This is a genomic window from Halopenitus sp. POP-27 (assembly GCF_029889855.1).
In the GTDB taxonomy this organism is placed as follows: Archaea; Halobacteriota; Halobacteria; order Halobacteriales; family Haloferacaceae; genus Halopenitus; species Halopenitus malekzadehii.
On record NZ_JARANU010000011.1, the window covers coordinates 56808 to 99494 of the forward strand.

45 protein-coding genes, 1 tRNA gene and 1 pseudogene are annotated in these 42687 nt (G+C 67.1%); 18 read left to right on the forward strand and 29 right to left on the reverse strand.

All coding sequences use genetic code 11. The annotated features are described in order from the left end of the window. Positions 1 to 3: 3 nt before the first annotated feature. Entirely contained in the window at positions 4 to 1515 is a 1512-nt protein-coding gene (locus tag OQF70_RS08380; protein WP_280536970.1) for a class I adenylate-forming enzyme family protein, read from the forward strand. 700 nt (positions 1516 to 2215) lie between these two features. On the opposite strand, the gene OQF70_RS08385 is transcribed toward OQF70_RS08380, so the two are convergent. The 4 genes from OQF70_RS08385 to OQF70_RS08400 form a co-directional block, all read right to left on the reverse strand. Beyond that, on the reverse strand, positions 2216 to 3238 hold the full coding sequence (locus OQF70_RS08385) for an LLM class flavin-dependent oxidoreductase (RefSeq protein ID WP_280536971.1): 1023 nt from the start codon (positions 3236 to 3238) through the stop codon (positions 2216 to 2218). 102 nt (positions 3239 to 3340) lie between these two features. Continuing rightward, the gene (locus tag OQF70_RS08390; protein WP_280536972.1) at positions 3341 to 4411 is read right to left on the reverse strand and encodes a hypothetical protein; all 1071 of its coding nucleotides are present in this window, start codon (positions 4409 to 4411) and stop codon (positions 3341 to 3343) included. Continuing rightward, positions 4411 to 4938: a hypothetical protein gene (locus tag OQF70_RS08395; RefSeq protein WP_280536974.1), complete on the reverse strand. Its 528-nt coding sequence runs from the start codon at positions 4936 to 4938 to the stop codon at positions 4411 to 4413. Before OQF70_RS08395 ends, OQF70_RS08390 begins: the two co-directional genes overlap by 1 nt. Positions 4939 to 4954: 16 nt before the next feature. Further along, the gene (locus tag OQF70_RS08400) at positions 4955 to 5224 is read right to left on the reverse strand and encodes a PRC-barrel domain-containing protein (protein ID WP_280536975.1); all 270 of its coding nucleotides are present in this window, start codon (positions 5222 to 5224) and stop codon (positions 4955 to 4957) included. 525 nt (positions 5225 to 5749) lie between these two features. On the opposite strand from OQF70_RS08400, the gene OQF70_RS08405 reads away from it, so the two are divergent. Beyond that, on the forward strand, positions 5750 to 7081 hold the full coding sequence (locus tag OQF70_RS08405) for a divalent metal cation transporter (RefSeq protein ID WP_280536977.1): 1332 nt from the start codon (positions 5750 to 5752) through the stop codon (positions 7079 to 7081). Between the two features lie 3 nt (positions 7082 to 7084). Beyond that, positions 7085 to 7636: a hypothetical protein gene (locus OQF70_RS08410; protein WP_280536978.1), complete on the forward strand. Its 552-nt coding sequence runs from the start codon at positions 7085 to 7087 to the stop codon at positions 7634 to 7636. An 80-nt stretch (positions 7637 to 7716) separates the two neighbouring features. Here the strand turns inward: OQF70_RS08410 and OQF70_RS08415 are convergent, their stop codons facing one another. Next, the gene (locus OQF70_RS08415; protein WP_280536979.1) at positions 7717 to 9237 is read right to left on the reverse strand and encodes a sodium:proline symporter; all 1521 of its coding nucleotides are present in this window, start codon (positions 9235 to 9237) and stop codon (positions 7717 to 7719) included. 76 nt (positions 9238 to 9313) lie between these two features. Further along, positions 9314 to 9979, reverse strand: a complete 666-nt coding sequence (gene tenA / locus OQF70_RS08420; RefSeq protein WP_280536980.1) for a thiaminase II — start codon at positions 9977 to 9979, stop codon at positions 9314 to 9316. A 63-nt stretch (positions 9980 to 10042) separates the two neighbouring features. Between tenA and thiD the strand changes: the two genes are divergently transcribed. The 3 genes from thiD to bioB all read left to right on the forward strand — a co-directional run bounded on the left by thiD (position 10043) and on the right by bioB (position 13546). After that, positions 10043 to 11395, forward strand: a complete 1353-nt coding sequence (gene thiD / locus OQF70_RS13440; RefSeq protein ID WP_321169492.1) for a bifunctional hydroxymethylpyrimidine kinase/phosphomethylpyrimidine kinase — start codon at positions 10043 to 10045, stop codon at positions 11393 to 11395. A 4-nt stretch (positions 11396 to 11399) separates the two neighbouring features. Further along, positions 11400 to 12326, forward strand: coding sequence for a thiamine-phosphate synthase family protein (locus OQF70_RS08435; RefSeq protein ID WP_280536981.1), 927 nt, complete (start codon positions 11400 to 11402; stop codon positions 12324 to 12326). 95 nt (positions 12327 to 12421) lie between these two features. Continuing rightward, complete coding sequence (gene bioB, locus OQF70_RS08440; protein WP_280536982.1) at positions 12422 to 13546, forward strand: biotin synthase BioB; 1125 nt, start codon at positions 12422 to 12424, stop codon at positions 13544 to 13546. Between the two features lie 22 nt (positions 13547 to 13568). Here bioB and OQF70_RS08445 read toward each other — a convergent pair whose 3' ends face one another. From OQF70_RS08445 to OQF70_RS08460, 4 genes are all read right to left on the reverse strand, one after another. Next, complete coding sequence (locus tag OQF70_RS08445) at positions 13569 to 14258, reverse strand: molybdopterin-binding protein (RefSeq protein WP_280536983.1); 690 nt, start codon at positions 14256 to 14258, stop codon at positions 13569 to 13571. Positions 14259 to 14405: 147 nt separating this feature from the next. Further along, positions 14406 to 15212: a DUF5803 family protein gene (locus OQF70_RS08450; protein WP_280536984.1), complete on the reverse strand. Its 807-nt coding sequence runs from the start codon at positions 15210 to 15212 to the stop codon at positions 14406 to 14408. A 25-nt stretch (positions 15213 to 15237) separates the two neighbouring features. After that, a complete protein-coding gene (locus OQF70_RS08455; protein ID WP_280536985.1) occupies positions 15238 to 16008 on the reverse strand; it encodes a DUF2110 family protein in 771 nt (256 codons plus the stop codon). Then, positions 16008 to 16532 carry a transcription factor gene (locus tag OQF70_RS08460; RefSeq protein WP_280536986.1) on the reverse strand — a complete coding sequence of 175 codons (525 nt, stop codon included), beginning with the start codon at positions 16530 to 16532 and terminating at the stop codon, positions 16008 to 16010. Before OQF70_RS08460 ends, OQF70_RS08455 begins: the two co-directional genes overlap by 1 nt. A gap of 136 nt (positions 16533 to 16668) precedes the next feature. Between OQF70_RS08460 and OQF70_RS08465 the strand changes: the two genes are divergently transcribed. Further along, positions 16669 to 17796 (forward strand): hypothetical protein, encoded by a 1128-nt coding sequence (locus tag OQF70_RS08465; protein WP_280536988.1) that lies wholly within the window; start codon positions 16669 to 16671, stop codon positions 17794 to 17796. A 23-nt stretch (positions 17797 to 17819) separates the two neighbouring features. Further along, positions 17820 to 18156: pseudogene (locus tag OQF70_RS08470) on the forward strand (ADP-ribosylglycohydrolase family protein); the annotation flags it as partial. 140 nt (positions 18157 to 18296) lie between these two features. Here the strand turns inward: OQF70_RS08470 and OQF70_RS08475 are convergent. The 3 genes from OQF70_RS08475 to OQF70_RS08485 all read right to left on the reverse strand — a co-directional run bounded on the left by OQF70_RS08475 (position 18297) and on the right by OQF70_RS08485 (position 19662). After that, entirely contained in the window at positions 18297 to 18467 is a 171-nt protein-coding gene (locus OQF70_RS08475; RefSeq protein ID WP_280536990.1) for a hypothetical protein, read from the reverse strand. A gap of 37 nt (positions 18468 to 18504) precedes the next feature. Beyond that, a complete protein-coding gene (locus OQF70_RS08480; protein ID WP_280536991.1) occupies positions 18505 to 18951 on the reverse strand; it encodes a hypothetical protein in 447 nt (148 codons plus the stop codon). A 129-nt stretch (positions 18952 to 19080) separates the two neighbouring features. Then, positions 19081 to 19662, reverse strand: a complete 582-nt coding sequence (locus tag OQF70_RS08485) for a tRNA (cytidine(56)-2'-O)-methyltransferase (RefSeq protein ID WP_280536992.1) — start codon at positions 19660 to 19662, stop codon at positions 19081 to 19083. Between the two features lie 128 nt (positions 19663 to 19790). On the opposite strand from OQF70_RS08485, the gene OQF70_RS08490 reads away from it, so the two are divergent. Then, positions 19791 to 20738 (forward strand): NAD-dependent epimerase/dehydratase family protein, encoded by a 948-nt coding sequence (locus OQF70_RS08490; protein ID WP_280536994.1) that lies wholly within the window; start codon positions 19791 to 19793, stop codon positions 20736 to 20738. 80 nt (positions 20739 to 20818) lie between these two features. Further along, positions 20819 to 21604 (forward strand): DUF2797 domain-containing protein, encoded by a 786-nt coding sequence (locus tag OQF70_RS08495; protein WP_280536995.1) that lies wholly within the window; start codon positions 20819 to 20821, stop codon positions 21602 to 21604. A 65-nt stretch (positions 21605 to 21669) separates the two neighbouring features. Here OQF70_RS08495 and OQF70_RS08500 read toward each other — a convergent pair whose 3' ends face one another. The 3 genes from OQF70_RS08500 to OQF70_RS08510 all read right to left on the reverse strand — a co-directional run bounded on the left by OQF70_RS08500 (position 21670) and on the right by OQF70_RS08510 (position 23431). Beyond that, positions 21670 to 22368 (reverse strand): flavin reductase family protein, encoded by a 699-nt coding sequence (locus OQF70_RS08500; RefSeq protein ID WP_280536996.1) that lies wholly within the window; start codon positions 22366 to 22368, stop codon positions 21670 to 21672. Next, positions 22368 to 22850 carry a VOC family protein gene (locus OQF70_RS08505; RefSeq protein ID WP_280536997.1) on the reverse strand — a complete coding sequence of 161 codons (483 nt, stop codon included), beginning with the start codon at positions 22848 to 22850 and terminating at the stop codon, positions 22368 to 22370. The genes OQF70_RS08500 and OQF70_RS08505 overlap by 1 nt, the downstream gene beginning before the upstream one ends. 122 nt (positions 22851 to 22972) lie before the next feature. Beyond that, positions 22973 to 23431 carry a DoxX family membrane protein gene (locus tag OQF70_RS08510; protein WP_280536998.1) on the reverse strand — a complete coding sequence of 153 codons (459 nt, stop codon included), beginning with the start codon at positions 23429 to 23431 and terminating at the stop codon, positions 22973 to 22975. 69 nt (positions 23432 to 23500) lie between these two features. On the opposite strand from OQF70_RS08510, the gene OQF70_RS08515 reads away from it, so the two are divergent. Further along, a complete protein-coding gene (locus OQF70_RS08515) occupies positions 23501 to 23971 on the forward strand; it encodes a helix-turn-helix domain-containing protein (RefSeq protein ID WP_280536999.1) in 471 nt (156 codons plus the stop codon). 106 nt (positions 23972 to 24077) lie between these two features. Further along, complete coding sequence (locus tag OQF70_RS08520; protein ID WP_280537001.1) at positions 24078 to 25598, forward strand: aldehyde dehydrogenase family protein; 1521 nt, start codon at positions 24078 to 24080, stop codon at positions 25596 to 25598. Between the two features lie 54 nt (positions 25599 to 25652). Here the strand turns inward: OQF70_RS08520 and OQF70_RS08525 are convergent, their stop codons facing one another. The 5 genes from OQF70_RS08525 to OQF70_RS08545 form a co-directional block, all read right to left on the reverse strand. Continuing rightward, complete coding sequence (locus tag OQF70_RS08525; RefSeq protein ID WP_280537003.1) at positions 25653 to 26513, reverse strand: hypothetical protein; 861 nt, start codon at positions 26511 to 26513, stop codon at positions 25653 to 25655. A gap of 352 nt (positions 26514 to 26865) precedes the next feature. Then, a complete protein-coding gene (locus OQF70_RS08530) occupies positions 26866 to 27729 on the reverse strand; it encodes a carbon-nitrogen family hydrolase (RefSeq protein WP_280537004.1) in 864 nt (287 codons plus the stop codon). Continuing rightward, positions 27729 to 28163, reverse strand: a complete 435-nt coding sequence (locus OQF70_RS08535; RefSeq protein WP_280537005.1) for an SRPBCC family protein — start codon at positions 28161 to 28163, stop codon at positions 27729 to 27731. Before OQF70_RS08535 ends, OQF70_RS08530 begins: the two co-directional genes overlap by 1 nt. A gap of 106 nt (positions 28164 to 28269) precedes the next feature. After that, positions 28270 to 28500, reverse strand: coding sequence for a hypothetical protein (locus tag OQF70_RS08540; protein WP_092814802.1), 231 nt, complete (start codon positions 28498 to 28500; stop codon positions 28270 to 28272). Positions 28501 to 28544: 44 nt separating this feature from the next. Further along, positions 28545 to 28727, reverse strand: a complete 183-nt coding sequence (locus tag OQF70_RS08545; protein ID WP_280537007.1) for a hypothetical protein — start codon at positions 28725 to 28727, stop codon at positions 28545 to 28547. Positions 28728 to 28909: 182 nt separating this feature from the next. Here OQF70_RS08545 and OQF70_RS08550 point away from each other — a divergent pair, with 182 nt between their 5' ends. Both OQF70_RS08550 and OQF70_RS08555 read left to right on the forward strand, forming a co-directional pair. Then, the gene (locus OQF70_RS08550) at positions 28910 to 30160 is read left to right on the forward strand and encodes an LEA type 2 family protein (RefSeq protein ID WP_280537009.1); all 1251 of its coding nucleotides are present in this window, start codon (positions 28910 to 28912) and stop codon (positions 30158 to 30160) included. Positions 30161 to 30251: 91 nt separating this feature from the next. After that, on the forward strand, positions 30252 to 30476 hold the full coding sequence (locus OQF70_RS08555) for a hypothetical protein (protein ID WP_092814793.1): 225 nt from the start codon (positions 30252 to 30254) through the stop codon (positions 30474 to 30476). A 48-nt stretch (positions 30477 to 30524) separates the two neighbouring features. Here OQF70_RS08555 and OQF70_RS08560 read toward each other — a convergent pair whose 3' ends face one another. From OQF70_RS08560 to OQF70_RS08575, 4 genes are all read right to left on the reverse strand, one after another. Further along, positions 30525 to 31520: an ABC transporter ATP-binding protein gene (locus OQF70_RS08560; protein ID WP_280537011.1), complete on the reverse strand. Its 996-nt coding sequence runs from the start codon at positions 31518 to 31520 to the stop codon at positions 30525 to 30527. Continuing rightward, positions 31521 to 32696: an iron ABC transporter permease gene (locus OQF70_RS08565; RefSeq protein WP_280537012.1), complete on the reverse strand. Its 1176-nt coding sequence runs from the start codon at positions 32694 to 32696 to the stop codon at positions 31521 to 31523. It lies immediately after the preceding gene. Continuing rightward, positions 32689 to 33834, reverse strand: coding sequence for an ABC transporter substrate-binding protein (locus OQF70_RS08570; protein WP_280537014.1), 1146 nt, complete (start codon positions 33832 to 33834; stop codon positions 32689 to 32691). The genes OQF70_RS08565 and OQF70_RS08570 overlap by 8 nt, the downstream gene beginning before the upstream one ends. A gap of 74 nt (positions 33835 to 33908) precedes the next feature. Then, positions 33909 to 35120 carry an ABC transporter substrate-binding protein gene (locus tag OQF70_RS08575; protein WP_280537015.1) on the reverse strand — a complete coding sequence of 404 codons (1212 nt, stop codon included), beginning with the start codon at positions 35118 to 35120 and terminating at the stop codon, positions 33909 to 33911. 137 nt (positions 35121 to 35257) lie between these two features. On the opposite strand from OQF70_RS08575, the gene OQF70_RS08580 reads away from it, so the two are divergent. The 3 genes from OQF70_RS08580 to OQF70_RS08590 all read left to right on the forward strand — a co-directional run bounded on the left by OQF70_RS08580 (position 35258) and on the right by OQF70_RS08590 (position 37119). After that, on the forward strand, positions 35258 to 35977 hold the full coding sequence (locus OQF70_RS08580; protein ID WP_280537016.1) for an SRPBCC family protein: 720 nt from the start codon (positions 35258 to 35260) through the stop codon (positions 35975 to 35977). A gap of 137 nt (positions 35978 to 36114) precedes the next feature. Further along, positions 36115 to 36186 (forward strand) — tRNA-Ala (locus OQF70_RS08585). 342 nt (positions 36187 to 36528) lie between these two features. Then, positions 36529 to 37119 carry a hypothetical protein gene (locus OQF70_RS08590; protein WP_280537017.1) on the forward strand — a complete coding sequence of 197 codons (591 nt, stop codon included), beginning with the start codon at positions 36529 to 36531 and terminating at the stop codon, positions 37117 to 37119. 199 nt (positions 37120 to 37318) lie between these two features. On the opposite strand, the gene OQF70_RS08595 is transcribed toward OQF70_RS08590, so the two are convergent. Beyond that, a complete protein-coding gene (locus OQF70_RS08595) occupies positions 37319 to 37528 on the reverse strand; it encodes a cold shock domain-containing protein (RefSeq protein ID WP_092814764.1) in 210 nt (69 codons plus the stop codon). A gap of 133 nt (positions 37529 to 37661) precedes the next feature. Between OQF70_RS08595 and OQF70_RS08600 the strand changes: the two genes are divergently transcribed. Next, positions 37662 to 39155 carry an ATP-binding protein gene (locus tag OQF70_RS08600; RefSeq protein ID WP_280537019.1) on the forward strand — a complete coding sequence of 498 codons (1494 nt, stop codon included), beginning with the start codon at positions 37662 to 37664 and terminating at the stop codon, positions 39153 to 39155. 34 nt (positions 39156 to 39189) lie between these two features. On the opposite strand, the gene OQF70_RS08605 is transcribed toward OQF70_RS08600, so the two are convergent. The 3 genes from OQF70_RS08605 to OQF70_RS08615 form a co-directional block, all read right to left on the reverse strand. Next, positions 39190 to 40443, reverse strand: a complete 1254-nt coding sequence (locus tag OQF70_RS08605) for a hypothetical protein (protein ID WP_280537020.1) — start codon at positions 40441 to 40443, stop codon at positions 39190 to 39192. Positions 40444 to 40607: 164 nt separating this feature from the next. Beyond that, complete coding sequence (gene trpB, locus OQF70_RS08610) at positions 40608 to 41759, reverse strand: tryptophan synthase subunit beta (RefSeq protein WP_280537021.1); 1152 nt, start codon at positions 41757 to 41759, stop codon at positions 40608 to 40610. A 77-nt stretch (positions 41760 to 41836) separates the two neighbouring features. Then, the gene (locus OQF70_RS08615; protein ID WP_280537023.1) at positions 41837 to 42037 is read right to left on the reverse strand and encodes a hypothetical protein; all 201 of its coding nucleotides are present in this window, start codon (positions 42035 to 42037) and stop codon (positions 41837 to 41839) included. Between the last annotated feature and the right edge of the window lie 650 nt (positions 42038 to 42687).

Consider the following 42687-nt stretch of genomic DNA (forward strand, 5'->3'; position numbering starts at 1 on the left):
GATATGCTAGAGCGAAACGTGGAGTACCGTGGCGAGAACACCGCGATCGAGATTCTGGACACGGGCGAAACGTGGAGCTACGCCGAGTTCGATTCGAAGGTGAATCGGTTGGCGAACGGGTTGCGGGATCGTGGGATCCGTGAAGGCGATCGAGTGCCGATCGTGTTGTACAACACTGCGGAGTACCCCCTCTCCGTGTTCGCATGTTACAAGATCGGCGCGGTTCCGGTCCCGTTGAACTATATGCTCACGCGAGCCGATTTCGAACAAATCATCGGAGAGCTCGGTGCGGCGGCCCTCATTTACGACGCTCGAGACAGCGAGGACATTGAGGCAGCTGCACGGGCGGTTTCACGGACTCCACGGTTGATCGAGGCGAACGGCGAATCCGCTAGGGAGGAGACTTTCCAGGATGTCCTCGAATCGGGATCAACTGACAGCCCGCCACAGCTACCGACGAATGAGGGGCGACTCTGTTATATGCTGTATACGAGCGGGACAACCGGCCAACCGAAGGGTGTCGCCTTCACACAGGAGACTGCACACCATCGGATCCAAGAGGCCTACTCCGCACAGGGATTCATCACACAGAAGACGGTCGGATTGCAACTCTCACCGTTCTTCCACGCCGGTGGAATGGGTGCGATGATCAATCCCACCCTTTGTGCGGGCGGAACCATCCTCCTGGCCGAAGACTGGGGGCCGGAGATGGCGCCGGCAGTCATCGACGAACACAACGTCACGTACGTCGTGACCGTCCCCACGGTCGCGAAACGACTTGCCGAACAGGATGACATCGATGACTACGACCTCTCGTCAATCGAAGCAATGCAGTGTATGGGTGCGCCTCTCTCGAAATCGCTCGCGAGTGATCTCATCGAGAAAGTCACGCCGAACATCTATAACAGCTACGGATCCACGGAAACGCTCTACGACCTTATGCTCCGCCCCGATGACCTCCCCGAGCATGCAGGTAAGACCGGTCGGCCGAATCCTGACAAACAGGTCAGGGTCATCGAATTCGAGCAGAACGAGGAATTCGATCCCGATGATCGAGCCGAAGTAGAAGAAGTCGGCCGTCTTATTACGAAGGGGGAGGGAATTATGGACTACTACTTCGACAACAACGATGCGACCGAGGAGGTCTTCACTGAGGGTTGGTTCTATACGGATGACCTCGCCATCAAGGACGAACAGGGATACGTCTCAGTCACCGGCCGTGCTGACGGTATGATCCTGAGCGGTGGCGAGCTCGTGTCGCCGGCGGAGGTCGAGGAGGCATTGGAAACCCACGAGCGCGTTGATGGGGCTATCGTCGTCGGAGAATCCGACGAGGAGTGGGGCGAACGAGTCAAGGCCTTCGTCACCGGTGAGGATCTTACCGAAGCGGAACTGGAGACCTACTGTAAGAATCGAGAAGACCTAGCGAACTACAAACGACCCAAACAGTACGAAATCGTCGAATCGATCGAGCGTACCGCGACGGGGAAGAAACAACGATTCAAATACGAATGACGTCGGTGGTACAGACCGATACGCAACCAAGCGACTGCAGGCTGCGCCGCTCACTGGTTAGTCGGCTTTCCTCGAGCTTGATGTAGTGATGGGATCCGACGTGCTTTTTGACGAGAGATCGCGTCGAATCGATCGCAAGTGCTGAGGTATCTTTCTCATATTAGAGTATATTAAACTATATTATATATTGAGTCATATATTTTAGTCAGGAATCATACCATAAAACGAATAATGCAAGCAAGTTGCTATCAGAATCTGGAGTGTCGATCAGTTTTAGGACCGTGCTGTTAAATCACTAGACGTGTTTTCAATTATACGTGGGGAGAATACGCCCAATAGATTGAAATAATCTGTATAATTCCTATATAATTCATTATATTACAGAATCTGTGTTTCAAACGGATGATTGAGGCTTGGGTGTTACAAGTACAAACATCGATGGACCTTACGCACTCTCCGAATACTTCGCCAGTACTGAGTTTCACCCATTCCTTTCTAAAGCGCCATATTGCGTGATTCTACCGGGACTTCCCTTGTGGGAGTACAGCTGTCGGGACGCATTTAATTCGACGATCCGAATATATCATACACTCCGGTTAATGGTTCCTTGATTATCATATATCTATTCTGTCTATTTTTAATTCATATATTTATTCTGAGTTACTATCTGACGCTCTAGCCGCTCCCGCCGTCCCGCAACTCAGACGACGCCGACGCCCCCGGCGATCAGCTCGTGGGACTCCAACGCGTCGTCGTGGTCGGCCTGGACGTGTTGGATCATCACCTCGTCGACGCCGACGCGGTCGGCGAGCTGTTCGAGCAGGCCGGCGATCGTGTCGGGGTTGCCGGAGATCGCCCGCGGCCACTCGTCCGCGTCGAGCGTCGCCGGCGTTGGGTCCGGCACGCCGCCGAGCTCGTCGATCGCCTCCTCGATCGACGGGCGGGTGCCGACGATCCCGCGACGCATCCGGGCGAAGGACGCCTCGGCGACGGCTCGACGTCGAGCCGCCGCCGCGTCGGTCGGCGCGCACACGGCGTTGACCGCAACGATCGCGTGCGGAGAGTCGGGTGCGCCGGGCCCATCGGTGGGCTCGAACCGGTCCCGATAGGTCTCGACGGCGCGCTCCGCGAACCCGGGTCGGATGAAGGCGGCGAAACAGTACCGGAGACCCAACTCGCCGGCGATCGCGGCGCTCGAGGGACTGGATCCAAGCACCCAGGGCAGTGGCGGCTCGGCCCCCGACCGCGCGATGTCGAGGTCGCTGTAGGCGTGGTCGTCCGGGAACTCGTCCGCCAGATGGGCCACGACCGCCTCGATCTTCTCGCGGTGATCGCCGTCGGGATCCGTCGCGTGGCGGTCGGTCCCGAGCGCGCGGTCGGCCGCCGGCGAGCCGTTCGCGCGCCCGAGCCCCGCATCGATCCGGCCGGGTGCGAGCCCGTCAAGCGCGCCGAAGACCTCGGCGACCTTGAACGGGCTGTAGTGATTGAGCAACACGGCGCCGGAGCCGAGCCGGATCGTGTCCGTCTCCGCGGCCAGGTGCCCGAGCAGGACCTCGGGCGTCGTGCCCGCGAGCGTGTCGGTCATCGCGTGATGTTCGGCGACCCAGAACCGCTCGAACCCCAGCCGTTCCGCCTGCTGGGCGGCCTCGACTGTGTTCTCGTACGCGTCGGCGGCGGTTCCGGAATCGGGGACCGGTGAGAGGTCGACGGCGGAGAGCTGCATATCGATCCTCCGCCGGCCGGGCGGAAGAACCGATCGACTCGACGCCTCGGATCCCGCGAGACGGTCATATGGTGCGGCGAGATGGCCACTCCGACGCCCCGGTCACGGCTGCACGCTCAGGTCGAACGCGTAGGTCGTCCCGTCGACAGTGGCGAAGAGGTGGTCGAACTCCACCCCGAGCTCGAAGGCGTCGTCCGCTGGAAGGTGCTCGCCCGCCCCGAGCCGCTCCATCACGGACCGGAGGGATGCCGACATCGGCAGGTCCTCCTCGTAGAAGGGCGTTCGGACCGCCGTCCGGACCACGTCACCCTCCGCGTCGGGAAGCGACTCCGGCGACAGGTCGGTCTCGATCAGCGTCGACCGGACGTGGTCCTCGAAGCCGGCGCGCGTGTCCGCGACCGGCTCGACCGAGTAGGTCGTCTCCGTCGGCGTCGCCGTCCCCTGCTCGGCACGCGCGGCGAACCATCGGTCGTTCGAGCGGACGTGTTCGAACGGCGGGTCGGGCACGAGGGCGCTGTCGTCCGCATCGAGGAACTCGTGATACAGCGGACCGCGCGTGCCGAACGCGTCGCCGCCGACGTCGATCGGCGGGTTCCGGTCCGCGTAGACGGCCCCGAGCGCGGCGTCGACGATCCGACGATCCGTTTCGGAGAGCGACTCGACGGGCGGCGTTACGCCCTCGGCGTCCGCGGGCGGATCGTCCACGAGGTCGAGATAGAACTCCCACCACTCGCGCTCGACGGTCCGTTGGTCGTCGATGTGGACGCGGTAGTAGGTGGCGTCGGACTCCTCGGCGTTTCCGACGTCTTCACCCGATCCCTCGGCGTCGACGACGAACCGCGCCGCTTCCCGGGTCTCGGAGCCGAACTCGTAGGTGTATGTCAACTGGTAGTTGAGTACCGTCATCGACCCGGTCCGGATCAGCGTCCGGTAGCGGTCGCGTTTGTACCGGTCGGGGTAGTCGATCGCGAACTGCGCGGTCGGTGCGGTCGGGTCCGCAAGCAACACCGAGTCGGGAAGCGACTCGCGTTCGTAGGCACTCAAGCGGAGGGTCTCCGCCGATCGGCTCAGACAGCCGGCGACGGCCGGGAGCACCGTTGCGGCGGCTGTGGCGGCTGCGGCGGCTCCGGACGCCAGGAACGCACGGCGTGATGAAGTCGAACGCTCCCGCATCAGTACCCCCCAGGCAGCGCCAGCAGGAAGCTCACCACGACGAACGGGATGGCGAACAACAGCGCGTAGCTCGCGCCGCCGGCGGCCAGGAGTACCCACGTCGAGGGGCCGTATCCGGTCGGATCCCAGTCCAGATCGAGCCGGGGGAGAACCACGTTCGTGATGACCGGCACGCCGGCCGCGTAGCCGACGAACAGCAGCACGGCGACGTTGATGAACGCGTTGCTCCAGGCGACGCCGGCCGAATCGACCGTCGTGACGACGAGGGTCGCGGCGAGGATGTACGGGATCGAGCCGCCGACGCCCGCGAGCAGGTACGTCGGGACGATCGACCCGGTGGGTGGAAGCGTCGCGAGCAGCGCCCGGATCCGGTCGACGATGAGGAACGGCGACCACAGCAGGGTCGCGATGAATCCCGGAACGAGCAGAAACCCGACGAGGGTGGCCCACTCGGACATCGGTTCGAGCGTTGCTTGGAGCGTGACGGGAGCGTGCAGGGGAGGGAGCAAAGCGGGGAGCACGTTCATAGTGTCGGCGTCGGGATCAGTCCCGCCCTCGCGCAGTTGCGTCGTCCGTTCCGTTCGGATCGACGAGGACGTAATCGCCGCGCGATCGGAACGTCCGCGCCGGGATCACCACGTGTCCATCGTCGTTCGTCCCGAATCCCGGCGTTCGGTCCGCCGGATCGATGACGAACTGTCGGAGATCACCGGTGGTCGAGTCCATCGTGACGTTCACCAACGTGCCGATTTCCTCGCCGTCGACGGTCATCACGCTGTACCCGGCGATGCTCGATCCGAGTATCTCGCCCATATCGGAGCAACGGCATCGGGTATAAAAGATGTGCCGTAGGCACAAACTGCGATCGAAGTCATCGACCGCCCCGCCGGGCCGAAGCCTGAACGCTTACAACCCCCGCGGGTCAACTGCGCGTATGATACCGCTCGCCACCGAATCCGCATCGCTTCCGATCCCCGAAACATCGATCGTCGTGCTGGTCGTGAGTCTCCTGCTCACCGTCGTCTGGCTGGCCTCCCTCTACCGGTAGCCCGTCGAGTTCGGGTCACCGGTGTACAACGACGACCGTTCCGGCGTCACGCCGAGCGGCTGCGCTCCCGTGAGCGAACTGGATGAGCGAGCCACGGGATCAAGTGGCGGAAGACGGGATCGGTGACGAACGATTCGCCGTGAACGTCTCGACACTCCATCAAGCCCGTTCTGCAGTGATCGCAGTTCTTTATTACTCGAGTATACTACCGGCTCATATGTCGCTCACCGACCGGCAGTCGATGTGGAACCAGCGAGACGGGGACGTCGTGGTCGAGGGGTGCGTCTGAGATGGCCCTCGGCACCCTTCGCCATCGACTGTCGGAGATGGGGCCGGCGTGGCTCGCGGGCGCGATCGCCGCGGGTCCGGCGACGATCAGCGCGCTCGTGGCCGCGGGCGTCGGCTACGGGTACGACCTTCTGTGGGTAGTCGTTCTGTCGGCGCCGGCCGGGTTCGTCTCGGTGCTGTTGGCCGCGCGGCTCGGGACGCTGACCGAACAGGGCATCGTCCGCACCGTCGAGGAACGGCTGGGACGGTGGTGGGCGTGGCTGCTCGTCCTCGACGCGGTCGTCGTCGCCGGCATCGCGCAGTTGCTCATCATGAAGGGTCTCGCCGACGTCTCGGCGTCGTTGTTCGGCTTCGACGCGCGTCTCTGGGGGGTTCTCTGGGCCGCCGTCCTGGCGATCGGCCTCGCGGGCGGCGGCTACCGGGTCGCGGAACTCGGCGCGAAAGCGGTCGTCTCGGGGGTCGTGCTCGTGTTCGTCGCCACGCTGGTCGTCGTCCCCCCCGACGTCGGCGCCGCGGCGGCGGGACTGGTCCCCATGACGCCGCCCGGCGCGGCCGTCACCGTCGCGGGCGTCCTCGGCGGGGCCGTCCACATCACGCTGATCACGATGCACACCTACACGACCCGCGCACGGGGCTGGAGTGCCGACGACTACGACCTCGCACGGTTTGACGCCGGAGCGTCGATGCTCGTCGCGTTCGGCCTGTACAGCCTCGCGATCTTCCTGGTCGTCGCGGGGGCGCTCGGCGGGCAGAACGTGCCGCCGGAGGCCGCCGCCGCGGCGCAGGCGCTCGCGCCGGTCGCGGGGCCCGCCGCGGAGACGCTGTTCCTCGTCGGGATCCTCGGCGCCGCCGTGTCGACGCTCGGGGGCAACACCATCGTCCCGCCGTTCCTGGTGGCCGATACGCTCGGGTGGGAGTTGTCCGTGTCGGACGACCGATACCGAGCGCTGCTTGCCGGGACCGCGTTGGTGTCGGCGGCGGGCGCCTTCGTCGGCGGGAACTTCATCCCGCTGCTCGTGCAGGCGCTGGCGCTCGGACTCGCGGGCACGCCGTTCGCGCTTGCGCTGGTGCTGTTCCTCCTGTACGAGACGCCCGGACGGCTCCCCTCGCGACTCCTGACGGCCGCCGGCGTGATCCTGCTCGGGGTCACGAGCGTGACGGCGGCCAACTCGGTCCGGAGCACCGCGATGGGACTGCGCGAGGGGTTCGCGCTCGTTCCCGCGTTCGTGGTCGCCTTCGCGACCGTCCTCGGGATCGCCACGGTCGCGCTTCTCGGGCTGTTCGTTCGCGAACTGGTGACCGGCGACCGCACGGCTCGGCAGCCGGCTGACTGACCGATGGCGTCGTCAGTTCCGCTGTGCGGGTCGACGCTGATCGTCGGACCCTCAAACGTCGGGAAAACGCGGCACACCGCGGCGGCGCTGGATCGCTGGGTGGCCGACCACGGGCCCGCCGACGTGGCCGTGCTGGAGTTCGCACCCGAACTCGAGCGGGACGGCCGGGTTCTCGGCGGCCGCTTGACGCGGTTCACGACCATCCCGGACGAGATCTACTACGGTCGTATCGACGCCCGGGCGCCCCGGACCGAAAGCGGCACCCGGGAGGAGGCGATCGCCCTGGCGCGCACGAACGCCGAGCGTGCCGCGCGAGTCATCTCGGCGGCGCCCGACGATCCGGATGCGGTGTTCGTCAACGACGCCACGATCCCGCTCCAGGCGGACACGAACCGCACCACGGAGTTGATCGACTACTGTTCGTCGGCGTCGGTCGTCGTGTGTAACGCCTTCGAGAGCGACGAACTCGGTGTCGACGATCGCATCTCACGCACCGAGCGCGCCGCGCTGTCCCGGCTCCGCGAGTGGGCGGATCGGGTGGTGGAGCCGTCGTAGCCGTGCCGTGACGGGCTGACGGGACGGGCGTGGGTCGATGGGGGATCCACTTGCCGACGAGCGAGCGCAAGCGCCCACGCTCAGTCGCTCGCCTCGGCGCCGTCAGCATCGATGCGGCGGATGTCGTCCCCGAGACGATCGAAGTCGAACGTGGCCTCGGAGACCCGCGCCGCGATCACCGTCAGTGCCGCCGAGACGCAGAAGGCCCCGGCGAAGGAGGTCAGGTACAGCGGATCCGCGGCGGGCAAGGCCTCGCCAACCACCGGAATCGCCGTGATGTATCCTCGCAAGTCGGGGAAGTACGCCAGCCCGACCGCCAAGCCGGCCACGCTGCTCGCGAGCGCCCCGGATCCCGTTACCGACTCCGAGTAGAGCCCGTAGACGAGCGGGACCGCCACGGCCGCACCCAGCAGGTCCGCGAGGAAGAACAGCCGGAGCACGCTCCGAGCCCGGAGGCTGACGTAAATGGCGGCGACGGCCACGAGGACGGTGAACGCACGGGCGCCGAGGCGAAGTCGGCGGTCGTCGGCGCCGACCGCTCGTGACAGGTCGACCGTGATGAGACTCGAGAGCGCGTTGAACAGGGTGTCGACCGAACTGACCACCAAGAGCAGCGCCAGCAGCGTCACGCCGGCGACGACCCACGCGGGGAACGCACCCTCCAGAAGGACGAACAGCGCAACGTCGGCGTTATAAGCCGCGCTCGTGACGTCGGTGACGACGTCGGCACGTCCGACCGCGACGATCCCGAACAGTGCGGTCACGAACACCATCGCACCGTTGGCGAGGCTCGCGTTCCGGAAACTCCGCCGAACGACGTCGTCGCTTGCGCCCGCGTAGATGCGTTGCCACCACGTTTGGTTGATCAGTTCTGCCCCGAGGATGGCGAACGAGAGGGCCAGACCGAATCGGATGCCGGCGGCGAAGCCGGGATCGAGCAGCGTTGGGTTGGCCGCGACAACGCCTTGGTGGATCGGATCCACGCCGCCCAACGACGCCACGATGCCGCCGAAACATACCACCAAGAGCGGAACGACCACGACTGCCTGAAGGGTGTCGGTTCCGATGCTGGCGGTCACCCCGCCATACCCCGTGTACACGAGGACGCCGCCGCCGACGAGCACGGCGGTCTGCCACTGCGGCACGCCGGCGACGAGTGACAGCGCGCCGGCGATTCCGGTGAGTTCCGCTGCCAAAAAGACGAACATATACAGCGCGCTCACGAGGAGAACGAACACGTACATCGCGCCGCCGTAGCGGGCGTAGACGTACTCCGTCAGCGAGTGTCCGTCGGGGATGAGTTCGCGCACGCGCGGACCGATCCGTGCGTACGCGAGCATCGGCAGCGCCTCGCCGATGGCGTAGCCGACGACCGCGGCGATCCCGAAGCTGGCGCCGGCCTCGGGAGCCGAAAAGAGGATCCACACGCCCATCACGGATGCGACGAGCGTCGCAGTCAATCGCCGCTCGCCGGCCGATCCGCGAGCCGTGATGAGGTCCTCGACGGAGCGGACCCGGTCGCGGGCGTACCACAGACCGACGGCGGCACTGATCGCCAGCGTCGCCACCGTCAGCCCGAGCCCCAGGACCGTCGACACCATCACACGACACCCCCGTCGGCGGCGTATTCGGCGAAGGTCGCGTTGGTCGACACGTCGGTCGGCGCGACGTCGTCGGTCATAGCGGCCACGTCTCCCGTTCCCAGGCGGCGTCCCAGAACAGATACTCGTACTGTGCGGACGTCGCGAAGCGCTTCCGATACCGTTCCCGGTCGGACGCTGACGCGTCGGCGGCCACGTCGTCCAGGAGCGTCTTGCACCACTCGGTCAGCTCGGTGAACTCCTCGCCGGCGTACATCTCGATCCAGGCGGCGTACTGATCGTGTTCGGGCGTGCCGTCGGCGGCGAGCCGCTTTGCCGTCTCGTTGAATCCCCACATACACGGAAGCAGCGCTGCCACGAGATCGCCGACGGTTCCGTGTGAGGCGGTGCGGACCAGGAAATCCGTGTACGCCCGCGTCGTCGGCGACGGATCGGTGTCCTCGAGGTCGGCCTCGTCGATCGAAAGGTCCGCGGCGTACGACCGGTGGAGGTCCATCTCGGTGGTGACCGTCGACTCGAGGAGCTCCGCGAACGTCCCCATCCGATCGAGGTCCGGTGCCTTCGCCGCACCGAGTGCGAACACTCGGGCGTACTCCTGGAGATAGACGTAGTCCTGCCGCACCCAGTAGCGGAAGGGCGCCTCGTCGAGGGTACCCTCCCCGAGCTGGCGAACCATCGGATGATCGAGAATCGATGACCAGTAGGCGTCCGCCTGTGGTGCACATTCGTCCGTGAACGACATTGGCAGAGCATCAACGGAGAACCGGAAAAGGGTTATGATTGGATAATATAACCGAGTTATACGATGCGAGATCCAGCACCAGAGACGCGGCCGGTCGTCCTGACCGTGGCGGGAAGCGATTCGGGCGGCGGCGCCGGCATCCAGGCCGACCTCAAGACCATCGAGGCCTGTGGCGGCTTCGGGACGAGCGCCGTGACCGCGATCACCGCCCAACACACCCGAGGCGTGGAGTCGACGCACGTGGTGCCCGTCACGGAGGTCACCGCACAGATCGATGCCGTGTGCGAGGACGTCGACGTCGACGTTCTCAAGACCGGAATGCTCGCGACGGAACCGATCGTCGAGCGCGTCGCCGAGCACGCTGCGGACCTCGACGTCCCCGCAGTCGTCGACCCGGTACTGGTCGCGGCGAGCGGCGATCGACTCCTCGATCCCGGGGCCGAAACCGCCTACGAGGACCTGCTCGCGGCGGCGACGCTCGCGACGCCCAACGCCGACGAGGCGGAAGTGCTGACCGGCGTCGAGGTGACCGACGTCGAACGGGCGGTCACCGCCGGGCAGGCGCTCCTCGACACCGGCGTGGACGCCGTGCTCGTCAAGGGGGGACACGTTCCGGGGGACGTGGTCCGTGACGTCCTCGTGACGCCCGACGGGACGGAGACGTTCACCCACCCCCGCGTCGACACGGACGCCACCCACGGCTCGGGGTGCACGCTCGCGAGCGCGATCGCGACGCGGCTCGCTCGCGGCGATCCGCTCACCGAGGCCGTCTCGGCCGGGACGGACCTGCTCGAACGAGCGGTACGCTACCACCACGACGTCGGCAAGGGGCCGGGAACGGTCCACCACCTCGCCGCCCTCCGAGAGCGTGCAGCACGGACCCCTACCCGCGAGGCCGTCGAGGAGGTCGTACACGAGTTCGTCTCGGCGGACGTCGGGCGAGTCGTCCCCGAGGTCGGGATGAACGTCGTCGGCGCGACGCCGTACGCCGAGACGCCCGGAGAGACGGCCGCCGTCGAGGGACGGATCAGTCGCACGCCGTCGGGGATCGCGCCGAACCGCGGGGTTCGATTCGGCGCCTCGAGCCACGTCGCCCGCCTCCTGCTCACGGCGCGCGAACACGACCCCGCGCTCCGGTTCGCGGTCAACTGCCGGTTCGACGAGGGCATCGAGGCGGCGTTCACCGCGATCGACGCGCCGGTCGTCGAGGTCGACCGCCGCGAGGAGCCGGCCCCGGACGAGGAGGGCTCGACGATGGGGTGGGTGGCCCGACGGGCGTTCGATCGCGTCTCGGGGACGCCCGCCGTCGTGTACGACCGCGGCGACGTCGGCAAGGAGGCCATCACCCGAGTCCTGGCACCCGACGCCGAGACGGCGGTCTCGCGCGTGCACACGCTCGCCGACCGGGCGGAGTGAACGGATGTCGCTTCGGCTACCCGGCGAGATCGTCGTCGACCACGTCCTCCCGACGCTCCGCGTCGAACTCGCGACCGAACTCGCCGACTACGGGCTCACACAGCGGGAGATCGCCGACGAACTGGGCGTCACGCAGGCGGCGGTCTCGACGTACCTGAGCGGAGACGCATCGACGACGGAGTCGATCGCCGCTCATCCCCGGACGAGGTCGACCGTCGAACGAGTGGCCGAGGGGCTCGCGACGGGGGAGATGAACGGATACGATGCGCTCGCCGCCGTGCTCGATCTGGTTCAGACGCTCGAGGATCGCGGGCCCGTCTGTGAGATCCACGAAACGGAGATGCCGGCGTTACAGGGGTTGAGCTGTGACCTCTGTATCCGGGGGCGGGACGAGGCGGTCAGCACGGAGCAGGCGGCTTTGGCGAGCGTCCGGAAGGCCGCCCGCGTCCTCTCGACGACCGTCGGCGTGGCACGGTTCGTTCCGAACGTCGGGTCGAACGTCGGAACGGCCCTGCCGGACGCCGCGGAGCCGACCGACGTGGCGGCGATTCCGGGTCGTATCTATACCGTCGACGATCGCGTCGAGGTGCCGGCCAACCCCGAGTTCGGAGCGTCGAACCACGTCGCGACGATCGTCCTCGCGGCCGCCGACGTCGACCCCGGCGTTCGCGGCGCGGTCAACCTCACGACCGACGACGCGCTCCTCACAGCGGTCCGGGACCGTGGCGTCGACCCGCTGGCGTTCGACGCCGAGTACGACGACCGCGGACGGCGACTCCGTGACCGATTCGCCGATCGAGGGGCGGTCCCACGGGTGGTGTTCCACCGTGGCGCGTTCGGCATCGAACCGATCACGTACGTGCTGGGTACCGACGCGGCGGACGCCGCGCGGTTTGCCGCAGATCTCGTGACCGACGTCGTGGGGGAGTGATCCCGCGGCGGACGGCGTTGTGTGCGTCCGTCTCACGGAACGCGATCGGCGGACCGTCCCGAACAATTAACAACTCGTAAACCGCGTTTAGAAATATGGTTTACGAAACGGGGAACTCGACGGTCGACAACGCGGTCGCCCGCGTCCTCGCGGGCGAAACGCTGGACCGAACGGACGCACTGGCGCTCCTCGCCCAGCCGGTCGCGGACCTCGCCCCGGCGGCCGACGACGTCCGCGCCCGCTTCGGTGACGACACGGTCGATACCTGTAGCATCGTCAACGCGAAGGCGGGCAGTTGCGCGGAGGACTGCGGGTTCTGCGCGCAGTCAGCCCACTTCGACACCGGCATCGATACCTACGACCTCCTCGACCCCGAGGATGTTCTCGAGGCCGCACAGCGCGCCGAACGCGACGGCGCCCAACGCTTCGGGATCGTCGTCGCGGAGAAAGGAGTCAGCAAGGAACACAGGCCCGACGAGTGGGAGGACGTGATCCGGGCGATCCGACTCGTCCGCGACGAGACGGACGTCGAAGTGGACGCGAGCCTCGGCGTCCTCACCGAAGCGGAAGCCCAGATACTCGCCGAAGCGGGAATCAACCACTACAACCACAACATCGAAACCTCCCCGGACTACTTCCCGGAGATCGTCACCACTCACTCCTTCGAGGACCGCGTGCAGACCCTCGAGCGCGCCAAAGCGGCGGGGATGGACCTCTGTGCGGGCGTCATCCTCGGTATGGGCGAAGCGCCGACCGACCGCGTGGACGCGGCGCTCGCGCTCCGCGACGTCGGCGTGTCCTCGCTCCCGGTGAACGTCCTCAACCCGGTCGCCGGGACACCGCTCGGCGACGGGACCGGGGCGGCCGACATCACTACTGAGGAGATCATCGAGACGATCGCGGTCTACCGCCTTCTCCATCCCGAGGCCCGCATCCGTCTCACTGGCGGCCGCGAGGTGAACCTCGACGTGGACGAACAGCACCGCCCGTTCGAGGCCGGCGCCGACGGGATGCTCACGGGCGACTACCTCACCACCGAGGGGCAATCCCCGGCCGACGACCTCACGGTCATCGAGGCGGCGGGGATGCGTCCCAACACCGAGACGAACGACTTCGATCCCGAGGCAGTCAAGCGCCGCGGTGGCGACGCCGACGCAAGCGTCGAAACCGCCGCGGGGACGGCGACCAGCAACGCACCCAGCGACCGGACACAGCAGTGATCGGCGGAGTGCTGGGGCGGGTTCACTCCGGCGACTGAACCCGATCGCGGAGCCAGGCGGCCGCCTCCTCGGCGGTCGCCTCCGCGTCGGCGGTGATCTTGACCCGAACCGTCTCGCCGGGGTAGGATCCGACGGTGACGTCGAACCGATCGCGGAGTTCGCCGAGCCGGTCGATGAGGGCGCTTTCGGGCTCGTCGACCTCGACCGTGGCGGCGTATCGGGTCGATCCGGTGAACTCCTCGGCGACCCGGTCGAACATCGCGTGCATCTCCGACGGAACGCCGGGGAACACGTAGACGGTCTCGACGACCGCACCGGGGGCGACTCCGGAGTCGTTCTCGAGGAGTCGTGCGTCCCGCGGCAGCCGGGTTGTTCCGTCCGCGAGGTTCGACGCGCTGTAGCCGTCCCGCTCCTCGAACCACGCGACCGCATCCGGGTGGTCGATCAGGTCCCGGCCGAAGGCGGCCGCGACGCCTTCCATCGTGACGTCGTCGTGGGTCGGCCCGAGCCCGCCGGTGACGATCACCGCGTCGTACTCGGCGTAGTATTCGTTGACCGTTCGCGCGATTTCGGCGACGTCGTCCGGGATCGTCGTGACGCGACGAACCTCGACGCCCCGGTCGTCGAGCCGGTCACACAGCCACGTGGCGTTCGTGTTCTCGGTGTCTCCGGACAGCAGCTCGTCGCCGATGGTGACGATCCCGACTCGCATACGGCCGGATAGGACCCGTGTCTCAAAAACACCGTCGGCTGGGGGTCGTCGACCGGGGCAGGTGGTCATCAACCGGAGCGAGTGGTCATCAACCGGAAGACGCCCCTCGATCGGCGACAGTCCCGTCGCGGGGATCACCGTTCGGTCCTACCGCATTCCGGGCGGCGGCCCGTCGTCGTCATCGAGGTCCTCGAGATCAGACTCGACGTCCTCGAGACCCATCTCCCGGCGACGGTCACGGAGCGCCGTGAGTTGGCGCCGGAAGTAGAGATAGCCAGCAGTTCCGATCACGATCGCGACCACGGCGATCGCGCCGAAGACCGGGAGGTCGCCGCGCCGGTACGCCTGGACCACGACCACCGACGTCGTGACCTCCTCCCAGACGAGTCGCTCCCGGCCGTCGACGGAGGTAACCTCGTACCCGCTCGGGGAGGCGTGGCCGAACGGCCGGATCCCGGTCGTGAACCCCTCCGGAAGCTGTACCGTGTAGGAGCCGGTGATGTACGTCCGCGTGATGAAGCGGCGGGGGGACCCGTCGCCGGCGTAGGCGATGGACCCGTTCGTCATCCCGTCGTCGAAGCGGACCCACACCTCGTCGGTCGTCTGTTCGATCTCGCCGCCGCGAGCCCGGAACTGGGTGCCGTTGATCACGGTCCCGTTCGCGTAACGATATCGGAAGGCTCGCGGCTGGAGCGGGTCCTCGGTCCCGTACCCGGTCTCCTCGAACAGGCGGACCTCCTCGTGTCCGGTGGTGTTGTAGACCGCCAGATACGTCCCGTCGTTCCGGACGTCGATCCGGACGTCGGTTGATGCGCTCCAGGGGTACTCCCCCGGCGGCTCGGCGTCAAGCGTCTCGTTCGCGATCTCGCCGCCGCCGGTCACGTAGCCGAGACAGCCGGCGCTTGCGGCAAGCAGCGCGACCGTCGCAAGCGCCAGGATGAATCGTCGATTCACGGATGTGGATGGAGACGGCGATCGGTCAGACGACACACCGGATTTCCGCCGGGAGGTACGAGCCGATCGCGGCAAGCAGCCCCGGCGGGTCGGTTCCCTCACCGCAGACGATGCTCTGCTCGAGCAGACCCAACCGCTCGACGGTGACGATGTCTCGGGCGTGGCCGGCGCGGTTGACCGTCGCCCGGGCCTCCCCGCGGGTCACGGAGTTGACGGTCACGCGGCCGGAACCGCGCTGCCACTCGTAGAGCCGGTCGCGTTCGGCGTCAGCGATCCGGGAGGTTGCCGTCGTGGAGTCATCGGTTGCGTCGTCCGCGTCGGCGTCCGTGTCCACATCCGATTCGGCGTCCGAGTCGGCATCCGAACCGTCCTCCGCGTCCGCGTAGACGAACCGCATCGGGAGGTGCTGGACGAGGCCGAACCGCTCGACGACCTGTGCGGGCGACCCGCGACCGAGGCCGATCCGGTCGGCGGGGATCCGGACGTCGACGTCCGAGCCGGCGTCGAGGACGAACCCGTCGTCGTCCCAGGACTCGAGGGTGCCGACGTACTCCTCGCCGGGTTGGAGCCCCTCGTCGTGAGTCACGATCTCGCCCCACTCCTCGGCGAGCGCGTTCCGGGCGACCGTGGCGTCCTCGCCGGTCACGTCGACCTGGACGAAGTCGTCGCCGCGGACGCCGACCTGCCACTCGACGCGAAGCTCGCCGATCGTGTTGTCGACGAGCGCGTCCATTCCGTCGAGTGCACGGTCACGGGCGTCACCGGAGACGTAGCACTTGGTTGCGAGGACGACCATCAGTTGCCCACGTCCGCGTTGAGCTCCGTCTTCAGCTGGTCGAGCCGCCACTCCATCGCCTCGACGAGCCGGTCGTTCTCCATCGCCTCGATCGGCGATCCGCACTCGGGACACTCGAAGCCGAAGTCCATCGCCTCGCCGAACTCGAAGCGGATCGAACACACGTCACAGAGGTAGAATTCGTGGGTGCGTTCGTACTCCTCACGCTCCTCGAGCGCCTCGAGGAGGCGTTCCATCTCCTCTTTGAGGTTCTCCGGGATGTTGTCGTAATGGAAGGTCCACAGGTACGTGAGCCACCCGGAGTCCTCATCGCGCACGCGACGGTAGGTCGCCAGGTCGTTCTCGTACAGGATGAACAGCGCGCGACGGACGTCGTTGAGTTCCAGGCCCAACTCCTCGGCCAACTCCTCGTCCGTCACCTCCCCTTCGGGGGGTGCAGCCGCCACCGGCATTCCCGTCGGTCCCACCAGCTCGTGGAGGTACTTCTGGATGACGGGGTCGTTCAACAGATCCTCAAAAGCCATTGCGGTGTATTCCGCCCGGCAGTCGTTTAAAAGGATCGAAGCGATAGAGCGGGGCTGCCGGCGCGGTCGGAAGCGTCCCACGCTGCCCCCGAGCGACGTCGGCAGACTCTTGTGGCGACGGGTCGACCCCGTGGGTATGTCCGACGTCGACGAGGACGGCGGTCGGTCCGGGGTCGATCAGTCCCGAACGGGTCGGGCCGAAGGGGATCGATCCGGGACGGCCGCGATCGCCACGGAGTCGCCCTCGCGAGCCGAACTTGTGGGCGCGGTGCTGCTCGCGCTCGTGCCGATCGTCCTCCTTGGCGGCCCGGCGGTCCTCGTCGCGACGATCGTGACGGACGGTCCGATCGGACGAGGGATGGCCGTTGTGATCGCGGCGGTCGTCGGTCTGGGTGGGTCGTACGCGCTCGGCCCGGTCATCGTCGACCGTGCGATCGACGCGCGGGCGACGTCCCCTGGCGACGCGCCGTCATCCAGCGATTCCGCATCCGCGGGCGATACCGCCTCCACCGGGGATCCAACGGTCGACGCGCTGGTCGAGCGCGTCGCGGACGTGGCCGACGCCGCCCGGATCGACCGGCCGGACGTTCGCGTCGTGGACCGGCGCGCGATGAACGTCGGCGTCGTCGCGACCCACACGGGGACGACGCTCGTCGTTCCAACGCGACTGGTCGAGCTCGATGATCCCGATTTCGACGCATTGGTTACGCACGCGCTGCTCCGCGGGAGCTCTCGCCGTGCACGGCTCGCGACCGCGCTGTTGGTTCCCGCGCTGGTCGTCGAGGTGCTGACGCTGCTGGGGGCCGAGCTCCTCTCGCGGCGTGACGGAGCGGGCGGCGCCGACCGGAGTGCGGAGTCCGAGCGACCACGGATGCTGGGCGCCGGCGACCGCGGCGACCGGTCGATCCCCTGGATCGCGTACGCGCTCGCCGGCGGGCTCCTGCTCGTGGCGATCGCCCCGCTATGGGTGCCATTCGCGCTCGGCGACCGGCTCCTGATCGGCCGGGGGCGCTCCCGCACCGACGCCGCCACGGCCCGGGTCGGTGCCTCGGGGATCCACGGAACCGGATCGATCGACGCGGCGTCGATCGCGGACGCACTCCAGGACGCCCGCGACGCCAGCGGCAACCGGGACTGGCCGCCCTCGCTCGACCGACTCTCGGTCGTCCCGATGGGCGATCTCGTCACGCGCCGCATCCGCGGGACGAGCCGGCAGGAGCTCCGTCTCCGGATCGCACGCCTTCGCTCGAAGCGGTCGCGGTAGCGGACCGGGTTGGGTGTTCCTGACAGGATGCACTCGACCACGTCGATTCGGACGCGCCCGATGATCTCGTGACGGCCCTCCAACCGCTCGCTCGTGGTGAGCTCCCGGCACACTGGAAACGTCAGGGTATGTCGTGCAGTCGCCACAGACGGCACTCCACGATGGTTGGTCGCGGAGAGTGCTGAGGAGGCGATTGTGACTGCCGTGAATCGCGGCCGTGATACCGATACGATTGGGGCGATTGCTGGTGCAGCCGCTGGCGCGCGGTTCGGGGCGTCACAGCTTCCGGATCAATGGCTGAGCGCGATCGACGAAACCGACGAACTCGAAACTCTAGCAGCGCAACTCGTAGAGAGATAGAGTGAGCGAAGTAGGGTGGGGTAGTTGACTACCCAGAGGTTCGCCGCCGCTTCGGCGCCGACGAGCATCCTGCTGGTCGCCAGTGATTTCGTCATCGTCGTACGCGGCCGCGATCTCCTGCGAAAGCGCAGCCTCGTCGGTCATCGATCACGCAGCCGATCGCGAGCGGCCGCGAACCGAACGGGATCTATGTCGCCAGCCGCAGCCATCTCGTTAGCCGACTGGAGCTGTGAGTCGATGAGCCGATTCTGTTGGCGTGACCACTCGCTATCGTCGTGCGTCCGAACGTACTCGGCCCACTGTTTGATCATCGCGCGCCGTTGCTCGGTATTTCGCCGATGATCGTCTTCAAACGCGTTTGAGTTCAGCATAGTAGTCCTCCACTCCAAGCTCGTTGACATACGTTTCGAGCTGCTCCGTGTTAAATCGTTCCTCGAACGTCAGGTACAGGTGAAGTGCATCCTCGAAATCCTTCCCGCTGAGGCTGTCTGCAGCTTGCGCAAGCCGGAGTTTGTATGCGATTTGGAGTTCAATCGGACTGATTTCGATCTGCCCTTCATCGAACGTCACCGTGAGAGGATTCGAGAGGGCCTCACGCTCAACGTCGTTTGAGACGAACCACGTCTCGAAGTTCGGGTACATCTCCCCTTCTTCAGCAATCCTGATGCGGCTCCGCTCGCACAGCTGCAACGGACCTTCGAGGTGGTCGAGTTCGACGCGATAGCGCGTCGGCAGGGCGGGACCGGAGGTCCCGCTGGCAGCCGGGGCGGCGTCGACGCCGGCGACGCCTACCACACTGCTCGCCAAACGTAACGCGACCGGTCTCCCCGGAGAGAAACGGGATGAGATTCGTGACGGCTGGCAGAATACGCTTCCCGACTTGGTTACGGACCTCCCCGAATTCGTGGGGGTGTTCGGTATCGCTCACTCGTCCGTTTGAGGGTCGTTGACAGTCCTCTCCCCGGGAGCATCCGCCGGATCGACGACCTGCTTTCCCTCGGCCTGTGGCACGACCACCTGCTCGGCGTCGGCCCACTCGCGGTCGAGCTCGGCGCCCGCGAACAGTCGGTCGAGGAAGACCGCCAGCCCGGCGACCTCGGAGTGGGGCTGGTTCGTCACGCCGACGTTGAAGGTGGCGTGTTCGTACAGCTCCCAGGGCACCTTCTCGCCGCCGACGACCACGAGCAGCGGGCCGTCGGCGTGGGCCCCCCGGACGTCCTCCTCGACGGACTGGACCGGTTCCCCGTACATCGTCAGGTGGGCGATCGGTCCGTCCCAGTTCCGGACGACCGACCGCTGGTCCTCGCGAAGCTCGACCGCGAAGGGGCCGCCGAACCGGTCGGTGATGTCCCGGACCGTCTCGGCCGACTGGCCGGCGTTGTCCGGGAGGATCACCCGGTCGGCGCCCAGCGCCCGGGCGGTAAGTCCGACGTGGGTCGTCATCCGGTCGTCGCGTCCCGGCCGATGACCGTACCGGAGGACGACGACCTCGTGTGCGTCCTGCATACCCGCGCTTCGCCGGGCTGCGGGTAGTGGCTTTCGCCATTCGATCGTGGCCGACGCGAACGCCGCGGTCCATCCCCGCGACCGACCCGGAACGCAACGCACTTGCGGCACGCCCGCCGACGAGGCGTATGAACCTTGCAGGCGCACGCGTGCTGATCACGGGCGGCGCGGGACTCGTGGGGAGTCATCTCGCGAGCGAGCTCGTCGACGACGCCGAGCTCGTGCGGGTGATCGACGACCTCTCGAAGGGTGACCGCGACCGCGTCCCCGACGGTGCCGAGTTCGTCCGCGGGGACCTCACGGACCCCGACGACGTCGCCGAGGCGCTGACGCCGGATATGGACGCCGTCTTCCACTTTGCGGCCTACACCGACACCAACTACGACGACGACCGTGAGCTCTTCGAGGAGAACACCGAAATGACCTACAACGTCGCCGAGCGGATGGTCGAGGCGGGCGTCGAGACGCTCGTGTTCACCTCCTCCTCGACGGTCTACGGCGAGGCGCCCCGACCAACGCCGGAGGACTATGCGCCACTCGAGCCGATCTCGATCTACGGGTCCGCGAAGCTCGCCGACGAGGCCCTGCTGTCGACGTACGCTCACTCCTACGGGCTGACCGTCCGGAACGTGCGGTTCGCCAACATCGTCGGGCCCCATCAGCGCGGCAACGTGATCCCGGACTTCATCCAGAAGCTGCAGGCGGACCCCGAAACCCTGACCATCCTCGGCGACGGCCGCCAGGAGAAGTCCTACCTTCACGTGACCGACTGCGTCGACGCGATCCGGCACGTGCTCGAGCACGCCGACGGGGACTTCGCCACCTACAACCTCGGCACGCGGACGACGACCTCGGTGACCGAGATCGCCGACATCGTGAGCGAGGAACTCGGGCTGGGTCCCGACTACGAGTACACCGGCGGCGACCGTGGCTGGACCGGCGACGTCCCGAAGATGCGCCTCTCCATCGAGAAGCTCTCGGCGCTCGGCTGGGAGCCCGACCGGTCGAGCCACGAGGCGGTCCGCCGGGCAACCCGCCAGCTGATCGCGGAGATCGCACCGGAGCACGCCGAGTGACCGGCTCGTGGTGGTCGGGGACCGCTCCTGACACTCCACGAACCGAACCCTTCTAAGCCCTCTTTCGCCTATTTCGGCGTATGCAGATCGTCGGCTACGAGACGGGCGTCGGAACGGACGGCGATCCGGGACCGGCGGGACTGCTCGTGGCCGACCGTGACGGCGAGATCGAACGGATCGACCTGTCCCCGGGCCACACACTGACCTACGACCTCGACGAGCGGCACTGTGCCGGAACGATACACGACGGCGCCCACATCGCCTGTTCGGAGCCGGCGGCGCCGTACTGTGAGGCCCACCGCGACGTCTGGGTCTGTGCGCGTTGTACCGGCACGTGTTTGAAGGACGAGATGGACTGTCACGAGCCACACGCGATCTATCTTGCCGCCTTCGCACCGGCCCGGTTCAAGGTCGGCGTGACCCGCCTGTGGCGCCTCGAGACCCGCCTCCGGGAGCAGGGCGCCGACAGGGCCGCCCACGTTCGGACGGTCGAGAACGGCCGGATAGCCAGGGAGATCGAGGCCGGACTGGCCGCCGACGTCGACGGTCTCGTCGATCGCGTTCGGGTGCCGACCAAGCGCGCCGGCCTGGCGGCGACCGTCGATGCGGCCGCCTGGGAGCGCCTGCTCGACCGGTTCGACGCGCTCGAGCGCTTCACCTTCGAGTACGGGCTCGATCTCACGGACCGGCCGATGGCGGAGACGATGCTCACCGGCCGCGTCGTCGGGACGAAGGGGCGGCTGCTCGTGCTCGAGCGTGCCGGATCGACCTATGCGGTCGACCTCCGGGACCTGGTCGGCCACGAGGTCGCCGACCGGCGGTCCGAACGCGACCTGCAGGCAAGCCTCGGTGCGTTCGGCGGATGAGGTAGGTCCCTCGCGGCGACCGCCGCGCCGGTCAGGACTGTCGCTCGATCACGGCGGCCGTTCGATCACGGTGGTCGCTCGATTTCGAACCGGTCGCCGGTCTCGGCGTACCAGTTTCCGGCGAGCCGGCCGACGACGTCGAGCTTTCGGACGTCGAGTTTCCCGTCGGTCGTGACCGCCTCGTCGACGTGGGCGTAGACGACCTCGCCGAGGACGAGCGTGGATCCGCCGACGTCGACGGTGTCGTACAGCGTGCACTCGAAGCTCACGGCCACCTCCGCGACCCGCGGCGCGTCGATCCGGTCGCACTCGACGGGGGTGACGTCGGCGCGGTCGAACTCGCTCTCCCCGCGGGGGAGCGTCGCGGCGGTCTCGTTCATCGCCGTCACGAGATCGCGGGTGACGACGTTGATCGCGAACGCCTCGGTCTCGAGCGCGTTCGCGAGCGAGTCCTTCGGCGCCGCCCGGGTTGCGACCGGGGCGAACAGCAACACCGGCGGGTCGACCGCCGCGACGGTGAAGAAACTGTAGGGTGCGAGGTTCTCGCCGGCCGGTCCGCGCGAGGAGACCCACGCGATCGGCCGCGGACCGACCGATCCGGAGAGGAGCCGGTACGGCGAGCCGAACGCGTCGGGCTCCCCGCCGCGGACGCGGCGAGTCGTGTCGGCGTCCGTTTCGGCGTCATCCGTGTCGTCCGTTCCGTCGGTTTCGTCCGTACCGTCCGTGTCGGCGTCGATCCTCCCGGATGCGTCGCCGTCAGCCATCAGTTCTCGTACCCCTCCTCGAACGGGTCGATCTCGGTCTCGCCGGGGGTGTCCTCGTCGACCGTGAATCCCGGCTCCGTGGTCGCGAACTCGAAGACGAGCCCGTCGGGATCGCTGAAGTAGATGCTCTTGAAGTACGTTCGGTCCTTGACCGCCGAGACGCGAACGCCCTGATCGCGGAGGTGCTCCTGCCACTCCTGAAGGGTCGCCTCGTCGTCGACGCCGAACGCGAAGTGGTGGCTCGCGCCCGGCCCGGGCGCGCCACGCGAGTTCGGATACTCGAAGTAGGTAACGACGGCGCCGGGCTCGCCGGCGGGCGTCGGCGAGAAGTAGTAGTGTTTGGTCCCCGGATCGTCGTAGTTCTGGGTCCGCTTGACCGTATGCCAGCCGAGGACGTCCTCGTAGAAGGCGACGGTCTCGTCCATATCGGTACAGATGTTCGTCACGTGGTGGAGGCCGGTGGTCGGCGGTGTCTCGGTCATTGGATGGTGGTGGTCGGGGAACGGTAATAAGTGATCGTGGTGCGGTCCGAGTGCGGTCCGGGTGCGGTCCGAGTGCGGTCCGGGCGCAGTCCAAGCGCGGTCCGGGCGCGATCCGGCCGGGACTAGAAGAGGCCGACGCCGATCGCGTAGGGCCACTCGATCGTGGCAAGTGCGAGGAAGGCGAGCGCAGCCGCGAACAGGCCGGCGTTCTTGAGGAAGCTCGTCATCTCGGACTCCTGCTGGTCCTCCGGGACCGCCCAGAAGTCGTGCATCATCGGCGTCGCCACGAGCAGGAAGACGGCGAGCGCGCCCGCGGCGAGTGCGGGCAGGGCGCCGGCGGCGATCCCGAGACCGCCGAAGACGAGCAGCACGCCGGAGGCGATCACGGAGAACGTCGGCAGCGGAACGCCCTTCATCTCGGCGTAGCCGGCCATCCCCTCGACGTCGAGGAAGTGGTTGATCCCCGTGAACGCCAACACGCCGCCGAAGACGAGCCGGGCGATCAGGAACAGTTCACCCGCGAACGGGGCGTCGAACGGTGCGGCAGACTGTACCGGTAGCGTCGCGATTTCTGGTAACATCGTGTAACCTGCTGTACGAACCGAACCCTTATATCCGTTCCCGGACAAGAGGGTTATCAGGTAACATCGATGTCATCCCCGGAACTGCTCGAGACCGACGACGCCGGAACCGACGCGACGACCGATGCCGCAACCGACGCCGCGGAGGCCACCGATGCCGCAACCGACGCCGCGGAGGCCACCGACGCCACAACCGATAGAGGCGGCGGTACCGATGCCGCCGCGGCGAACCCGGGCGCGTGCCCGGTCGTCGACTCGATCGAGCAGATCGGCTCACGCTGGCGGCTCGTGGTTCTGCACGAGCTCCAGAACGGCGAGGTACGGTTCAACGAGTTGAAACGATCGACGGATGCGAACGCCCGAACCCTCTCACGGGTGCTCGACGACCTCCAGGAAACCGGCTTCGTCGAGCGCCGGCTCGAGGAGGAGTCGCCGGTCGCGACCTACTACAGCTTGACGCCGAAGGGGGAGTCGCTGTGTCCCGTCTTCGACGCGATCGAGGGCTGGGCCGACGAGTGGCTCGCCGCGTGTCAGGAGTAGGTCCCGTCCGCGGTCCGCGCAGGTCCCGCCGCTCATCCGGCTTCTCACTCCCGTCCCGACCATGGTCGGGGGTAACCTTTGAACCGTCGCGCCCGTAGTGGCCCCTATGGCGGAACCGTACCAGCACTACATCGACGGCGAATGGGTGTCCGGCGACGGCGAGGAAACGTTCACGAGCGAGAACCCGGCGACGGGCGAGACGCTTGGCGAGTTCGAGCGAGCCACGCCCGCGGACGCCGACCGGGCTGTCGACGCGGCCGACGAGGCGTTCGAGGAGTGGCGCGAGCGCTCGCGGATCGACCGCGCGGAATACCTCTGGGACGTTTACCACGAGCTGCGCGAGCGCACCGACGAGCTCGGCGAGATCGTCACCAAGGAGTGCGGCAAGGAGATAAGCGAGGGGAAAGCCGACGTCGTCGAGGCCGCCCACATGGTCGAGTGGGCGGCGGGCGACGCGCGCCACCCGAAGGGCGACGTCGTCCCCTCGGAGATCCCCGCAAAGGACGCGTATATGCGCCGCAAACCCCGCGGCGTCACCGGCTGTATCACGCCGTGGAACTTCCCGGTCGCGATCCCCTACTGGCACATGGCGATCGCGCTGGTCGAGGGGAACACGGTCGTGTTCAAGCCGGCCGAGCAGACGCCGTGGTGTGCACAGATCATCGCCGAGATGTTCGACGACGCCGGCATCCCCGACGGTGTGTTCAACATGGTGCAGGGCTTCGGCGACGCCGGCAACGCGATCGTCGAGAACGACGACGTCGAGACGGTCCTCTTCACCGGATCGGCCGAGGTCGGCCACATGATCCAGGACAAGCTGGGCGGCGTCCCCGGTAAACGCGTCGCGTGTGAGATGGGCGGCAAGAACGCCATCGTGATCACCGAGGAGGCCGACCTCGACGTCGCCGTCCACTCCGCGGTGATGTCCTCGTTCAAGACGACCGGCCAGCGCTGCGTCTCCTCGGAACGACTCATCGTCCACACGGACGTCTACGAGGAGTTCACAGAGCGGTTCGTCGAGGTGGCGGAGGCGGTCGCCGTCGACGACCCCCTCGACGAGAACACGTTCATGGGCCCGCTCATCGAGGCGGAGCACGTCGAGAAAGTGACGAAGTACAACGAGCTGGCCAGGGAGGAGGGCGTGAACGTCCTCGTCGACCGGACGGAGCTCCCGGAGGCGGAGATCCCCGACGGCCACGAGGACGGCCACTGGGTCGGCCCGTTCGTCTACGAGGCGGACCCCGACGACGACCTCCGGTGTACCCACGAGGAGGTCTTCGGTCCGCACGTCGCGCTCCTCGAGTACGACGGCGACGTCGAGCGCGCCGTCGAGATCCAGAACGACACCGACTACGGGCTCGCCGGCGCCATCGTCTCCGAGGACTACCGCCAGATCAACTACTACCGCGACCGTGCCGACGTCGGGCTCGCGTACGGCAACCTCCCGTGTATCGGTGCGGAGGTCCAGCTCCCGTTCGGCGGCGTCAAGAAGTCCGGTAACGGCTACCCGAGCGCCCGCGAGGCGATCGAGGCGGTCACCGACCGCGTCGCCTGGACGCTCAACAACTCGAAGGACATCCAGATGGCCCAAGGCCTCTCGGCGGACATCAAGACGAAGGACGACTAGCGGGCGACTAGCGGACGACCGCGACGATCCGCCGTCGGTCAACCGGTTCGACGGCTATCCGTCCGCCTCCTCGAAGCCGCCCAACGCGTCGTCGACGACGCCGTGTTCGCGCCGGCCCTCGTTCAGCGCGACCGTGTCGGCGTAGGTCTCTCTCGCGTATCCCACGTGGACGTACACGAGCGTCGCCACGAGCGCGAGCGTGTACAGCAGGGGACCGATCCCCGGGAGGATCACGCCCGAGATCAGCACGCCGATGACGTACACGACCGCGAGCACGACGTACGCGATGACGATCCTGATCAGGGCCGCGACGGCGACCCAGAGCTCGCGCGTGTAGACGTACCCCAGCGGCGGGAACAGCGCGGACAGTCCCGTCGCGACGAGCGGCGACCACGCGCGATCGGGGGCCCGCGAGACCGCCGGATCGACGGCCGGCGCACGCCCCCGGACGTAGTCCGCCGCCGCGGGCACCGCGGACGCGTCCGGGTTCGTTCGGAACCGATACGTCGTTCCGGTCCCGTCGGTGATCGACAGGGTCGCCGTCGTCAGCGACTCCTCCCAGTCGACGCCGACGACGTCGTCGTAGTCGAACGTCCGGTGGCTGTCGCCGTCCTCGTGGCCGGCCACGTAGTGGATCCCCCAGTCGGAGATCAGGAGGAACTGCCGGCGGGTGCTGCCGCCGTCGTTCACGTCATCGGGACGTTCCTCGGTCCCGTCCGGGCGACGGATCTCGATCCCCGTCCCGATGCTCCGGAGGAGGTACTCGGGCCGTTCGTCCGGCTGGAGATACGCCATCAACGGCCGATCGTGGAGACACGTCCCCCGCCAGCCGTCGAGTTCCGACAGGTGTGCCGGCTCCATCTCGCCGGCGGCGGCGTCCGCGAGCGCGGCCGGATCCCGCTCGTCCACCACCATATCCGTGGTATTATGTCTCATTCCACATATAGTTTGATGGACTGACACATCCACGGTCGTGGACGTCTCCGAACGGCGACGAACGACGGCGGAAGGATGGCGGGAGGCGGTGGATGGGTGATGTGCGCGGCCGGAGAGCGGGCCGTGGCGGATCCCGGACCACGGTCCGTCCTCACATCACCCGGGTGGTCGGGACGGGAGCGGATAGTACCGACGTTCCGACGAGAAAAGCGTCGAAACCTCGGCAGCCATCGATACGTCGTCATCCCGAATAAATGTATGGAACTCGGGAGCGGTCCGTCCTCGTTCACCACCGGTTCGGATCCGATCGATCCGTCTACCGGCCCCGGGTTCACTCGATCCGACGGTCGCCGAGGGCGGGGAACTCCTCGCGGACGGCGGCGACGCGGTCGGGATCGAGATCGGCCGTCACGGTCTTGGGGGCGTCGTCACAGGTGGCGATCGGGGTTCCCCAGGGATCGTACACCGTGGTTCGCCCGACCAGCGTGTCGCCGCTCTCGAAGGTTCCGCTTCCGTTGATCGCCGCGACGTACGAGAGGTTCTCGATCGCGCGACTCCGCGGGAGCGTCTGCCAGTGTTCAACGCGGGGGTAGGGCCACGCGCTCGGCACGAGGACGAGGTCCGCGCCCGCATCCAGGAGCCGGCGATAGAGTTCCGGGAACCGGAGGTCATAACACGTGGTCACGCCGACGGTGAACCCGGCCACGTCGGCGACGTCGACTCGTTCGCCGGGCTCGAGGCGTTCCGACTCGGCGGACCCGTAGCCGAACAGGTGGTGTTTGCGGTAGACGAGTCGCCGCGTTCCGGTCGCGTCGAACAGGACCGCCGTGTTCGCGAGTCCCGATTCGGCGGGGACGTCGAGCCCGTCGGCCGCCGAGGCGGCGAGGTCCTCGATGACCGTGCCGGCCAGGATGGCGACCCCGTGCCGACGGGCCCGATCGGCGAACCGCTCGAGGCGCTCGGACGCGAGGCTCACCGCCGCACGCTCGTAGGTCTCGAAGGCGAAATACCCCACGTCGAACAGTTCGGGGAGGGCGATCAGGTCGGCGCCGTCGGCGGCCGCCTCGTCGATCGCCTCGAGGGCGCGTGTGAGGTTCGCCTCGACGGTGCCGCCGTCGATCTCGAGCTGGACGCACGCGAGTCGAGTGGTCGATGTGTCGGGGGCCGATGTGTCGGTCGTGGCTGTGTCGGTCATCAGTCGGTCGTCTCCGTCGCGACGTCCTCGGTGAGAGCGCGCTCGAGGTTCTTGATCTCCGACTCGAAGTTGCGCTCGAAGAACCGCTCGACGCCGGGGAGGCGTCCCTCGACGACGAACTCGTTCTCGAGTCGACTCGTCCCGTCCTCCTCGACGATCGTGTGTTCGCCCGTGACGCGGAACGCCCGCGACCGGCCGACGAACCGCACCCGGTTTGGCGGGTCGCGGTCGGTTTCGGTCGTCTCGACGTCGATCGTCGACCGGATCACCGGGATCGGCAGGCGGAGGTGCCACGTCGCGCGCCGGTCGTCGTGAACCTCGTAGGAATCGACGACGCTGATGACGCTGGCCCGTTTTCCCGGATCGGCAATGAACGACCAGACGTCCTCGGGATCGGCCTCGAACGTGAACGTCCGCGAGACACGGACCGTCATACCACCGGCTACGTGTGGCAGTGAATAAAAAGGGGTGGATCCGGAACGGTGAATACACCGGGCGATCCGAGCCGTCGAGGCCGAGCTGTTGAGGCCGAGCCGTTGATCAGGCCGTCGAGCGCGACACACGCCAGGTGGTCGAGCGGGCGCGACCCCACTTTTCGATGTCGACCTCGTCGGATTTCTCCGCCAGGTTCGGGAGCCGGCTGCCGACCTGCTTGGCGGTGAGCCCGATAGCGTCGGCGATCGTCTTCGAGCGAACGTACTGTTCACCCCGAGACGCGCTATCGTGGAGGTACGCGAGGATCCGGCGTTCTTCCTCCGTATATTCGGTCATCGTCGGCTGTAGGCGACGGCGACGTAAAACGGTTTCTCGTCGGGCTACTCGAAGAGATGGAACGCCGAGACCGACAGGATGGCCGCGATCATTGCCACGCCGAAACCGCCCGCGGTGACGATCTGTGAGGGGCCCGCGAACATCACGACCGCGCCGATGGCGACGATCGCGGCGGCGGCCAGCCCGACTCCCAATCCGACGTCCGATCCGATGGCTCCTTCGCTCATACCCGAACCTTCCACGGCGCTCACTTATGATTTCGGATCCGCCCCGTGGATGGCCGATCCCGTCCGAAACCGCACCCGCGTCGACGGGCGCTCACTCCCGGTCGACGCTGCGTCGACCGACGTCGACCGACGTTGACAACCGGCGCCTTTTAACACGTTCAAGCCGCCACGGTGGAGTAGCTATGGGTTTGGATCGAATCCGATCGATCGGGGGGATCAAGCTCGCGCTCGTCGCCGTCGTCGGGCTCGGCGTCGTGGTCGGCGGCGGCCTCGCTGCCGGCGTGATCGGCGCGCCGAGCGTGACGGGTGTGGACAACGGGTTCGGCACCGTCACCGAGAACACGACCGAGATCCACACGGACATCCACGTCCGCAACCCGAACCCGATCGGCGTGACCGCGGGCGGGCTCACCGCCGAGTACGAAGTTCGGATGAACGACATCCCGATGGCGAACGGGACCAAGGAGGGCGTCGCCCTCGGTCGCGGGAACGACACGATCGCGACGACGACCGCGATGGACAACTCCCGGATCCCCGACTGGTGGGTGAGTCACCTGCGAAACGGCGAGCGGACGACGCTGACGGTCCACGCCGACGTCCACTCCTCGCTTCTGGGACGGTCGTTCGACGCCCCGAACGTCGAGCGCGGGATCGACACCTCGCTCATCGAGGCGTTCAACTCGACCGAGGACAAGCCGGTGAACGCGTCGAGTCCGGTCGTCCCCGACCCGGTGGTCGTGATCCGCGAAACCCGCGGCGAGTGGGGATCGATCTCCGAGTCGGAGACGGAGATCCGGATGGCCTTCGACGTCTACAACCCCCGATCGGTCCCGATCGCCGTCTCCTCGATCGGCTACGACATCGGGATGAACGGGATCGAGATGGGGTCCGGCGAAACCGAGACGTCGACGGTCATCCCGCCACGGAGCGAGGAGACGATCAACGCCACGTTCCGTCTCGACAACGAACACCTCGACGAGTGGTGGGTGAGCCATCTGCAAAACGACCAGGTGACGACGCTCACCGCCGACTTCTTCCTCCGGATCGACCTCTCTGAGGGCGGCGGGGAGACCGTGGAGGTCCCGCTCGACACGATGACCCGAACGATCGAGACGGACATCTTCGGTGAGGGTGGATCCGACGGTGAGGGTGGCTCGGGAGGCGACGGCGGCTCCGACGACGCGAGCAGCGACGGCGGATCGACGGAAACCGACGACAACGGAACCGAAACCGCGACGCCTACCAAGACGCCGAGTGGAACCGACACGCCGGCCGAAACGGAAACCGAGTCCGACGACGGCCTCCTCGGATCGGGGACCGAGACGACCACCGAAACGGATACACCGACCGAGACTGAGACCGCAACCGACACGCCGACCGCGACTGAAACGGACACACCCACCGAGACGACCGACGACGGCGGTCTTCTCTGAGGTCGGTTCCGCGATCCGGAGACGGGGTCGCACCCGGATCGATCGGCGAAAACCGTCGTCGTTTTGGTGCCGCCGCCCCGATTCACTCGTCGTGAAGCGTTTCCTGACCTCGGACCTGGGCGTGTATCTCCTGGCGGGCGCGTTCAGCGCGCTCGTGTTCGGCGTCGCGCTCGCGGCCCTGTCGGTGTTCGTCCCGGGCGGGCTCGGGGACGTTCAGCTCGCCGGGCTCGTCGTCGGGTTCCTGCTGTTCCTCGGCGCCCACGTGGCCGCGATCTGGATCTATCGCGAGATCGGCGCGCGGGAAGGGGTCCCGTAGCGGGCACGCTTGCGCCGCTCACCACGTCGGACCCCTGATCCGCCCGAGTTACGACTCGTCGTCCCCCCGATCGACCGGTCGGTGCGGCGTGATGGTGGGCCCCTCAGGCGTGTCGCCGTCGACGGTGGCGGCGACGCCGAAGACGTCCTCGAGCAGGGCCTCCGTGACGACCTTCCGAGGCGGGCCCCAGTCGTAGATGCCCCCGTCCTTCATCGCGATGAGGTTGTCGGCAAAGCGGGCCGCCTGTGAGAGGTCGTGGAGGACGACCGCGACGGTTACGCCGCGTTCGGCGTTCAGCTCGCGGATCACCTCCATCACCTGCAGTTGGTGGCGCAGATCGAGGTAGGTCGTTGGCTCGTCAAGCAGCAGGACGTCCGTCTCCTGGGCGAGCGTCATCGCGATCCAGACGAGCTGCTTCTGGCCGCCCGAGAGGTCGCTCACGGGCGACTCCCGGAGGTGGTCGACGCCGGCGAGGTCGATCGCCCGGTCGACCGCCTCGTCGTCCGCCGTCGAGACGGCCTCGAAGAACCCGCGATGCGGGTACCGACCGTGATAGACGAGCTCCTCGACGGTCGTGCTGCCCGGCGCCTCGTTCTCCTGGGCGAGGAGGCCGACCTCCCGTGCGAACTCCTTGGGTCCGTACTCGGCGACGTCGCGGCCGTCGAGAAGCACCGACCCGCTTTCCGGCTCGAGCTGCTTGGCCAGCGCCTTCAACAGCGTCGACTTGCCGGAGCCGTTCGGCCCCACGAGCGCCGTCACCTCGCCGGCGGGAACGTCGACGCGTTCGGTCGTTACGACCGGTTCCTCGGTCGAGGGATAGCCGATCCGAAGCGTCTCCCCGTGGATCGCGGACGGTTTTGCGGTGGGATCGGACGCGGCTATGTCGGTCGGCCGTGTTCGATCGTCCGCCAGCCCAGCCGCGTTCGATCGTGAGTCCCCGTCCGCGTGCTGGTCTCCGTTCGATCGTGAGTCCCCGTCCGCGTGCTCATCCCCGTTCGCGTGCTCGTCCGCCGGCCGTGTCGTGGAGCGGTCGTTCCCCGTCATTTATAACTCACCCAGGTGTCGCGTCCGGCGCATCAGGTAGAGGAAGTACGGGCCGCCGACGACCCCGGTCACGATCCCGACGGGGATCTGGATCGGATCGAACGCCAGGCGGGCCCCGACGTCGGCGCCGACGACGAGCGCGGGACCGACGAACAGACAGCCGACGATCAGCCGGCGGTAGTCCGACCCGACGACGGTGCGAACCATGTGTGGGACGATCAGGCCGACGAACCCGACGATCCCGGCCACCGAGATGGCGCCCGCGGCCGCGAGGATCGCCACCGCGGACAGCAGGAACCGGACGCGCTCGACGGACATCCCGAGCGAGCGCGCGGTCCGCTCGCCGAGCAACAGCACGTTCAGCTGTCTGGCGCCCGCGAGTGCGAGCACGCTCACGAGCAGCGTGACCGGGAGCACGATCCGCACCTGCTCCCAGTCGGTTCCGGTCAGCGAGCCCGTCGTCCAGGCGATCGCGGACTGGACGACGCCGACGTCGTCGGCGAAGAAGAAGATCCCCGTCTGGAGCGACTGGAAGACGGTCCCGACGATCACGCCCGCCAGCACGAGCCGGACCGGCGAGGTGCCGCCCTGCCAGGCGATCGCGTAGACGAGCAGGAACGCGGCCGTCCCCCCGAGGGCCGCAAAGGCCGGCAGGAACGTCGCCATTCCCGAAAAGACCACGAGCGTCAACAGGATGGCGAGCCCGGCTCCCGAGGAGACGCCGAGGATGTACGGGCTGGCGAGTTCGTTCCGCGTGACCGCCTGGAAGATGGCGCCCGAGACGGCCAGGCACATCCCGACGAAGGCCCCGACGAGCACGCGCGGGAGGCGGACGTTCCAGACGATGATCGTTTCGTGTGCCAACTCGACGTCGAGGTGCCACCCGAAGTGGCCGACCAGCCAGCCCGCGATCGTCTCGCCGAGGAACAAGCGCGCGAGCAGCCCCGGGCTCGACCACACCGCCGGGTCGAACACCGCGTTCCAGGCCTGCCCGACCGTCATCGTGTAGGTTCCGAAGCTCACCTGTACGAGCCCGCCCACGAGGACGATCGCGGTGCTCACGAGCGCGACGCTCGACAGCGACCCGTCGACGAGCGCGACCACGTCTCGCAGCCGGTCGCGGAGAGTCGATCGCGTCGCCTCGGTCGTCCCCGCGTCCCCGGAGGCCTCAGCCATCGGTTCGAACCACCTCCGCGACGCGATCGCGGTCGAAGAGCCACTCGTCCTCGGGGATCTTCGGATACGGGCCCCCGTCGTAGTCGGGCCAGGTGCCGAACCGGTCGGGAAACAGCTGCTTCGCGGTCATCTCGGTCTGGAACAGGGTCACGATCGGTCCCTGCATCGGGACGCCCGAGGGGTAGACGCGTCCCTCGTCGACGGCCGTGATCTCGCGGCCGACCGGGTGGGCAGCGAGCGTCTCGCGGATCTCCGGAACCGAGTAGTAGGACGCCAGGCCGTACGGGACGAGGAGCACGTCGGGATCAAACTTGAGCATCGCCTCGTAGCCGTATCCCGACCCGATATCACCCGCATCGTCCGCAAGCGCGTCCGTGACGCCGAACGGCCGGACGTGGGCGCTCGCGTACCCCGGCGCGTCGATCGCGGTCGGGTAGAACGTCCCGTCCATGAGAAAGGCCATCGCGACCGTCGGGCGCTCCGCCGGGGGCGGAAGCTCGGTCTCGATCGTGGACACCAATTCGTGCCTGACGGACGCGAGCGCCCCGAAGCGGTCCTCGGCGTCGAAGACCGGTGCGACGCGCTCGGCGACCTCCCAGAGGGTGTAGTACTCGTAGTCGGCCGCCCACGATCCTGGCGGGTCGCCACGCGTGCGACCGTAGTAATTGCCGATCCACGGCGCGACGTCCGTTCCGATCGTCTCGACGTCCGTCCGTTCCCAGCCCTCGAAGGAGGTGACGAGCGCGGGGTCGATCAGGTGGAGGTCCGAGTCGAGCTCGTAGAGCAGTTCGGCGTCGACCTGGACCCCGTTGGTTCCGTCGTTCAGCTGCGTGAGACCGTCCCAGTCGACGTCGACGCCATCGAGACGCTCGTAGTAGGCCGCAAGCGTAGCGCCGTCGACGGCGGCGTCGAATCCGAGCGAGTTCACCGCGTCCGCCGCACCGTATGCGACCGCCATATCGGCGTGCAGCAGGTCGTAGACCGCGATCGATCGGGGGACTGACTCGCCACGCACCTCGCCGGCGGGTGCGAGCGAGGCGGTCCAGCCGCCGGTGGGGGTCGACTCGGCCCCGTCGCTCGACAATCCTTCGGAGTCGGCGTCCTCCCCGGTCGCGGCACAACCCGCGAGCAGGCTCACGCCTGCGACCGCCGCGGCGCCGCGTCGGAGCCACTCTCGACGGGTATTCCCAGCAGGGGCTCGACCGTCGACGGTCACGACTGCCCCGCGACGATCGCGCTCACGCGGTCGCGGTCGAACAGCTCCTCCTCGACGCCGTACACCTGTCCGGCTGCTCGCTCGGTGAGTACGAGGTTCGTGATGGGTCCCTGATACAGCGGGCCGCCGCGGTAGACGGCGCCGTTCTCGACGGCGGTCAGCTCGCTCGCGACGTCGTGATCCCGCATATGCGACAGGACGGTGTCCTCGAACTCGCGTTCGGTCTTCGCCTCTTCGCCGCGAAGGAGGACCACGTCGGGATCGACCTGCAGGAGGGTCTCGTAGTCGATCGAGCCGCGGGTACTGTGGAAGTCCTTCACGTCGGTCTCCGCGAGCGCGTCGACGACGCCGAGGTCACGCCACTGTTTGAAGCTCGTCCCCTCGTCGATCAGGTACGGGGAGAAGGACTCCGGTGCGTCGACCGGGTCGGGCCAGAGGATGGCTACCTCCGGGCGCTCGTCCGCCGGCGGGATGACGTCGGCGACGCGCGCCTGGAACTCGTCGTGCAGCGACGCGAACGCTTCGTACCGATCCCGTCGGTCGAACACCGCGGCGAGCTTCTCGAAGGCCTCATAGAGGGTGTAATAGCGATAGTCCTCGTGCCAGCCGTAGCCGCGAGAGAAGATCGAGTTGCCGACGAATGGGCCGACGCCGGTCGCGACCTCGGCGACGTCGTCCTCCTCCCAGCCGTCGAAGCGGTTCATCAGGAAGGTGGGGTCGATGACGTGGACGTCGGCGTCGAGTTCATAGAACAGTTCCGTGTCGACGCCGCCCTGGTAGAGGTCGACCATCCCGCTCGTGTCGGCCGATACGCCGTCGATCCCGTCGTAGTAGTGCGTATGGTACCGGCTCGTGAGCCAGACCCCCTTCGGTGGTTCAAGGCCAAGCGCGACGCCCATGTCCGCCCAGCTGCCGTTGTTCGCGACCCACGTTTCCGGGACGGACTCGAAGGTGATCTCCCCGACGGGAGCCATCGTGACCGTGTACGCGCCGCCGTCGGCGTCCGCCTCGGTCTCGGTCTCCCCGGAGTCGGTCTCGGGTGGGTCCGCGTCGGATGTGTCGGCCGCGCCCGGCGAGCCCGCACCGGGGTCGCTCGTCGGCGTCGAATCGGTGTCGGCGTCGCCGCCGGTACAGCCGGCAAGGCCCGCAAGCACCGCGCCGGCGCCGGTTCTGAGGACGGTCCGTCTGGTGGGACGATCCCTTGACATATTCTTTAGGCTACCCTAAATGGATAAAGGGGCTTCGGTTTTTAGGCACGCCGAAAGATATGTGGGGGTGCTCCCACTGGGCTATGTGCCACGAACTCCGGCGAGGGTTTATGTCGGCGCCGTCCCCACCGACCGGCGTGGACGAACTCGTCGTGCGGACGACGGTGTACGCCGATCCCGCGGACGTCTACGCGTTCCTGCTGGAGTTTCCGCGGTACGCGCGGTACACCGACTACCTCGATCGCGTCGACCGGCTGGCGGGCGACGGCGGCGTCGGCAGCGAATACGCCCTGCGGTTCTCGTGGTGGAAACTCGGGTACACCGCCCGGTCAGCGGTGACCGACGTCGATCCCCCGACCCGGATCGACTGGCGGCTCACGACGGACATCGACGCACACGGCTGCTGGCGGATCGAGCCCACGACGGTCACTCCCGAGACTGCGGACGGCTCGATCAAGCGCCCCGGGGCCGCCGGCGGGGCGATCGAGGACCGGGAGTCCGGACCAAAGCCGGCGGAGGAGTCGGGAACTGAGGCGGACACGGAGACGGAGGCGGACACGGAGACGGAGACGGAGCATATGGAGGGGCCAGACACCGAGCCGGATCCGCACGTCCCCGATGACCAGGTCACGATCGACGCCTGCGAGGTGTCCTTGGAGATCCGGTTCGATCCGGACTCCGCGAGCGCGGACGCCGTGGACCTCCCGCGGCTCGTCTCCTTCGGGTGGGTCCTCGAGCGCGCGATCCCGCTCATCAAGAAGGAGGCCGTCAGCGTCGTCGAGCGCGCCGTCGCCGATCTCGAGGGCCAGCAGCGATCCGTCGATCTGGAGGTCATCGTGGACTCTGACCGGCTGTGAACGACGTCGGTCGGGTTGCGTGGAACCGATACGCGCGAGTCGATCGTCGGAGCGTCGAGTCGTGTGTGAGTCCCTGCCGAGTGGGCGCCGTTTCGAAGCCCTTATGGTTGAAACGGGGGTACCGTTAGTCGCAGCGCGGGCTCGTAGATCAGTGGTAGATCATCCCCCTGGCACGGGGAAGGCCCGGGGTTCAAATCCCCGCGAGTCCACTCGACTCACTTCGTTCGTCTCGTTCCCTCGCGTGGTCCCGTTCGTTCCCGACGGTCGCTCACGGGACCCCCGCGAGTCCATTTCCGTTTCGTCACCGTGACCAGAGTTCATAATCGTAAGATGGGACGCTGCTAACTGCCGGATTCGAACATTCTGAGTTGACGACCACTCTCCGGAGAAAGGGAGTCCATCAGGATTCCTCAGTAGTGGTATGCTATCTCCCTCCGGTCAGTACGGGGAGCGGAGCCAACACTTTCGCGCTGATTTCGTAACGGAGAACCCGGGTTCGGGGTACGGTACGAATCCTGAAGCTTCTTGATGATACCAACGAACCGATGCGTATGCGCCGCCGCGCCCTCCTCGCGTCCGCCTTAACTGCCGTCTCCCCCGTCGCTGCGGGGTGTAGTGCCATCGAATCGCGAACCGAACACACGAATCCGACTGTACACACCAGCGACGATCCTCGGGATGACGAGAAGTATCTCGAATTCCAGCACGACGGTACTGAGATCGCCACTGTGGGCGTGGACCCGACGTTTTCTCCCTTACCGGACAATCTTCACACGTGGATCTCACACACTGCGGATACTGAACTACAGTCACTCACACAGCGGTTCGTGGCACTGGACGGTGACGGTACTCCGCCACAAATCTCGCTCCAAGGCCCGTTTATGGGGGACGACAAACCGCATCCATCCGTGTCACTGTTTCGGGACGGAAGGGCTGCAGTCATCGACATCCACCGGTTCGGCGAACTCGCCAATGAGACCGTCTTTCTGCAGCTGCCGGTCACTCGATGGCCGGAGTCGGCCCGCCGGCTCGTCGTCGAGAGCACTGTGGAACTCGTCAAGCCGGGGCTGACCGACCAGACGCACGTTCTCGATGGCCAACTCGAATTCGAGTTCTCGATCGAGAGCGAAGCCGAGGAATGAACTGCCTTTGATCGATGCAGATGACGCGAACGCTACCCTCGAGACGGACGTCACCGATCGTGCGGAGGCGATCGACGGTACGACTGACGACGACGGCTGGAGCGTCGACGTCGAAGATGGCCGATCAAGGCGGATCGTCGCGACTCGTCGGAATGAATAGTGAAAAACGCATTAGCGCCGCTGACGCGGCTGCGCGGAGTTACTCGGTTCGGACGAGGTTCGTCGCGCGGGGTCCCTTGGGGGATGATTCGATGTCGAACTCGACTTCCTGACCCTCTTCGAGGTCCGGACCGCCGACGTCCTCCATGTGGAAGAAGACGTCCTCGTCGTCGTCCACGTCGTCCGCGTCAGTCGAAATGAAACCGTAGCCGCCAGTGTCGTTGAAGAAGTCAACCTTACCGTTTGCCATTGCAACCAAACATACACCCCGTTGCCGGATAAGGGTTGCGAGGGTCGCGGTACCACGACCCGACGTGCACGGTGCCGAATCCCGACAGACGAACAACACAACGCTTTACTTGAGTGGTATGCACACCCATCGTATGACTGGCGAGGTGTGTGTCCTGTACGTCGACCCCGATCCGGACGTCGCCGAGGACGTCGCGACGTCGCTCGAACGGGGGTCGGACCGGCTTACGGTTCGGACCGCAGGTTCCGCTGCGGCCGGGATCGACGTCCTCTCGGAGGCCACGATCGACTGTCTTGTGACCGCTCTCGAGCTGTCGGACCGTGACGGACTCACCTTCCTCGAGCAGGTGCACCGTACCCGGCACACCCTTCCGATCATCGTCTACCCGGAGACGGGGGCGAACGCGCTCGTCGACGACGCCCTCTCGGCCGGCGCGACCGACTACCTCACGCGGGAGAGCGACACCGACGAACACCGGCTGCTTGCCCACCGGATCACGAACGCCGTCGACGCCGACGGATCAGCCGTCGAGACCGGACTCCCGCAGTCGTCCCGGAGCCAGGAGCACCCGCCACACCAACTCTTTCGCCGCGCGGTCGAGGCGTCCGGCCATTCGATTTACTTCACCGACAGCAACGGCGTCATCGAGTACGTCAACCCAGCCTTCGAGGACATAAGCGGCTATACGGCCGCCGATGCGGTCGGAATGACTCCACGGATCCTCAAGTCGGGTGAACACACGACCGCGTTCTACGCGGAGTTGTGGGACACCATTCTGGCGGGGGAGACGTGGCGAAGCGAGATCGTCAACGAAACGAAGGACGGCGAGCGGTACATCGCGGACCAGACCATCGCGCCGGTCGAGAACGCGGACGGAAAGATCACCCACTTCGTCGCGATCAACGCCGACATCACGGAGACCTACGAGTACGAACGCGAGATCGAGCGACAGAACGAGCGACTCGACCGCTTCGCGAGCGTCGTTTCACACGACCTCCGCAACCCCCTGAATGTGGCCGCCGGGCGGCTGGATCTCGCGTACGAGGAATACGACGACGGAGACGGCACCGTCGACCCCGATCACTACGAGACGATCGGCGATGCCCTCCGACGGATGGAGCGCATCATCGACGATATGCTCTGGCTCGCTCGGGAGGGGCGACGGATCGGCGCGGTTGAATCGGTCTCGCTGGCGGCGGTCGCACGTCGAGCGTGGTCGCTGGTCGCCGACGGCACCGAAAGCGCGGCGCTTGTGGTTCGTGTCGACGAGGATCGAACCGTCGAGGCCGACCCGGACCGGCTCCGCCAGCTGCTCGAGAACCTCTACCACAATTCGGTCGAGCACGCGGGTCCAAGCGTGACCGTCACCGTCGACGGTCTCGCGGACGGCTTCGTCGTCGACGACGACGGCCCCGGAATTCCGCCCGAGGAACGTGACGCGGTGTTCGACGCCGGCTACTCGACGGCCGATGACGGAACGGGCTTCGGGTTGAGCATCGTCAAGCAGGTCGCCGACGCTCACGGCTGGGACGTTCGAGTCACGGAGAGCCCCGACGGCGGCGCGCGTTTTGAGATCACCGGCGTCGGGACGTCGTCGATGGCGGTTCCGGAGGCCAACCGCTGCTAACCGCGAGCTGCGTGCGGGCGAGACACCCAACACGCTACCCACGCAGGTCGAATGCGACGGCGATCGGGTCGGTCGGGACGCCCCAGTAGACGAACCGGTATCGGCCGGGCTGGAGATCCGGACAGACCGTGAGCCGATCCGCGAGCGGGTGCCCCTCGAGAAGTCCCGCCTCGGTCAGATCGAACGACCACTCGAACCCCTCGCCGGGTGGGTGCCCGATCGCCTCGTCGGTGTACTCGAACCGGGCCGGGTCGTCGCGAACGCCACGAACGTCCATCCAGCCATCGGTCGTTCGGACCTCGAGCGCGTATTTGTGCCGGTTCCCGGTCGAGAGGGTTCGCCCCGCGACGTTCACCAGATCGATCGCGACGGTCTCGCCCCGCTCGAACCGGAGCGAATCGTCCGACCCCTCGGGACCACGCGCACGAAGGGCAAAGGCCGGATCCGGACCCTGAGCGTCGCCGGCGCCGACCGCCCCGTACACGACGTCGGCCTCGTCGAACCACGCGGGGTGTCGTTCGAAGTCGTCGGCCGGACAGCTGAGCGCGTCCGGCTCCGTCGGCGGGTCGTCCGTCGGGCGAATCCGCCCCGGGAGCGTTGCCGGATCGATGAGCGGCGCCGTCGCATCGAGGGTCGCGGCGTCGCCCCAGCCGTTCGTGACGGTGATGGCGGTCCCCGTCGGGAGATCGCCCCCCGAGATCCGGACGAGTGCGGCGGGATACGTGATGGCCTCCCCGCAGCCGACGTCGCCCCGACTCGTGTCGACCGCCGTCGCGGTGCCGGTGATCGCGTCCGACTCGAGACGGACGTCCCGGACCTCGAGCCTGGCGTAACAGGTGTTCGGCCCGACGCTTCCGACGTACAGCAGCGTCGTCTCTCCGAAGTCGGTCTCCTCGACGAACTCCCGGACCGCTGCGCTTCGCTCGGGACCCTCGGGGAGGTCCTCAAGCACCCACTGGACCCCAGCGGGCGAGTCGAATCGGGTCACGTATCCCACCGGCTGGTCCGATCCCGAAACGGACCCCATCGCCCAGCGTGGGGCGGCGCTCTCCGCCGGCAACCCGATCGCGACCGCGTTCTCGCCGACGCGTTCGATCGGGCCGTCGCTCGGCGGATCCGGCTGGTCGGTCGGCGGTTCGTCGCTCGGCGTCTCGCCGGGATCGGTCCCCGGGGGCTCGTCCGTCCCGTTGCCGACCCCGTCAGTCGGCGCGTCGAGACAGCCGGCGACCCCGAGGCCGGCGATCGTCCCGATCCCGAGAAGGGCGTTGCGTCGCGTCGGATCGGTCATCGATCGAGGGTTCTCGCCCCGCCGCTAAGTACCTTCCAGAGACACAAACGACCGCTTGAGTCACGGCATCGCCGGCGATGGACACGAGACCGCGGGCGTCGAATCACGCTTCCGCGGGCGTTGAGCCCCGGTACCGCCGGTGACCGGTGACCGTGCGTCCGTTCTCAGAGGTCGAATCGTTCGGCGGCGGTTTCCATGTCCTTGTCGCCGCGCCCGGAGAGGTTCACGAGGATCGTCTCGTGATCGCCGGCTTCCGCGAGTTCGATCGCGCGGGCGATCGCGTGACTCGACTCGAGCGCCGGGATGATCCCCTCCGTCTCGCTCAGTTCGCGGAAGGCGGCGAGCGCGGCGTCGTCGTCGACGCCGACGTACTCGGCCTGACCCAGCTCCCGGAACATCGCGTGCTCGGGGCCGACGCCGGGGTAATCGAGCCCGGCGGAGACCGAATGCACCTCGACGTCCTCGTCGATGACGCGCGTTTTCATCCCGTGAATGACGTCGTCGTGGCCGCTGGCCAGCGGCGCCGCGTGTCGCGTGGACTCGCTGCCCTCGCCGCCGCCCTCGGCTCCGTGGAGGGCGACGTCGTCGTCGCGGAACGCGTGGAACAGGCCGATCGCGTTCGAGCCGCCGCCGACGCAGGCGACCGCCGCGTCCGGCAGTTCGCCGGTTCGGTCCAGGAACTGCTCGCGAGCCTCCTGGCCGATGACCGACTGGAAGTCCCGGACCATCCGCGGGAACGGGTCGGGGCCGACGACGCTCCCGACGAGGTAGTGGGTGTCCGCGACGTTGCCGGCGAAGTCCTCGAGGGCGGCGTCCACGGCGTCGGCGAGCCCGGCCCCGCCCCGGGTCACCTCGTTCACCTCGGCACCCATCAGGCGCATCCGGAAGACGTTCATGCGCTGGCGCTCGACGTCCTTCGCGCCCATATAGATCTCCGTGTCCAGGTCCAACAGCGCGCCGACCATCGCGGTCGCGGTGCCGTGTTGGCCCGCGCCCGTCTCGGCGATCAGCCGGTCCTTGCCCGCCTGCTTGGCGAGCAGGGCCTGCCCGAGCGCGTTGTTGATCTTGTGGGCGCCGCCGTGGAGCAGGTCCTCCCGCTTGAGGTAGATGTCCGCGCCGTAGCGCTCCGAGAGGCGTGCCGCGTGATGGAGGGGCGTCGATCGTCCCGCGTACTCCTCGAGGAGGCGACGGAGTTCGGCCTGGAACGACTCCGTGTCGGCGATGTCGTCGTATGCGGTCGCGAGCCGGTCGAGCGGTTCTTCAAGGGGGTCGGGGACGTGGCGTCCGCCGTATCCAGCGAAGTCTCCGGTCGTCATCGTCGGCCCCTTCGGGAAGGGTACCTAAAAGTGTCACCTCCGTCCGGCGTCTCCCTGCGCCGCCGAGTCGGCTCGATCTACCGACCCTTCCGCCGCTGCCGCGTCGCGATCCGCAGCGCCTCCACGGGGCGATCCGCCGCGAGCAGCCGGCGGAGTTCCGACCGTGTGTCACCGTCCACGAGGTCACGATCGAGGAACGCCTCGACGACCGCCTCCGCTTCCGCCTCGCGGTCGGTCTCGGTCCGTGCGCCGCCGTCAGTCCACACTGGGTCGTGCACCGTGGTACCTCCTATCACGAGATAGGTTACGGGGTGGTTATATATCTGTGGTAATCAGTAACATCATCCGATCGACGCGAGGAAGGGATGAATGGTGGGAGGATGAATGGTTGGGAGGACGACTGATGAGTGGAGCGACGCGACGGCCGAGAGCGCTGATGGACGTTGCCGACCGGTACCGCTCGAGCTCCGACTGTTCGACGACGTCGCTCGATCCAGTCGCAACTGGAAGACGGCTTCCGGTCACCGATATTCCATCCATACACCGCTATCTCACCGATATCGTGGTATACAACGATCATAGCACTCCACGATCACCGACGCTAACGTGACACTCTACAGGCTGAACAGGGCGAGTGCCTCGGGGCTTGACCCCGAGGGTGAAGCCCGTCACCACGCTTAATTTGCCACGTCACGAAACGCGGTTTACCGGCCGTGACGCGGGTTAAAGACCTTAATCTGAAGCGGTCGTGTAGACTGGAAATGCGACTCCTCTCAAAATCCGCGCCTTTGGCGTGGTGCGACGGGAGTTGTCGGGTGGAGTGGAGCCGCCGACCCTCACGGACGCACCGAGCGTTCGGGTGTTTATTCCGAACCGACCCATCTCAGGAAGGTCGAGGGGAATTAAATTCGCCTGCGGGTGCGGTGCG

What these genes read in the sequence shown, in the direction of transcription:
- OQF70_RS08380 (WP_280536970.1), top strand. Translation starts at nt 4, where the DNA reads ATGCTAGAGCGAAACGTGGAGTACCGTGGCGAGAACACCGCGATCGAG.
- OQF70_RS08385 (WP_280536971.1), bottom strand. Translation starts at nt 3,238, where the DNA reads ATGCAGCTCTCCGCCGTCGACCTCTCACCGGTCCCCGATTCCGGAACC.
- OQF70_RS08390 (WP_280536972.1), bottom strand. Translation starts at nt 4,411, where the DNA reads ATGCGGGAGCGTTCGACTTCATCACGCCGTGCGTTCCTGGCGTCCGGA.
- OQF70_RS08395 (WP_280536974.1), bottom strand. Translation starts at nt 4,938, where the DNA reads ATGAACGTGCTCCCCGCTTTGCTCCCTCCCCTGCACGCTCCCGTCACG.
- OQF70_RS08400 (WP_280536975.1), bottom strand. Translation starts at nt 5,224, where the DNA reads ATGGGCGAGATACTCGGATCGAGCATCGCCGGGTACAGCGTGATGACC.
- OQF70_RS08405 (WP_280536977.1), top strand. Translation starts at nt 5,750, where the DNA reads ATGGCCCTCGGCACCCTTCGCCATCGACTGTCGGAGATGGGGCCGGCG.
- OQF70_RS08410 (WP_280536978.1), top strand. Translation starts at nt 7,085, where the DNA reads ATGGCGTCGTCAGTTCCGCTGTGCGGGTCGACGCTGATCGTCGGACCC.
- OQF70_RS08415 (WP_280536979.1), bottom strand. Translation starts at nt 9,237, where the DNA reads ATGGTGTCGACGGTCCTGGGGCTCGGGCTGACGGTGGCGACGCTGGCG.
- tenA (WP_280536980.1), bottom strand. Translation starts at nt 9,979, where the DNA reads ATGTCGTTCACGGACGAATGTGCACCACAGGCGGACGCCTACTGGTCA.
- thiD (WP_321169492.1), top strand. Translation starts at nt 10,043, where the DNA reads ATGCGAGATCCAGCACCAGAGACGCGGCCGGTCGTCCTGACCGTGGCG.
- OQF70_RS08435 (WP_280536981.1), top strand. Translation starts at nt 11,400, where the DNA reads ATGTCGCTTCGGCTACCCGGCGAGATCGTCGTCGACCACGTCCTCCCG.
- bioB (WP_280536982.1), top strand. Translation starts at nt 12,422, where the DNA reads ATGGTTTACGAAACGGGGAACTCGACGGTCGACAACGCGGTCGCCCGC.
- OQF70_RS08445 (WP_280536983.1), bottom strand. Translation starts at nt 14,258, where the DNA reads ATGCGAGTCGGGATCGTCACCATCGGCGACGAGCTGCTGTCCGGAGAC.
- OQF70_RS08455 (WP_280536985.1), bottom strand. Translation starts at nt 16,008, where the DNA reads ATGGTCGTCCTCGCAACCAAGTGCTACGTCTCCGGTGACGCCCGTGAC.
- OQF70_RS08460 (WP_280536986.1), bottom strand. Translation starts at nt 16,532, where the DNA reads ATGGCTTTTGAGGATCTGTTGAACGACCCCGTCATCCAGAAGTACCTC.
- OQF70_RS08465 (WP_280536988.1), top strand. Translation starts at nt 16,669, where the DNA reads ATGTCCGACGTCGACGAGGACGGCGGTCGGTCCGGGGTCGATCAGTCC.
- OQF70_RS08475 (WP_280536990.1), bottom strand. Translation starts at nt 18,467, where the DNA reads ATGATCAAACAGTGGGCCGAGTACGTTCGGACGCACGACGATAGCGAG.
- OQF70_RS08485 (WP_280536992.1), bottom strand. Translation starts at nt 19,662, where the DNA reads ATGCAGGACGCACACGAGGTCGTCGTCCTCCGGTACGGTCATCGGCCG.
- OQF70_RS08490 (WP_280536994.1), top strand. Translation starts at nt 19,791, where the DNA reads ATGAACCTTGCAGGCGCACGCGTGCTGATCACGGGCGGCGCGGGACTC.
- OQF70_RS08495 (WP_280536995.1), top strand. Translation starts at nt 20,819, where the DNA reads ATGCAGATCGTCGGCTACGAGACGGGCGTCGGAACGGACGGCGATCCG.
- OQF70_RS08500 (WP_280536996.1), bottom strand. Translation starts at nt 22,368, where the DNA reads ATGGCTGACGGCGACGCATCCGGGAGGATCGACGCCGACACGGACGGT.
- OQF70_RS08505 (WP_280536997.1), bottom strand. Translation starts at nt 22,850, where the DNA reads ATGACCGAGACACCGCCGACCACCGGCCTCCACCACGTGACGAACATC.
- OQF70_RS08510 (WP_280536998.1), bottom strand. Translation starts at nt 23,431, where the DNA reads ATGTTACCAGAAATCGCGACGCTACCGGTACAGTCTGCCGCACCGTTC.
- OQF70_RS08515 (WP_280536999.1), top strand. Translation starts at nt 23,501, where the DNA reads ATGTCATCCCCGGAACTGCTCGAGACCGACGACGCCGGAACCGACGCG.
- OQF70_RS08520 (WP_280537001.1), top strand. Translation starts at nt 24,078, where the DNA reads ATGGCGGAACCGTACCAGCACTACATCGACGGCGAATGGGTGTCCGGC.
- OQF70_RS08525 (WP_280537003.1), bottom strand. Translation starts at nt 26,513, where the DNA reads ATGGTGGTGGACGAGCGGGATCCGGCCGCGCTCGCGGACGCCGCCGCC.
- OQF70_RS08530 (WP_280537004.1), bottom strand. Translation starts at nt 27,729, where the DNA reads ATGACCGACACAGCCACGACCGACACATCGGCCCCCGACACATCGACC.
- OQF70_RS08535 (WP_280537005.1), bottom strand. Translation starts at nt 28,163, where the DNA reads ATGACGGTCCGTGTCTCGCGGACGTTCACGTTCGAGGCCGATCCCGAG.
- OQF70_RS08540 (WP_092814802.1), bottom strand. Translation starts at nt 28,500, where the DNA reads ATGACCGAATATACGGAGGAAGAACGCCGGATCCTCGCGTACCTCCAC.
- OQF70_RS08545 (WP_280537007.1), bottom strand. Translation starts at nt 28,727, where the DNA reads ATGAGCGAAGGAGCCATCGGATCGGACGTCGGATTGGGAGTCGGGCTG.
- OQF70_RS08550 (WP_280537009.1), top strand. Translation starts at nt 28,910, where the DNA reads ATGGGTTTGGATCGAATCCGATCGATCGGGGGGATCAAGCTCGCGCTC.
- OQF70_RS08560 (WP_280537011.1), bottom strand. Translation starts at nt 31,520, where the DNA reads ATGACGGGGAACGACCGCTCCACGACACGGCCGGCGGACGAGCACGCG.
- OQF70_RS08565 (WP_280537012.1), bottom strand. Translation starts at nt 32,696, where the DNA reads ATGGCTGAGGCCTCCGGGGACGCGGGGACGACCGAGGCGACGCGATCG.
- OQF70_RS08575 (WP_280537015.1), bottom strand. Translation starts at nt 35,120, where the DNA reads ATGTCAAGGGATCGTCCCACCAGACGGACCGTCCTCAGAACCGGCGCC.
- OQF70_RS08590 (WP_280537017.1), top strand. Translation starts at nt 36,529, where the DNA reads ATGCGCCGCCGCGCCCTCCTCGCGTCCGCCTTAACTGCCGTCTCCCCC.
- OQF70_RS08595 (WP_092814764.1), bottom strand. Translation starts at nt 37,528, where the DNA reads ATGGCAAACGGTAAGGTTGACTTCTTCAACGACACTGGCGGCTACGGT.
- OQF70_RS08600 (WP_280537019.1), top strand. Translation starts at nt 37,662, where the DNA reads ATGACTGGCGAGGTGTGTGTCCTGTACGTCGACCCCGATCCGGACGTC.
- OQF70_RS08605 (WP_280537020.1), bottom strand. Translation starts at nt 40,443, where the DNA reads ATGACCGATCCGACGCGACGCAACGCCCTTCTCGGGATCGGGACGATC.
- trpB (WP_280537021.1), bottom strand. Translation starts at nt 41,759, where the DNA reads ATGACGACCGGAGACTTCGCTGGATACGGCGGACGCCACGTCCCCGAC.